At 61.1% G+C, this 53294-nt stretch carries 45 protein-coding genes (1 of these 45 only partly in view); 23 read left to right on the top strand and 22 right to left on the bottom strand.

All coding sequences use genetic code 11. The features are described from left to right. The first annotated feature begins 410 nt into the window (after window positions 1–410). Entirely contained in the window at window positions 411–1691 is a 1281-nt protein-coding gene (locus AC3A5O_RS20625) for a serine/threonine transporter (RefSeq protein ID WP_305467261.1), read from the top strand. Between the two features lie 247 nt (window positions 1692–1938). On the opposite strand, the gene acnB is transcribed toward AC3A5O_RS20625, so the two are convergent. Further along, window positions 1939–4548 carry a bifunctional aconitate hydratase 2/2-methylisocitrate dehydratase gene (gene acnB, locus AC3A5O_RS20620; RefSeq protein ID WP_305471219.1) on the bottom strand — a complete coding sequence of 870 codons (2610 nt, stop codon included), beginning with the start codon at window positions 4546–4548 and terminating at the stop codon, window positions 1939–1941. Between the two features lie 406 nt (window positions 4549–4954). On the opposite strand from acnB, the gene AC3A5O_RS20615 reads away from it, so the two are divergent. Further along, window positions 4955–5425 (top strand): DUF1289 domain-containing protein, encoded by a 471-nt coding sequence (locus tag AC3A5O_RS20615; RefSeq protein ID WP_060741956.1) that lies wholly within the window; start codon window positions 4955–4957, stop codon window positions 5423–5425. Window positions 5426–5587: 162 nt separating this feature from the next. Here AC3A5O_RS20615 and AC3A5O_RS20610 read toward each other — a convergent pair whose 3' ends face one another. After that, a complete protein-coding gene (locus AC3A5O_RS20610; protein WP_122565636.1) occupies window positions 5588–6451 on the bottom strand; it encodes a universal stress protein in 864 nt (287 codons plus the stop codon). Between the two features lie 178 nt (window positions 6452–6629). On the opposite strand from AC3A5O_RS20610, the gene AC3A5O_RS20605 reads away from it, so the two are divergent. From AC3A5O_RS20605 to AC3A5O_RS20595, 3 genes are all read left to right on the top strand, one after another. Beyond that, entirely contained in the window at window positions 6630–7238 is a 609-nt protein-coding gene (locus AC3A5O_RS20605; RefSeq protein WP_122565635.1) for a MiaE family protein, read from the top strand. Window positions 7239–7377: 139 nt separating this feature from the next. Then, complete coding sequence (locus AC3A5O_RS20600) at window positions 7378–8085, top strand: winged helix-turn-helix domain-containing protein (protein WP_305481707.1); 708 nt, start codon at window positions 7378–7380, stop codon at window positions 8083–8085. Further along, complete coding sequence (locus AC3A5O_RS20595) at window positions 8086–9372, top strand: ATP-binding protein (RefSeq protein ID WP_122565633.1); 1287 nt, start codon at window positions 8086–8088, stop codon at window positions 9370–9372. A 31-nt stretch (window positions 9373–9403) separates the two neighbouring features. On the opposite strand, the gene AC3A5O_RS20590 is transcribed toward AC3A5O_RS20595, so the two are convergent. From AC3A5O_RS20590 to AC3A5O_RS20570, 5 genes are all read right to left on the bottom strand, one after another. Beyond that, a complete protein-coding gene (locus AC3A5O_RS20590; protein WP_305490534.1) occupies window positions 9404–10192 on the bottom strand; it encodes a MipA/OmpV family protein in 789 nt (262 codons plus the stop codon). A 102-nt stretch (window positions 10193–10294) separates the two neighbouring features. Continuing rightward, window positions 10295–10783, bottom strand: coding sequence for a GFA family protein (locus AC3A5O_RS20585; RefSeq protein WP_122565631.1), 489 nt, complete (start codon window positions 10781–10783; stop codon window positions 10295–10297). Between the two features lie 200 nt (window positions 10784–10983). Next, the gene (locus AC3A5O_RS20580) at window positions 10984–11601 is read right to left on the bottom strand and encodes a DNA-3-methyladenine glycosylase family protein (RefSeq protein WP_122565862.1); all 618 of its coding nucleotides are present in this window, start codon (window positions 11599–11601) and stop codon (window positions 10984–10986) included. A 24-nt stretch (window positions 11602–11625) separates the two neighbouring features. Beyond that, on the bottom strand, window positions 11626–12708 hold the full coding sequence (locus AC3A5O_RS20575) for a bifunctional transcriptional activator/DNA repair enzyme AdaA (RefSeq protein WP_305481705.1): 1083 nt from the start codon (window positions 12706–12708) through the stop codon (window positions 11626–11628). A 174-nt stretch (window positions 12709–12882) separates the two neighbouring features. Next, entirely contained in the window at window positions 12883–14337 is a 1455-nt protein-coding gene (locus AC3A5O_RS20570; RefSeq protein WP_122565629.1) for a TrkH family potassium uptake protein, read from the bottom strand. A gap of 166 nt (window positions 14338–14503) precedes the next feature. Between AC3A5O_RS20570 and AC3A5O_RS20565 the strand changes: the two genes are divergently transcribed. Further along, window positions 14504–15091: a LysE family translocator gene (locus tag AC3A5O_RS20565; RefSeq protein ID WP_487753652.1), complete on the top strand. Its 588-nt coding sequence runs from the start codon at window positions 14504–14506 to the stop codon at window positions 15089–15091. 205 nt (window positions 15092–15296) lie between these two features. Here the strand turns inward: AC3A5O_RS20565 and AC3A5O_RS20560 are convergent, their stop codons facing one another. Next, window positions 15297–16121 carry a helix-turn-helix transcriptional regulator gene (locus tag AC3A5O_RS20560; protein WP_305467247.1) on the bottom strand — a complete coding sequence of 275 codons (825 nt, stop codon included), beginning with the start codon at window positions 16119–16121 and terminating at the stop codon, window positions 15297–15299. A gap of 137 nt (window positions 16122–16258) precedes the next feature. Between AC3A5O_RS20560 and AC3A5O_RS20555 the strand changes: the two genes are divergently transcribed. After that, complete coding sequence (locus AC3A5O_RS20555) at window positions 16259–17221, top strand: GGDEF domain-containing protein (RefSeq protein ID WP_122565626.1); 963 nt, start codon at window positions 16259–16261, stop codon at window positions 17219–17221. Window positions 17222–17474: 253 nt separating this feature from the next. On the opposite strand, the gene fabI is transcribed toward AC3A5O_RS20555, so the two are convergent. From fabI to gloB, 8 genes are all read right to left on the bottom strand, one after another. Next, window positions 17475–18269 (bottom strand): enoyl-ACP reductase FabI, encoded by a 795-nt coding sequence (fabI, locus tag AC3A5O_RS20550; protein WP_003202751.1) that lies wholly within the window; start codon window positions 18267–18269, stop codon window positions 17475–17477. A gap of 20 nt (window positions 18270–18289) precedes the next feature. Then, on the bottom strand, window positions 18290–19900 hold the full coding sequence (locus AC3A5O_RS20545; protein WP_122565625.1) for an ABC transporter ATP-binding protein: 1611 nt from the start codon (window positions 19898–19900) through the stop codon (window positions 18290–18292). Window position 19901: 1 nt separating this feature from the next. Beyond that, window positions 19902–20921, bottom strand: coding sequence for an ABC transporter permease (locus AC3A5O_RS20540; protein ID WP_109756031.1), 1020 nt, complete (start codon window positions 20919–20921; stop codon window positions 19902–19904). Between the two features lies 1 nt (window position 20922). Next, on the bottom strand, window positions 20923–21996 hold the full coding sequence (locus tag AC3A5O_RS20535) for a microcin C ABC transporter permease YejB (protein ID WP_122565623.1): 1074 nt from the start codon (window positions 21994–21996) through the stop codon (window positions 20923–20925). A 4-nt stretch (window positions 21997–22000) separates the two neighbouring features. Then, a complete protein-coding gene (locus tag AC3A5O_RS20530; protein WP_487753651.1) occupies window positions 22001–23854 on the bottom strand; it encodes an extracellular solute-binding protein in 1854 nt (617 codons plus the stop codon). After that, entirely contained in the window at window positions 23851–25683 is a 1833-nt protein-coding gene (locus tag AC3A5O_RS20525; RefSeq protein WP_487753650.1) for an extracellular solute-binding protein, read from the bottom strand. Before AC3A5O_RS20525 ends, AC3A5O_RS20530 begins: the two co-directional genes overlap by 4 nt. Window positions 25684–25974: 291 nt before the next feature. Further along, complete coding sequence (locus AC3A5O_RS20520) at window positions 25975–27423, bottom strand: transglycosylase SLT domain-containing protein (RefSeq protein WP_305467244.1); 1449 nt, start codon at window positions 27421–27423, stop codon at window positions 25975–25977. Between the two features lie 99 nt (window positions 27424–27522). Continuing rightward, window positions 27523–28290: a hydroxyacylglutathione hydrolase gene (gene gloB / locus AC3A5O_RS20515; RefSeq protein ID WP_487753649.1), complete on the bottom strand. Its 768-nt coding sequence runs from the start codon at window positions 28288–28290 to the stop codon at window positions 27523–27525. Between the two features lie 65 nt (window positions 28291–28355). Between gloB and AC3A5O_RS20510 the strand changes: the two genes are divergently transcribed. The 4 genes from AC3A5O_RS20510 to AC3A5O_RS20495 all read left to right on the top strand — a co-directional run bounded on the left by AC3A5O_RS20510 (window position 28356) and on the right by AC3A5O_RS20495 (window position 31539). After that, window positions 28356–29114 (top strand): class I SAM-dependent methyltransferase, encoded by a 759-nt coding sequence (locus AC3A5O_RS20510; RefSeq protein ID WP_053119806.1) that lies wholly within the window; start codon window positions 28356–28358, stop codon window positions 29112–29114. Window positions 29115–29203: 89 nt separating this feature from the next. Beyond that, on the top strand, window positions 29204–29656 hold the full coding sequence (gene rnhA, locus AC3A5O_RS20505; RefSeq protein ID WP_122565618.1) for a ribonuclease HI: 453 nt from the start codon (window positions 29204–29206) through the stop codon (window positions 29654–29656). Between the two features lie 243 nt (window positions 29657–29899). Next, a complete protein-coding gene (gene dnaQ / locus AC3A5O_RS20500) occupies window positions 29900–30664 on the top strand; it encodes a DNA polymerase III subunit epsilon (RefSeq protein WP_122565617.1) in 765 nt (254 codons plus the stop codon). Window positions 30665–30924: 260 nt separating this feature from the next. Beyond that, window positions 30925–31539, top strand: a complete 615-nt coding sequence (locus AC3A5O_RS20495; protein WP_122565616.1) for a GNAT family N-acetyltransferase — start codon at window positions 30925–30927, stop codon at window positions 31537–31539. On the opposite strand, the gene AC3A5O_RS20490 is transcribed toward AC3A5O_RS20495, so the two are convergent. Continuing rightward, complete coding sequence (locus tag AC3A5O_RS20490) at window positions 31505–32398, bottom strand: LysR family transcriptional regulator (RefSeq protein ID WP_122565615.1); 894 nt, start codon at window positions 32396–32398, stop codon at window positions 31505–31507. The genes AC3A5O_RS20495 and AC3A5O_RS20490 overlap by 35 nt on opposite strands. An 86-nt stretch (window positions 32399–32484) precedes the next feature. Further along, window positions 32485–32748 carry a hypothetical protein gene (locus AC3A5O_RS20485; protein ID WP_122565614.1) on the bottom strand — a complete coding sequence of 88 codons (264 nt, stop codon included), beginning with the start codon at window positions 32746–32748 and terminating at the stop codon, window positions 32485–32487. 185 nt (window positions 32749–32933) lie between these two features. On the opposite strand from AC3A5O_RS20485, the gene AC3A5O_RS20480 reads away from it, so the two are divergent. Next, the gene (locus tag AC3A5O_RS20480) at window positions 32934–33491 is read left to right on the top strand and encodes an NADPH-dependent FMN reductase (RefSeq protein ID WP_305467241.1); all 558 of its coding nucleotides are present in this window, start codon (window positions 32934–32936) and stop codon (window positions 33489–33491) included. 43 nt (window positions 33492–33534) lie between these two features. On the opposite strand, the gene AC3A5O_RS20475 is transcribed toward AC3A5O_RS20480, so the two are convergent. Then, a complete protein-coding gene (locus tag AC3A5O_RS20475; RefSeq protein WP_305467240.1) occupies window positions 33535–33843 on the bottom strand; it encodes a hypothetical protein in 309 nt (102 codons plus the stop codon). On the opposite strand from AC3A5O_RS20475, the gene AC3A5O_RS20470 reads away from it, so the two are divergent. Then, window positions 33842–35125 carry an arsenic transporter gene (locus tag AC3A5O_RS20470; RefSeq protein ID WP_122565611.1) on the top strand — a complete coding sequence of 428 codons (1284 nt, stop codon included), beginning with the start codon at window positions 33842–33844 and terminating at the stop codon, window positions 35123–35125. The genes AC3A5O_RS20475 and AC3A5O_RS20470 overlap by 2 nt on opposite strands. Window positions 35126–35256: 131 nt before the next feature. On the opposite strand, the gene AC3A5O_RS20465 is transcribed toward AC3A5O_RS20470, so the two are convergent. Then, entirely contained in the window at window positions 35257–36222 is a 966-nt protein-coding gene (locus AC3A5O_RS20465; protein ID WP_487753648.1) for a DUF1853 family protein, read from the bottom strand. A gap of 105 nt (window positions 36223–36327) precedes the next feature. On the opposite strand from AC3A5O_RS20465, the gene AC3A5O_RS20460 reads away from it, so the two are divergent. The 8 genes from AC3A5O_RS20460 to pepN all read left to right on the top strand — a co-directional run bounded on the left by AC3A5O_RS20460 (window position 36328) and on the right by pepN (window position 44818). Continuing rightward, complete coding sequence (locus tag AC3A5O_RS20460) at window positions 36328–37218, top strand: NAD(+) kinase (RefSeq protein WP_003180647.1); 891 nt, start codon at window positions 36328–36330, stop codon at window positions 37216–37218. After that, the gene (locus AC3A5O_RS20455; RefSeq protein ID WP_305483186.1) at window positions 37215–38189 is read left to right on the top strand and encodes a metallophosphoesterase; all 975 of its coding nucleotides are present in this window, start codon (window positions 37215–37217) and stop codon (window positions 38187–38189) included. The genes AC3A5O_RS20460 and AC3A5O_RS20455 overlap by 4 nt, the downstream gene beginning before the upstream one ends. Window positions 38190–38228: 39 nt before the next feature. Further along, window positions 38229–39578, top strand: coding sequence for an AAA family ATPase (locus tag AC3A5O_RS20450; protein ID WP_305490526.1), 1350 nt, complete (start codon window positions 38229–38231; stop codon window positions 39576–39578). Next, window positions 39578–40063, top strand: coding sequence for a hypothetical protein (locus AC3A5O_RS20445; RefSeq protein ID WP_122565607.1), 486 nt, complete (start codon window positions 39578–39580; stop codon window positions 40061–40063). Before AC3A5O_RS20450 ends, AC3A5O_RS20445 begins: the two co-directional genes overlap by 1 nt. Continuing rightward, a complete protein-coding gene (locus AC3A5O_RS20440; protein ID WP_305490525.1) occupies window positions 40063–40986 on the top strand; it encodes a tetratricopeptide repeat protein in 924 nt (307 codons plus the stop codon). The genes AC3A5O_RS20445 and AC3A5O_RS20440 overlap by 1 nt, the downstream gene beginning before the upstream one ends. 73 nt (window positions 40987–41059) lie before the next feature. After that, a complete protein-coding gene (locus AC3A5O_RS20435) occupies window positions 41060–41320 on the top strand; it encodes a YeaC family protein (protein ID WP_122565605.1) in 261 nt (86 codons plus the stop codon). Next, window positions 41317–42147, top strand: a complete 831-nt coding sequence (locus AC3A5O_RS20430) for a DUF2797 domain-containing protein (protein WP_487753647.1) — start codon at window positions 41317–41319, stop codon at window positions 42145–42147. The genes AC3A5O_RS20435 and AC3A5O_RS20430 overlap by 4 nt, the downstream gene beginning before the upstream one ends. Before the next feature lie 13 nt (window positions 42148–42160). Continuing rightward, complete coding sequence (pepN, locus tag AC3A5O_RS20425; RefSeq protein WP_487753646.1) at window positions 42161–44818, top strand: aminopeptidase N; 2658 nt, start codon at window positions 42161–42163, stop codon at window positions 44816–44818. 315 nt (window positions 44819–45133) lie between these two features. Here pepN and AC3A5O_RS20420 read toward each other — a convergent pair whose 3' ends face one another. After that, on the bottom strand, window positions 45134–45565 hold the full coding sequence (locus tag AC3A5O_RS20420; protein ID WP_122565602.1) for a hypothetical protein: 432 nt from the start codon (window positions 45563–45565) through the stop codon (window positions 45134–45136). Between the two features lie 406 nt (window positions 45566–45971). Here AC3A5O_RS20420 and AC3A5O_RS20415 point away from each other — a divergent pair, with 406 nt between their 5' ends. Then, window positions 45972–47024 (top strand): WD40/YVTN/BNR-like repeat-containing protein, encoded by a 1053-nt coding sequence (locus AC3A5O_RS20415; protein ID WP_305467231.1) that lies wholly within the window; start codon window positions 45972–45974, stop codon window positions 47022–47024. A gap of 43 nt (window positions 47025–47067) precedes the next feature. Continuing rightward, window positions 47068–49443 (top strand): efflux RND transporter permease subunit, encoded by a 2376-nt coding sequence (locus AC3A5O_RS20410; RefSeq protein ID WP_122565600.1) that lies wholly within the window; start codon window positions 47068–47070, stop codon window positions 49441–49443. A gap of 190 nt (window positions 49444–49633) precedes the next feature. Here AC3A5O_RS20410 and AC3A5O_RS20405 read toward each other — a convergent pair whose 3' ends face one another. Next, window positions 49634–53294 carry the 3' portion of a dermonecrotic toxin domain-containing protein gene (locus AC3A5O_RS20405; protein ID WP_487753645.1) on the bottom strand. Its footprint extends 1040 nt past the window's final position, so only the last 3661 of its 4701 coding nucleotides appear in the window; the start codon falls outside the window, past its right edge; its stop codon occupies window positions 49634–49636.

Here is a 53294-nt window from a genome sequence, read left to right as displayed (position 1 = left end):
CGCGGCTATCCCGGCATCCATGCCGGGATGCCCACTGCGCAATGCCTGCGTTCGGCCAGCGTGGTTAACGGGGCGCCGAGATCAACGTCCACCGCGAGGCGGCCTGGCAGCCGACCTGGTTCTCCGGTCGTACTCCGATCCAACTGTGGGAGCGAGCCTGCTCGCGAAGGCGGCCTGACAGCCGACCTGTCTCTGGCGGTTGTACTTCGTTCCAACAGGGAATGCAGGGTAATACAGGACAATTTTCATGGCAGTGATCTGATCCGCATAACCACTCCTCAGCTAAGTCTTTGCTTCTGCTCGTGAATCCCGGACAATCGCGCCCCTGTTTCGGCCAGGGCGCTGCCTGTCGGGGTTTTCCGACTCGTCCTGGCCGGGTGCATGTGACCGGAAAGCGGAGATCCGACCGGATGAATGATCAGGCCAATAGCGTCGAAGAGCGCTTTGAAACGACAGTCCCAGCCACCCTCAGTCAATGGAGTCGCCACGACACCACCTGGATGCTGGGTCTGTTTGGCACCGCCATCGGTGCAGGCACTCTGTTCTTACCCATCAACGCGGGCCTGGGCGGTTTTTGGCCGTTGCTGATCCTGGCGTTGCTGGCGTTCCCCATGACGTTCTATGCGCACCGTGGCTTGACCCGCTTCGTGTTGTCCGGTCGCGACGGCGCGGACATCACCGAGGTGGTGGAAGAACATTTCGGCCTCAAGGCCGGTGCGCTGATCACGCTTTTGTACTTCTTTGCCATTTTCCCGATCCTGCTGATCTACAGCGTGGCACTGACCAACACGGTGGGCAGTTTCCTGGAGCATCAGTTGCATATCCAACCACCCCCTCGGGCGGTGTTGTCCTTGGTGTTGATCCTGGGCCTGCTGGCGGTGGTCCGCTGCGGTGAGCAGGCGATCGTCAAGGCCATGAGCCTGATGGTCTACCCGTTCATCGTTGCACTGCTGTTCCTGGCGGTGTTCCTGATTCCCCACTGGAGCGGTGGCATCCTGAGCACGGCGTCGACGCCGCCTGCACCTTCGGCGTTGTTGCATACCTTGTGGCTGGCGATCCCGGTGATGGTGTTCTCGTTCAACCACTCGCCGATCATCTCGGCGTTTGCGGTGGATCAGAAACGTCGCTATGGCGATAACGCCGAGGAGCGCAGTTCGCAGATCCTGTCGCGCGCCCATGTGCTGATGGTGGTGATGGTGCTGTTCTTCGTGTTCAGCTGCGTGCTGACCCTGACCCCGGCGCAACTGGCCGAGGCCAAGGCGCAGAACCTGTCGATCCTGTCGTACCTGGCCAATCACTTCAGCAACCCGACCATCGCTTTTGCGGCGCCGTTGATTGCGTTCGTGGCGATCTCCAAGTCCTTCCTCGGGCACTACATCGGTGCCAGCGAAGGCCTCAAGGGTCTGATCGTCAAGAGCGGCCGTCGTCCGGCGCCCAAGACCCTCGATCGCCTCACCGCAGCGTTCATGCTGGTGGTGTGCTGGATCGTCGCCACCCTCAACCCGAGCATTCTGGGCATGATTGAAACTCTGGGCGGGCCGGTTATCGCCGCTATCTTGTTCCTGATGCCGATGTATGCCATCCGCAAAGTCCCGGCCATGGCCCGTTATCGCGGCCAGGCGTCGAATGTCTTTGTTGTGTTGGTGGGGTTGGTGGCGATTACAGCGTTGGTCTACTCCTTGATGGCCTGACAACACAGGCCCCTTTTGGAAGAACGGTTCAGCCGGCATGGATGTCGGCTTTGCCACCGCCATCGCGAGCAAGCTCGCTCCCACAGGTTTTTTTTGGGTGTTCACAAAACTTGTATCCATGCTCAATTCCCTGTGGGAGCGAGCTTGCTCGCGATAGCGCTGGCTCAGCACGCCTCGAAATAGACAGGCATAAAAAAACGCCGCCCCTCGCAAGAAGGGCGGCGTTTTCAGTCAGGCGTTTTAAGCTTTAGGCTTGAACGACCGGGATGTTGGCATTTGCAGCCGCTTCACGGAACTCGGCGATCTGGTCGAAGCTCAGGTAGCGATACACGTCCGCTGCCATGCTGTCGATCTTGCCGGCGTATTCCATGTACTCCTCGACGGTCGGCAGGCGACCCAGGATCGAAGCCACGGACGCCAGTTCGGCCGAAGCCAGGTAGACGTTCGCGCCGTCACCCAGACGGTTCGGGAAGTTACGGGTCGAGGTCGACACCACGGTGGAGTTCGGCTCGACGCGTGCCTGGTTACCCATGCACAGCGAGCAGCCTGGCATTTCCATGCGTGCACCGGCCTTGCCGTAGATGCCGTAGTAGCCTTCTTCGGTGAGCTGGTGAGCGTCCATCTTGGTCGGCGGCGACAGCCACAGACGGGTTGGCAGCTGACCCTTGACCTGCTCCAGCAGTTTACCGGCAGCGCGGAAGTGACCGATGTTGGTCATGCACGAACCGATGAACACTTCGTCGATCTTCTCGCCGGCAACGCTGGACAGCAGACGGGCGTCGTCCGGATCGTTCGGCGCGCAGAGCACAGGCTCGTTGATGTCGGCCAGGTCGATTTCGATGACTTCGGCGTATTCGGCGTCGGCATCGGCTTCCATCAGTTGCGGGTTGGCGATCCAGGCTTCCATCGCTTGGGCGCGGCGTTCCAGGGTACGTGCATCACCGTAGCCTTCGCCGATCATCCAGCGCAGCAGGGTGATGTTCGATTGCAGGTATTCGGTGATCGACTCTTTCGACAGCTTGATGGTGCAACCGGCAGCCGAACGTTCGGCCGAGGCGTCGGACAATTCGAAAGCCTGTTCCAGGGTCAAGCCTTCCAGGCCTTCGATTTCCAGGATGCGGCCGGAGAAGGCGTTTTTCTTGCCTTTCTTCTCGACGGTCAGCAGACCGTTCTGGATGGCGAAGTACGGAATGGCATGAACCAGGTCACGCAGGGTGATGCCAGGTTTCATTTTGCCTTTGAAACGCACCAGGATCGATTCCGGCATGTCCAGCGGCATGACGCCGGTGGCAGCGGCGAACGCAACCAGGCCGGAACCGGCCGGGAACGAGATGCCCATCGGGAAACGGGTGTGGGAGTCACCACCGGTACCGACGGTGTCTGGCAGCAGCATACGGTTCAGCCACGAGTGGATGATGCCGTCGCCCGGACGCAGGGAAACGCCGCCGCGGGTCATGATGAAGTCAGGCAGGGTGTGGTGGGTGGTCACGTCGATCGGCTTTGGATAGGCCGCGGTGTGGCAGAAGGACTGCATCACCAGGTCAGCCGAGAAGCCCAGGCATGCCAGGTCTTTCAGTTCGTCACGGGTCATTGGACCGGTGGTGTCCTGGGAACCCACGGTGGTCATTTTCGGTTCGCAGTAGGTACCAGGGCGCACGCCTTGGCCTTCCGCCAGACCGCAAGCCTTGCCGACCATCTTCTGCGCCAGGGTGAAACCCTTGGTGCTTTCAGCAGGTGCTTCAGGCTTCTTGAACAGATCGAACGGTGGCAGACCCAGTTCGGCACGTGCCTTCTCGGTCAGGCCGCGGCCGATGATCAGCGGAATACGGCCACCGGCACGGACTTCGTCCAACAGGACCGGGGTCTTCATTTCGAAGGTGGTCAGGACTTCATCGGTACCGTGCTTGCAGACTTTGCCAGCATGCGGGTACAGGTCGATCACGTCGCCCATGTGCATGTTGGACACATCGAATTCGATCGGCAGGGCGCCGGCGTCTTCCATGGTGTTGTAGAAAATCGGGGCGATCTTGCTGCCGAAGCAGAAGCCGCCAGCACGCTTGTTCGGAACGAAAGGAACGTCGTCACCGAAGAACCACAGCACCGAGTTGGTCGCCGATTTACGCGACGAACCAGTACCGACCACGTCGCCGACGTAGGCGATCGGGAAGCCTTGGCCGCGCATTTCTTCGATCTGCTTCATCGGGCCGGTCTTGCCTTGCTCGTCCGGAACGATGCCGTCACGGGCCATTTTCAGCATGGCCAGGGCGTGCAGTGGGATGTCCGGGCGGGACCAGGCGTCCGGGGCAGGGGACAGGTCGTCGGTGTTGGTTTCACCGGTGACCTTGAACACCCGCAGGCTGATCTTGTCGGCCAGCACCGGGCGCTTCTTGAACCACTCGCCGTCAGCCCAGGATTGCAGCACGGCCTTGGCGTGAACGTTGCCGTTCTTGGCTTTCTCAGCCACGTCGTGGAAGGCATCGAACATCAGCAGGGTGTGCTTGAGTTCTTCGGCGGCGACGGGCGCCAGCTCGGCGTCGTCCAGCAGCTCCACCAGGGTCACGATGTTGTAGCCGCCCTGCATGGTGCCGAGCAGTTCAACGGCACGCTTCTTGTCCAGCAGAGGGGATTGGGCCTGGCCCTTGGCCAGGGCGGACAGGAAACCGGCCTTGACGTAGGCGGCTTCGTCGACTCCAGGCGGAACGCGATTGGTGATCAGGTCAACGAGGAAAGCTTCTTCGCCAGCCGGAGGATTTTTCAGCAGCTCGATCAGGCCTGCGGTTTGTTCGGCGTTAAGCGGCTGGGGAACGATACCCAGGGCTGCACGCTCTTCGATATGTTTGCGGTAGGCTTCAAGCACAGTTATTACCCTCATCAGTGGTCCCAAATGGGTGTCCGGGACGCTCATCCAGAAACCCACGGTACTCATGCGCGTCTGAGGCTTTTTGAGCCACTACGCCAGAGTTTCCGGGGTTCCTCACAGAAGCTGCTTTCAAAGTTTTACGCCTGCAGAACGGGAGCTGATGAGGGTTGGCGTTGGGCTTTCCCCGCTGGAAAGACCCTTCGCCAACACCGCTCTGAAGGAACGACTGTGCTCGTGACGCTTTGAAAACAGCTTCTAACGGACATTGGCGCCTTAAAAGGCTGGCTGATTCTACGGGAAAAAAAAATTAAAGGTAAGTTGGGCGCTCAAGTTTGAGGGGTGATCAATCTTAGACAAAGGGCTAACATGCCGGTCTGTCCTGCTTTTGCGTGTGCTTTTTCTTATGCCCAACCAGCTCATCAAGACCCCCTGCGTCGGCCTTTGCTCCACTGTCTACGGTGACCTGGTGTGTCGCGGCTGCAAGCGGTTCCATCATGAAGTGATTCACTGGAACGGCTACAACGAGGACGAAAAACGCGCGGTGTGGATGCGGCTCGAGCAGTTGTTGGTGCAGGTGATGGTGGCCAAGTTGGAGGTTTTCGACCCTGGGTTGCTGCGCCAGCAACTGGAATCGCGCAAGATCCGTTTTGTGCCGCACCAGTCGGAATACTGCTGGGCCTACCAGTTGATTGCCCGAGGCGCGCGGGTGATCAACAACCTGGAGGCCTATGGCATGGTGTTGATGCCGGAGTTTCGCGATTGGGACCTGCCAGACCTGCGCGATGCCATTGATCGGGAGTTTTTCCTCCTGTCCGAAGCCCATTACCAGCGCTACATCGCGCCCGGGTTCCTGAAGGATGCGATCGGCGGCTGACAGCTTTTGTGGCGAGGGGATTTAGCAAAACGTCGCACCGCCCCGCTGTGGGAGCAAAGCTTGCTCGCGATGCAGGCGCCTCGGTTCCAGAGAGACCGCATCGTTTTTATCGCGGGCAAGCCTTGCTCCCACAGATAAATCCCCTCGCCACAGGTTGGCGTGTCAGTCCTTGACCGCCAACTCCACCAGATGATCCTCGACCTCCTGAGGCTTGAGCACCAGCACATCGCTTTCCAGCGTATCGAGCACGGCCTCGGCGGTGTTGCCGATCAGCACCCCGGACAACCCCGAGCGAGCCACGGTACCGATTACCGTCACCGCCGCCTGCAGCTTGCGCGCCATGTACGGAATCAAGACATCCGCCGGGCCTTCTTCGATGTGCAGGTGCTGGTCATCGATGTCGAATTCGGCCTGGAACGCCCGGCATTGCTCGCGATACCGGGCCTCGATGGTTTCCTTGAGCTGGAACGTCGGGTCGGCGGACGAGAGCATCGGCGCGGGGTGGGCGCTGATCACATGCAGGTGCGCCTTGGCGAGGAGGGCGATGTCATAGCCATGGTCGATGATGGTGGAATGCAGGTGGCGGTGTGAATCGTCGGCATTGCCAACGTCGACGGCGGCCAGGATCACCTTGTCTTTCCAGGAACCGGCGGTTTTCACCAGCAGCACCGGGGTTGGGCAATGGCGTAGCAGTTTCCAGTCCGCCGGGGTCAACAGGGCTTTTTTCAGCGGGCTGTCGGGGAAGTGCTGTTTGATCACCAGCCCGCAACCTTCAGCCTGCTGCACGTCGATGATGGTTTCGTAGAGGCTTTCGTTCCAGGCCTGCTCGGTGGTGACGCTGTAGCCGTCGGCCAGCAGTGCGCTCTTGAGTACGCTGAGCAGGCCGGCATGGTCATGCTTTTTGTCGCACACCAGCAGGTGCAGGTGGGCCTGGGTCACACCGGCGATCAGTTTGGCGCGCTTGAGCGCCAGGCTTTCCGAATGTTCGGGTTCAATGACCACCAGGATGCTGCGAATGGCTTGCATGATCGGCGTTCTCCTGCAATGAAAAGGCTGGCGTTGCTCAACTATAGTTGTTGTGGGGCAGTCTAGTTGCTGTGGGTGAGTCGTCGACTTGATGCATATCAATAGCGGTGGCTGGTGGTCTGGGGGCAGGCCGGTATAATCGGCGCCCTTCGCTCGATTACCTTTGCCCGTGAGCCCCATGAATCTTCCCGAAATCCACGAATTCCTTGGTTGCCGCACCCCCGATGCCTGGGTCCAGGCCGCGCTGGCCGACCAGGAAACATTGCTGATCGACCACAAGAATTGCGAATTCAAGGCCGCCAGCACTGCCCTGAGCCTGATCGCCAAATACCATTCCCACGTCGACTTGATCAATCTGATGTCGCGCCTGGCCCGGGAAGAGCTGGTGCATCACGAGCAGGTCATGCGCCTGATGAAGAAACGCAAGATCGGCTTGCGCCAGCTCTCTGCCGGGCGTTATGCCTCGGGGCTGCGCAAGGTGGTGCGCAGCCACGAGCCGGTCAAACTGGTGGACACCCTGGTGGTCGGTGCCTTCATCGAAGCCCGCAGTTGCGAGCGTTTCGAGGCCTTGGTGCCGCACCTGGACGAGGAGCTGGGCAAGTTCTATTTCGGCTTGCTGAAAAGCGAAGCCCGGCATTTCCAGGGTTACCTGAAACTGGCCTACCAGTACGGCGACGCCAAGGACATTGCCCAGGTGATCGACAAGGTCCGTGAGGCCGAGCGGGAGCTGATCGAATCGCCGGATGTGGAATTTCGGTTCCACAGTGGTGTGCCAGTTGCGGCCTGAATTGTTAAAAACTCTTAAAAACATGAAACTTCTCTGAAAACCGGCCCTTGAGGCCGGTTTTTGCTGCCTGCGTTACACGCCCCGTCGTAGGTTGACGCCATAATGCGGCCCTTCATTCATGGGTTGGCGGGCGGTTGGTATGGATAACCTGGGGTCGGGCAAAGTGTTGCTGGTGGAGGATGACGAACGGCTCGCCGGGCTGATCGCGCATTTTCTCTCCCAGCATGGCTTCGACGTGCGTATCGAGCACCGAGGCGACGTGGCGCTGGCGACGTTTCTGGCATTCGAGCCGAAAGTGGTGGTGCTCGACCTGATGCTGCCGGGGCAGAGCGGGTTGCATGTGTGCCGTGAGATTCGCAACGTTGCCGACACCCCGATCGTGATCCTGACTGCCAAGGAAGATGATGTGGACCATATCCTCGGCCTGGAATCCGGTGCCGACGACTACGTGATCAAACCCGTCAAGCCAGCGGTACTCCTGGCGCGCCTGCGGGCGCTGCAACGCCGTCAAGCGCCAGACACTACGGTGCGCGGTGCCCTTGAGTTCGGCCGATTGACCATCGACCGCAGCAGCCGGGAGGCGCGCCTGGCCGGTGACGTGGTCGAGCTGACCACCATGGAATTCGAACTGTTATGGCTGCTGGCAAGCGCGGCAGGCAAGATCCTTTCCCGCGACGACATCCTCAACCGCATGCGTGGCATTGCCTTCGATGGCCTCAATCGTGGCGTCGATGTCTATGTCAGCAAGCTGCGGGCCAAGCTCAACGACAACCCCAGGGAGCCGATGCGGATCAAAACCGTCTGGGGCAAGGGGTATCTGTTCAATCCGTTTGGGTGGGAGCTTTAGATGCTGCGGTTGTTCCTGGGGTTGTTCCTGGCCATGACGATTGGCCTGGTGCTGGCGCTGCAAACGGTCGATCGCACGTTCGATGCGCTGCTCGACGGCGAGATGCAGCGTTACAACCAAGAGGCGGTGCGTGGTCAGGCTTGGTCGTTGGTCGAGCAGTTGCGTGGCCTGGACGGCCCGGCGCGGGAGCGGCAGTTGGAAAGCGTGCGGCCTCACTACGGCTTGGGCCTGGCCCTGGTTGAGCGCGATCAACTGGCCCTGACCCCCCAAGAGCAAGCCGAGTTGATCCAGGGGCGCGTGGTGATGCGTGAGCAGTACACGCAGTTCATCTCGCGCATTGACGACGGCTCGCAGCTATTGAGCATCCATTTGCCGGCGGAGCCGAGCCTGATGCCGTTCTATATTGCCGTGGCTTACCTGATGATCGCGATCATGATTGGCTTCGTGCTGCTTTTCTGGGTGCGCCCCCACTGGCGCGACCTGGAAAAGTTGCGCCTGGCGGCCGAGCGCTTTGGCAGCAACGATCTGTCGGCGCGTATCCAGTTGTCCAGGCGTTCGAACATTCGCGACCTGGCGGAACGCTTCAATTTGATGGCGGCGCGCATCGAGGGCCTGATCGCCAATCAGCGCGAGCTCACCAATGCGGTGTCCCACGAGCTGCGCACGCCCATTGCACGGCTGTCATTTGAACTGGATCAACTCAAGCAGCAGTCCGATCCGAGCCAGAACCGCGAATTGATCGCCGACATGTACGCCGATCTCGGCGAGTTGGAAGAAATGGTTTCCGAGCTGCTGACGTACGCCAGCCTAGAACAGGGCGCCACGGTGATTGTGCGGGAAGACATCCAGGCGCGCGATTGGCTCGACAGCGTGGTGGGCAGCGTGGCGCTGGAGGCGGAGGCCGCCGGGGTGCAACTGTTGATTGTCGAGTGTCCGGCCGGGACGGTTCGTATCGAGCCCCGCTTCATGGCTCGTGCGGTGATCAATTTGCTGCGCAATGCCATTCGTTATGCCGATGAGCGGGTGCACGTGTCATTGACGCGTGCGGGGGATCATTATGAAGTGCGGGTCAACGACGACGGCCCAGGTGTGCCACCGGACGGACGGGAGAAAATTTTCGAACCGTTCGCGCGCCTGGACGCCAGCCGCGACCGTCGCACCGGTGGTTTTGGCCTGGGCCTGGCGTTGGTGCGACGGGTGTCTCAATCTCACCGAGGGCACGTGGAAGTAACGGACTCGTCCTGGGGTGGGGCGTCGTTTCGCATGACCTGGGCGCACCTCGATTAGATCGGGCAGCGTTCGTCCGGGCGGGCTTCTTTCAGAAGGTATACACCACCTGCCCAGCCAGTGACGCTTGCATCCGCCGCGCCACAATCGGGCTGCTGGCGGCGTCGCCAGCCAGGTACTGCACGGCCAATACCGTTGTGACACTCCATTGGTCATTGAACGGCAGTGACCAGGTCAAATCCGCTCCGCGACTCACCAGCCCGCCATGAGTGTCATGGGCTCGCAATTGACTGCGCGAAGCCTGGGCAGTGCTGACGCCGTACCAGGTCCGGACGTAGTCGCCGTCGCCGAACTGACTGTTGAGGCTGCCGATGAGCGTGCCATGGTTGCCCTCGTACAGCGGCGTGCTGATGCTCAGTTTCAGGCGGTTCCAGGCCGAGCCGGTGTCACGGTTGTCGTCGTCTTCCTCCAGCGCATGCTCGAAGGTGGCCTCAAGGGTGATCGGGCCCATTTGATAGGTTCCATCCAGGCCCAGCACCGGTCTGGCCTTGATCGAGCCCATGCCGTTGAGCTCATCCGAGCCCTTGAAGCCACTTTTGCGATCCTTGCGCACATCGCTGGCGCCGATGTACACGCTCAAGCCGAAGTCTTCTTCGTCAAACGCCCAGCCCAGACCCTTGTCGGTGTCGAGAAAGATGCCATAGGGGCTGACGACCTCCAGGCCCAACGCGGGCGCCACGACCCGTTCGTCGCTGCCACTGTAGCGTGGCACGCTGGCGGCGCCGGCCCGCAAGCTGTAGCGCCAGTCTTCGGCCTGCAATGAATCGCAGAGCAGAAGCAGGCCGCATGAAGACAACGACAGACACAATGAACGGACCATGGGAGCACCCGGATACGAAGTTGGATGCGCCCATGCTAGGTGGTGACCGGCGGGCAATCTTTGGCAGCTTTGTCGGGAAATTGTCAAAGACTGTGAAGCGGCCTAACGGCTCAGATCCAGGCGTTCATGCCACTGGGCAATCGACTCTTCGGGGTAAACATCGAACTGCTGGTCCCCCGGATGCGTCTCGACCTCCACCCACGGCGCCTTGGAACCAAGCATCAGGTGAGTGTGCTCCGGCGGTACGGGCAGTGGCGTGTCGATGGCCGAGGCAAAGGGGTGAATCAGCTCCGGCCATTCAGGGCTGAATAGCCATAGCCCCGAACCGCACAGGGAACAGAAATGCCGTTCGGCACTGCTGCGGTGGGCGCGTTTATCGCCTTCGTCCTTGAGCCGCGCATGGTAGATCGAGATGTGCTTGCGACCGTGCACCTTCAGGCTTCGGGCATCGCCCCCCAGGTTGATCGCAAAACCGCCGCCGCCCTGGGTCTTGCGACAGATCGAGCAGTAGCAGCGTTGATAAGGGTAGGGGTGGGCACAGGCCAGGCTGAACGACACGGCGCCGCAGTGGCAGGATCCTTCGAGCTGCATGGGAACCTCCGATTGGGGACTGTCATGACTCTGGACAGCCCGGATGGCCCGATGTTCTGGACAGCTGAACTCATGACTGACGTGCGGACGCCATCGCGAGCAAGCTTGCTCCCACAGGGGATATTCTGTGTAGATACAATTTGTGGACACTGAGGATCAACTGTGGGAGCGAGCTTGCTCGCGATGAACGATGACACGGTCTAGCGAGCGGGCACCCGCCACAAATACCACGCCGCCACCGTCCGATAAGGGCTCCAGGCCAGACCGATCTCGACCATCTGCTTGCGGCTGGGTTGTTGCGCCAATCCCTTGAGCCGGCGATACCCCTCGCGCACTCCAAAGTCATCGGCCGGCAGGATGTCCGGTCGCTCCAGGCTGTAGATCAGCAGCATCTCCACGGTCCAACGCCCGACGCCGCGCAAGCTGATCAAACGCTCGATCAACGCTTCATCCTCCATGGCCAGTGCCGTGGCGTAATCCGGCACCACCCCGTCCAGGGCCGCTTGGGCGATGCCCTGGATGGTTGCGATTTTGTTGGCGGAGAACCCACACCTGCGCATTTGCGCAAAGTCCGTCGCCAGGAGCTGTTCAGGCCTGGGGAAGGTCAATGCCGGGAACAGCGCCAACAGTCGACCGAGGATCGCATCGCCTGCCTTGGCGTGCAGTTGCTGGTAGGCGATCGCCCGGACCAGGGCCTCATAGGGATCGCGGGCCGGCTTGGGTTGCAGCAGGCAAGGGCCGATCGTCTCGACATGCCGTCGCCAGTCTTCGTCGAGATTGGCCAGGAAGGCACTGGCGTCGTGGTAGGGCACAGGCATCAGGTGTTCGTTCTCCGGAGGCATTCAAAACGCCAGGGGCAGTGACACCTGCACCGCGGCTTTTTCCAGCCGCAACAGAAACGCCTTGCGCGGCTGGCCGCCACCATAACCGGTCAACGAGCCATCCGCACCGATCGCCCGGTGGCAGGGAATGACGATGGCCAGGCGATTCTGCCCGTTGGCCAGGCCCACGGCGCGGCTGGCACCGGGGCTGCCAAGGGCTATGGCGACGCCGCTGTAGCTGCGAGTTTCGCCGTAGGGAATCTTTTGCAACTCGGCCCAGACCCGCACGGCAAAGGCGCTGCCGGGCATGTGCAGCGGGACCTCGAACGTGGTGAGTTTGCCGGCGAAATAGTCGGCCAGTTCGGTTTCGATCTGTTGCAGGTGAGCGTTATGCCCCGGTGCAACTGTGTAGCCGTAGCGTTGCTGCAGTTCTTCCAGCTCCTTGGTCAGGGCCGGGCGGTCGAGGAATTCCAGTAGCACCAGGCCCCGTCGTTCGGCCATGGCCAGCATCGGCCCCAATGGCGTGGTCAGGCGGGTGAACAGCAAGGGCTCGCTGAAGGCGGCGCGGCCCGGCGTGATGTGGAAGGACTTCACAAAGGCATCTCGAAAACCGCTCAACGACTCATAACCGGAATCGAACGCGGCATTGTCGATGGAAATGCCGTCCTTGATGCCGCCCAAGGCGATGCCCAGGCGACGGGTGCGCAGGTAGGCGTGAAAGGTCATGCCGAAATGTTGCTTGAACCAGCGGCGCAATTTCAGCGGTTCGATGCCTTGCTCCAGCAGCAGGGCGTCAGTCCAGCGCAGGTCGGGTTCGGCGTCCACGGCTTTGAGCAGCGCCTGGATCCAGTCCGGCGCAATGGCCGCGGCATCCAGCGGCTTGCAGCGCAGGCAGGCGCGGTAGCCGGCCGACATGGCTTCGTCGGCGTGGGCGAAGAACTCCACATTCTCCGGCTTCGGCTTGCGCGCGGTACAACTGGGGCGACAGAAAATGCCGGTGGTCTTGACCGCAGTGAAGAACACCCCCTCGTAGGCGGTGTCTCGTTCGAGCATGGCGCGGACCATCTCGGTGTGGGGCGGGAGCAGCGAGTCTTGTCGGTTCATGGGGCAGAGCATAGAACCGTGTCCGGGACGACTCCACCGAAAAATCGACAGTGAATTTTCCGCGCACTCGGTCGGATGCTCACGAACAAAAATTGAATCTTGAGTCTTAAAGGTTCACCCGCTGTTTTTGTCTTTCGCAGACATCATGTCGCCAAGAACCGTGATACGCACGGATCAATACCTCCAGAACACCGGCGTGAACAACACGAGCACGGTCAGGATTTCCAGTCGACCCAGCAGCATGCCAATGGTCAGCAGCCATTTGGCTGCGTCCGGCAAGGTCGAGAAGTTGCCGGCCGGGCCGATGATGGTGCCGAGCCCCGGCCCCACGTTGCACACGGCGGTGGCAGCGCCGGTCAGGGCGGTTGTCCAGTCCAGACCGATCAGCGCCAGACCCAGGGCGATGGCGCCAATCGTGATGGTGAAGAAGAACGAAAATGTCAGCAGCGAGCGGACGATTTCTTCATCGATGGGGTGGTTGTTGTATTTTTTCCGGATCACCGCCCGGGGGTGGATCAGTTGTTTCAAACTGCCCATCAGCAGTGCCCCGGCGACTTGAAAGCGAAAGATTTTCAACCCACCGGCCGTAGATCCCGAACAGCCACCCACGAACGTCAAGTAGAAGAACAGCAACAGTGCGAAGCTGCCCCACAATGTGTAATCACCCAGCGCCACGCCAGTGGTGGTGACGATAGAGGTGACGTTGACGGCCACGATGCGAACCGCGTCCCACCACCCGTGGTCGCTGTTCAGGCTCAACCAGGTGCCGACCACGAGCCAGGTAATCACCAGAAATCCGACGAAACCCCGAACTTGCTGATCCTTGAACAATGCGCGCCTGTTTCCCCTCAATGTCGCTACATACAGCGTAAAGGGCAGTGATCCCGCCATCATGACAACGACGGATACCCAATGAATGGCCGGTTGAGGCCAGTGCGCCAGGGACGCATCGGAGGTTGAGAAGCCGCCGGTGGAAATCAGCGACATCGCATGATTGATCGCCTCGAAGGGGGTCATGCCGGCCAGCCACAGCGCCAAGGTTGCGAAGGCGGTCAATGTGACGTAAATCCACAGGATGTAGTTGGCCGCGACGTGAGAGCGCGGCGTGACTTTCTCCGACCAGTCCGATGATTCAGTCTGGAACAGGCGCATGCCGCCGACCCGAAGCAACGGCAGGATTGCCACGGCCATGCCGATAAAGCCGATGCCGCCGAGCCAATGCAACATTGAGCGCCAGATCAGCAGGCCGGGAGACGTGGTATCCAGCCCGGTCAGGATGGTCGAGCCCGTGGTCGTGATGCCCGACATGGTCTCGAAAAACGCATCGGTATAGCTGATGTGCTGGATGAACACCATCGGCAGGGCGGCGAAGGCGCACACGAACACCCAACTGGCGGTGGTCAGCAGGTACATCTCCCGGGGGCGCATCTGGACGTGGTCCGGTCGTCCACGGGCGACCAGTGCGATACCGCAGACGAAGGTAATCAAGCTCGACCAAAGAAACGCCGACAAGTCATCGTTGCGCTCGTAAAGCATCAGGGTGAACAGCGGAATCGCCATGCTGATCGCCAGGGTAATCAGGAAAATGCCGAGTATGAAACCGATGAGACGCAGAACCGCAATGGACATGAATAACGCCTGATTCAATGAGCTGCACAGTATCGATAGGGGCAATGGGGCATTGCGTAAAATTTGCGTAAAAAAATTGAGCAATAGACAAGGCAGTTTTCTTCAATACCCGCAGAGGAGGCCCCTTTACCTTGGGGCCTCTTTCCTTGAATGAAGAAGGTCTGTGATGAGCTTGATATTTTCCATGGCGGCCTTTGCCTTGGTGGCCTCCATTACACCGGGGCCGGTCAATATCGTCGCCCTCAGTTCCGGGGCGCGGTACGGGTTTCGGGCCACATTGCGCCATGTGGCCGGCGCGACCCTGGGGTTTGTGTTGTTGCTGGTGCTGATGGGGCTGGGCTTGCATGAAGTGTTGCAGCGCTGGCCGGGGATGACCCGAGTGGTGCAACTGGGCGGCGTGGCGTTCCTGTTGTTCATGGCCTGGAAACTGGCGATGGATAACGGGCACTTGGGCGGCGAAGACGAGGGGCGGGCGCCCTCGATGTTCCATGGCGCGCTGATGCAATGGCTCAACCCCAAGGCCTGGTTGGCCTGCGTGGCGGGGATGGGGGCATTCGTGGCCGACGGCGAGGCGCGGCTGGTGTGGCAGTTTGCGGCGATCTACCTGGTGATTTGCTACGTCTCGGTGGGCTGCTGGGCCTATGCCGGCAGTTTCCTGCGCACATGGCTGGGCAATCCGGCGACCTTGCGCCTGTTCAACCGGGCGATGGCGGTGTTGTTGGTGGCCAGTGCGGTGTATCTGTTGTGGCCTTGAGCTGAAGTGGGCGGCAACCTTGCATCTGAGAAGAAGCACTGTTGTGGCGGCAGTCCGCGCTTTAGAGGCGGGAATGCTGTTGTGGCGAGGGCGCTTGCTCCCGCTCGACTGCGCAGCAGTCGCCCAGAATCGAGGGCTACTGCGTAGCCCAGCGGGAGCAAGCTCCCTCGCCACAGAGGGCCCCGAGCCCCCGATTCATGCGGTATCAGCCGCGATATTGGCCGGGCGTAGCCGCCAGGTGTTGCTTGAACGCCCGCTGGAAGTGCGCCTGGTCGGCGAACCCGCTGTCCAGCGCCACGTCGGCGATCAGCTTGCCCTCGCGCAATTGGTGGCGGGCAAACTGGATCCGGCGGTTGACCAGGAAGGCGTGGGGCGTCATCCCGTAGTGGCGCTTGAAAGCTCGGCTCAGGTAGGACGGCGACAGCTGCGCGGCGGTGCAGATGTCTTCGAGCTTCAAGGCTTCGCTGCAATGGTCATGGATAAATTGTGCCGCACGCATCAGCCCCGGATGACTGCCCCGGTCCGGACGCCCGGCAGGGTTGAGCCGTTGTTGCAGGTCAATGAAAAACGCCTCGGCGGCGGTGTGCTTGTGGGCCGTGTCGAGGTGCTCGTCTACTAATTGGCCATACAACCTTCCCAGGGCGGCAAATAGCTCCACGTCGCGGCTATGAGTGGTGGCGAAACCCTGGAAATCCAGGCTTTCGTCAAAACCGATACGGCGCTGCAAGTCCCTGAGCCACAGGGTGTCGACGTACAACATCACGTAGGACCACGGCTGATCGTCGATCGGGTTGCAGGCGTGGACGTCACCGGGGTTCATCAGCACCACCGTGCCGCTTTCCACCTGGAAACTCGAGCGCTCGTGGATGTAGGTACTGCGCCCGGCGGTGATCGCGCCGATGGAGAAGTGATCATGGGAATGACGCGAATAGCAGACTTTGCGTCCATCGTCGATGGCCCGGGCTTCGATGAAGGGCAGGGCCGTGTCGCGCCAGAAACGTGGGGCGGCGTCAGGGTTGGCATGCTTCATCGGTCGGCGTCCTCGTCTTGAACCTGAGTGGCAGTGTATTAGCCTTGGCCGGCAAATGCCCATTGGATTTAGCCGTTCGGCTCCAAGGGCGGTGGTCCTGGACTAGACTTCATGAAGTCCCGCCCATGGAGTTCCCGATGCTTGCGCCAGGTAAACCGGACAACGAAGCCGTTCGCCTCAAGAATCTGCACTCGCTCAAGCTGCTCGATACCGCACCCGAAGAGCGGTTCGACCGCCTGACCCGCCTTGCCCGGCGTCTGTTTGACGTGCCCATCGCCCTGGTGTCCCTGGTGGACGCCAACCGGCAGTGGTTCAAGTCCAGCGCCGGCCTGGATGCCAGTGAAACCCCGCGGGAAGTTTCCTTTTGTGGGCATGCGATTTTGCAGGATCAGATCCTGGAGATATGCGACGCGGAACAGGACGAGCGCTTCCACGACAACCCGCTGGTCACGGACAAGCCCGGCATTCGTTTCTACGCCGGGCATCCGCTGGGGCTGGAAGATGGCAGCAAACTCGGCACGCTGTGCCTGCTCGACACCAAGCCGCGCCAGCTCAATGACGAAGAGCGCGAACTGCTGCGCGACTTGGCGCGCATGGCCGAGCAGGAAATGGTCGCGGTGCAGATGGCGAGCATGGACGAGCTGACGCTGTTGTCCAATCGGCGCGGCTTCAGGACGTTGGCCCAGCATGCGTTGAATGTGTGTGATCGCTTGTCGCGACCGGCGACGCTACTGTTCTTCGACCTCAACGACTTCAAGCCGATCAACGATCGATATGGGCATGCCGAGGGCGACAGCGCACTGAAAACCTTCGCCGACGTGCTGCGTATCGCCTTTCGCGAAAGTGATGTGGTCGGTCGCCTGGGCGGAGACGAGTTCGTGGCGCTGCTCACCGGTTCTTCCCATGTCGAGACAACGACGATCATGGCGCGCCTCAAGGAAATCCTCGATGAGCGCAATGCGATGTTGCAGCGTGGCTACGACATTCGGTTCAGCGTCGGCCAGATCGAGTACGACGCCCAGCGCCATCGGTCAATCGACAACCTGCTGGCGGACGCCGATGCGGCGATGTATGCGCACAAACAGGCGCTTCGCAGCTAGCACAGGCCAACCGCCGATCCAATGTGGGAGCGAGCTTGCTCGCGAAGGCGGCGGCACATTCAACATCAGTGCCAGCAGATCCACCGCCATCGCGAGCAAGCTCGCTCCCACAGGGAATGCGGTTCGCTTAAGGCCGCCGACAAGCCCGTGGCGAGGGAGCTTGCTCCCGCTGGGTCGCGGAGCGGTGTAGTGGGCATAAAAAACGCCGCTTGGCCTTTCCAGGGCAAGCGGCGTTTTTGCTGCAACGTGAAGATTACTCTTCGATGTTGCCCATGGCGGTGGTGTTGAAGCCGCCGTCCACGTACATGATTTCACCGCTGATACCCGACGCCAGGTCCGAGCACAGGAAGGCACCGGCGTTGCCGACTTCTTCGATGGTGACGTTGCGACGCAGTGGGGTTTGCGCCTCGTTGGCGGCCAGCATCTTGCGGAAGTTCTTGATGCCGGAAGCGGCGAGGGTGCGGATCGGGCCTGCCGATACGCAGTTGACGCGGGTGCCGTCCGGGCCCAGGGAACCGGCCAGGTAACGTACGCCGGCTTCCAGGGACGCCTTGGCCATGCCCATGACGTTGTAGTTCGGCATGGTGCGCTCGGCGCCCAGGTACGACAGGGTCAGCAGGCTGCCGTTGCGGCCTTTCATCATTTCGCGACCGGCCTTGGCCAGGGCCACGAAGCTGTAGGCGCTGATGTCGTGGGCAATGCGGAAACCTTCACGGGTGGTGGCTTCGGTGAAGTCGCCGTCCAGTTGGTCGCCCGGGGCGAAGCCCACGGAGTGCACGATGCAGTCCAGGCCGTCCCACTTCTTGCTCAGCTCTTCGAAGACCTTGGCGATTTCTTCATCGCTGGCCACGTCGCATGGGAAGCACAGCTCAGGGCTCGAGCCCCAGCCTTGTGCGAACTCTTCGACACGACCCTTGAGTTTGTCGTTCTGATAAGTGAAGGCAAGCTCAGCGCCCTCGCGATGCATGGCGGCGGCGATGCCGGATGCGATGGACAGCTTGCTGGCGACACCGACGATCAGTACGCGCTTACCGGCGAGAAAACCCATGTGTTGCTCCTCTTTTCAGGTTATTCGGCAGTTGTTGGGGCCAGGAAGGCGGCCTCCAGCAACTGCTGTGTATAGGGGTGCTGCGGCGCGGCGAATATGCTGCGGGCATCACCTTGTTCGACCACTTGGCCATGCTTGACCACCATCAGTTGGTGGCTCAGCGCTTTGACGACAGCCAGATCATGGCTGATGAACAGGTACGTCAGGTTGTACTTGGTTTGCAACGACCGCAACAGCTCCACCACTTGGCGTTGCACGGTACGGTCCAGGGCCGACGTTGGTTCATCCAGCAGAATCAACGCCGGCTTGAGCACCAGGGCCCGGGCAATGGCGATACGCTGCCGCTGCCCACCGGAAAATTCATGGGGGTAGCGGTTCCGGGTCTCCGGGTCCAGGCCTACCTCCTTCAATGCCGCGATTATCGCTTGTTCCTGCTCGGCCGCGGTGCCGATCTTGTGAATCCGCAGGCCTTCGCCAACGATCTGGCTCACACACATCCGTGGGCTCAGGCTGCCGAACGGGTCCTGAAACACCACTTGCATCTCCCGGCGCAGCGGTCGGACCTGTTGCTGCGTCAGGCTGTCCAGCTGTTTGCCTTCGAAGCGGATCCCGCCCTGACTGCCGATCAACCGCAGGATTGCCAGCCCCAGGGTGGATTTGCCGGAACCGCTTTCGCCGACGATGCCCAGGGTCTGGCCTTGGGGCAGGCTGAAGCGGATGCCGTCCACGGCCTTGATGTAGTCTACCGTGCGTTTGAACAGGCCTTTCTTGATCGGGAACCAGACTTTCAGGTCCTCGACCTGCAACAGCGGCGGGCCGACGACGTTGGTCGCCGGGGTGCCGCTGGGTTCGGCGCCCAGCAGTTCCCGAGTGTACGGATGCTGCGGCGCGCGGAACAACTCTTCGCACGATGCCTGTTCGACGATGCAACCGCGCTGCATGACACATACGCGATGCGCAATTCTTCGCACCAGGTTCAAATCGTGGCTGATCAGCAACAGCGACATGCCCAGTCGCGCCTGCAATTCCTTGAGCAATTGAAGGATTTTCAGCTGGACGGTGACGTCCAGGGCGGTGGTCGGCTCATCGGCGATCAGCAGTTCCGGCTCGTTGGCCAGGGCCATGGCGATCATCACCCGCTGGCGCTGGCCGCCGGACAGCTCGTGGGGCAGGGCCTTGAGACGCTTGTGGGGCTCGGGGATGCCGACCAGCTCCAGCAACTCAAGCGTCCGACGGGTCGCGACCTTGCCACTCAAACCCTTATGGATGCCGAGCACCTCATTGATCTGTTTTTCAATGCAGTGCAGCGGGTTGAGGGAGGTCATCGGCTCCTGGAAGATCATCGCGATCCGGTTGCCGCGGATATGACGGATGGTTTTTTCCTTCAATCCCAGCAAATCCTGGCCGGCGTATTGGATGGTCCCGGTGGGGTGATGGGCCAGTGGGTAGGGCAGCAGGCGCAGGATCGAGTGGGCGGTGACCGATTTGCCCGAGCCGCTTTCACCCACCAGGGCCAGGGTTTCGCCGCGCTTGATGTCGAAGCTGACGCCCTCGACCACGCGCTGGCGGCGTTCGCCGACAACGAATTCCACCGCCAAGTCGCGCACTTCGATCAGATTGTCCTGGTTCATATCACTTCCTCGGATCGAAGGCATCGCGAGCGGACTCGCCGATGAACACCAGCAGGCTCAGCATCAGGGCCAGCACGGCGAACGCGCTGATGCCCAGCCACGGCGCCTGGAGGTTGGATTTGCCTTGGGCCACCAGCTCGCCCAGGGACGGGGCGCCCGGCGGCAGGCCAAAGCCGAGGAAATCCAGGGCGGTGAGGGTGCCGATGGCGCCGGTGAGGATGAACGGCATGAACGTCATGGTCGAGACCATGGCGTTGGGCAGGATGTGGCGGAACATGATCGCGCCGTTCTGCATGCCCAGCGCCCGCGCGGCGCGCACGTATTCCAGATTGCGCCCGCGCAGGAACTCGGCGCGGACCACGTCCACCAGGCTCATCCAGGAAAACAGCAGCATGATGCCCAGCAGCCACCAGAAGTTGGGCTGCACGAAGCTGGCCAGGATGATCAGCAGGTACAGCACCGGCAGCCCCGACCAGATCTCCAGGAAGCGTTGGCCGGCCAGGTCCACCCAGCCGCCATAGAAACCCTGCAGCGCACCGGCGATCACGCCGATGATCGAGCTGAGCAGCGTCAGCGTCAGGGCGAACAGCACCGAGATGCGAAAGCCGTAGATGACCCGGGCCAGGACATCGCGGCCCTGGTCGTCGGTGCCCAGCCAATTGACGGAAGAGGGCGGTGCCGGGGCGGGGACCTTCAGGTCGTAGTTGATGCTCTGGTAGCTGAACGGAATCGGTGCCCATAGCACCCAGGCGTCCTTGGCCGCCAGCAGTTCACGGATGTACGGGCTCTTGTAGTTGGCTTCCAGGGGAAATTCGCCGCCGAACGTGGTTTCCGGGTAGCGCTTGAGGGCCGGGAAGTACCAGCCGTCGTCGTAATGCACCACCAGCGGCTTGTCGTTGGCGATCAACTCGGCGCCCAGGCTCAGCCCGAACAGGATCAGGAACAGCCACAGCGACCACCAGCCACGCTTGTTGGCCTTGAACAGTTCGAAACGACGGCGATTGAGTGGGGAGAGGTTCATCTCAATGCTCCCGGCTTTCGAAGTCGATGCGCGGATCGACAAAGGTGTAGGTCAAATCGCCGATCAGTTTCACCACCAGCCCCAGCAAGGTGAAGATGAACAGGGTGCCAAACACCACCGGGTAATCGCGGTTGATGGCTGCTTCGAAACTCATCAGGCCGAGGCCGTCGAGGGAGAAGATCACTTCCACCAGCAGGGAGCCGGTGAAGAAGATCCCGATGAACGCCGACGGGAAACCGGCGATCACCAGCAGCATGGCGTTGCGGAAGACATGGCCGTAGAGCACCCGATGGCGGGTCAGGCCCTTGGCCTTGGCGGTGACCACGTATTGCTTGTTGATTTCGTCGAGGAAGCTGTTCTTGGTCAGCAGGGTCATGGTGGCGAAGTTACCGATCACCAGGGCGGTCACGGGCAAGGCCAGGTGCCAGAAGTAATCGAGGATCTTGCCGCCCATGCTCAATTCGTCGAAGTTGTTGGAGGTCAACCCGCGCAACGGGAACCAGTCGAAATAACTGCCGCCGGCAAACACCACGATCAGCAGGATGGCGAACAGGAACGACGGGATCGCGTAGCCGACGATGATTGCCGAACTGGTCCACACATCGAAATGGCTGCCGTGGCGCGTGGCCTTGGCGATCCCCAGCGGGATCGACACCAGGTACATGATCAGGGTGCTCCACAGCCCGAGGGAGATGGACACCGGCATTTTTTCCTTGATCAGGTCGATGACCTTGGCATCGCGGAAGAAACTGTCGCCGAAGTCCAGGTGGGCGTAGTTCTTGATCATGATCCACAGGCGTTCGGGGGCCGACTTGTCGAAGCCGTACATGTGCTCGATTTCCTTGACCAGCGCCGGGTCCAGGCCCTGGGCCCCACGGTAGGAGGAACCGGCCACCGACACTTCGGCCCCGCCGCCTGCGATGCGGCTGGTGGCGCCCTCGAAGCCCTCGAGCTTGGCGATCATCTGTTCCACCGGCCCGCCGGGCGCGGCCTGGATGATGACGAAGTTGATCAACAGAATGCCGAACAGGGTCGGGATGATCAGCAGCAGTCGCCGAAAAATGTAAGCCAGCATTTCGTTACTCCACGCTCGCAGGGGCGGCGATTTGCTGCTCGATGACCTGCTTCTCTACTTCATCGGCCGGCTTGACCTCGGGCTTGACCCACCAGGTGGTGGTGCCGATGTCATAGGTGGGCGTGATTTTCGGATGGCCGATGTGGTTCCAGTAGGCCACGCGCCAGGTCTTGATGTGCCAGTTGGGAATCACGTAGTAGCCCCATTGCAGGACCCGATCCAATGCCCGGGCATGGGCCACCAGGCTCTTGCGCGAGTCGGCGTTGATCAGTTGCTCCACCAGTTGGTCCACGGCCGGGTCCTTCAGGCCCATGGTGTTGCGGCTGCCGGGCTTGTCGGCGGCGGCGGACATCCAGAATTCGCGCTGTTCGTTACCCGGCGAGCTGGATTGCGGGAAGCTGCCCACCACCAGGTCGAAGTCCCGGGAGCGTACGCGATTGATGTACTGGGACACGTCCACCCGGCGGATCACCAGGTCGATGCCCAGGTCGCTCAGGTTGCGTTTGAAGGGTAGCAATATCCGCTCAAACTCGGTCTGGGCCAGCAAAAACTCCAGCACCACCGGTTTACCTTGGGCGTCGACCATCTTGTCGTCGACGATGCGCCAGCCGGCTTCTTGCAGCAGTTGATAGGCCTTGCGCTGCTGGTCGCGAATCATGCCGCTGCCGTCGCACACCGAAGGTTGGAAGGCTTCGCTGAAGACCTGCTCGGGAATCTTGCCGCGCAAGGGCTCGAGAATCTTCAGTTCGTCTTCGCCGGGCAGGCCGGTGGCGGCCATTTCCGAATTCTCGAAATAGCTGCGGGTGCGGGCATAGGCACCGTTGAACAGTTGTTTGTTGGTCCACTCGAAATCCAGCAGCAGGCTCAAGGCCTTGCGCACCCGAACATCCTGGAAGACCGGCCGGCGCAGGTTGTAGACAAAGCCCTGCATGCCGGTGGGGTTGCCGTTGGGGATCTGCTCCTTGATCAGCCGGCCTTCGGTCACGGCCGGGATGTTGTAGGCGTTGGCCCAGTTCTTGGCGGTCATTTCCAGCCAGTAATCGAACTGCCCGGCTTTCAATGCCTCGACCGCGACGGTGTTGTCGCGGTAGTAGTCGGTGACCAGCACGTCGAAGTTGTAGAAACCGCGATTGACCGGCAAATCCTTGCCCCAGTAGTCCTTCACCCGCTCATAGCGGATCGAGCGACCGGCCTTCACTTCGGCGACTTTGTAGGGGCCGCTGCCCAGGGGGATCTCCAGATTACCCTTATTGAAGTCGCGCTCGGACCACCAGTGCTTTGGCAAGACCGGCAATTGGCCGAGGATCAACGGCAGTTCGCGGTTATTGGTGTGCTTGAACTTGAACAGCACCTTGAGCGGGTCTTCGGCGATGACGTCGGCAACGTCGTTGTAATAGCCGCGGAACATCGGTGCGCCGTCCTTGGTCAGGGTCTGGAAGCTGAAGACCACGTCTTCGGCGCGTACCGGATGGCCGTCGTTGAAACGGGCTTCGGGGCGCAGGTAGAAACGCACCCAGCCATTGTCCGGAGCTTTCTCGATTTTTTCGGCGATCAGGCCATATTCGGTGAAAGGTTCATCCAGGCCCTGCTTGGCCAGGGTGTCGTAGATCAGGCCGATGTCATCGGCCGGCACACCTTTGCTGATGAACGGGTTGAGGCTGTCGAACCCCCCAAAGCCGCCCTGGCGGAAGATACCGCCCTTGGGCGCGTCCGGGTTGACATAGTCGAAATGCTTGAAGTTGGCCGGGTATTTCGGCGGCTCGTTGTACAAGGTCACGGCATGTTGCGGCGCGGCGCAGGCCAGTCCGGCGAATAGCAGGCAGCTGGCCTGCAGGAGCAGGGCGCGTAGAGGCTTCATTGATCTTTCTCCGAAGATTTCAGCCACCAGGCGCTCAGACCCAGGGTGTAGGGCGGCGTGGTGACGAAGGCGAACCGGTTGCGGTACGCCAGGCGATGATAATTGAGATACCAGTTGGGAATGCAGTAATGCTGCCACAGTAGTACGCGATCCAGGGCCCTGCCGGCGGCGACCTGTTCGTCGCGGGTCTGGGCGGCGAGCAGTTTTTCCAGCAAATGGTCGACCACCGGGTTGGCGATCCCGGCGTAGTTCTTGCTGCCCTTGATCCCAACTTGGCTGGAGTGGAAGTACTGCCATTGCTCGAGGCCCGGGCTGAGGGTCTGGCCCAGGGTCAGCAGGATCATGTCGAAGTCGAACTGGTCCAGGCGCTGCTTGTATTGGGCGCGGTCCACCGTGCGCAGCCGGGCTTGGACGCCGATGCTGGCGAGGTTTTCGACGTAGGGTTGCAGGATACGCTCCAGGTTCGGGTTCACCAGCAGGATTTCGAAGCTCAGGGGCTGGTGCTCGGCATTTAGCAGGCGTTGGCCGTTTAGGTTCCAGCCGGCTTCCTTCAAGAGCCCCAATGCCTTGCGCAGGGTTTCCCGGGGAATGCCGCGCCCGTCGGTCTTGGGCAAGCTGAAGGGTTCGGTGAGCAGTTTGGGCGGCAATTGATCCCGGTACGGCTTGAGCAGCAGCCATTCATGGCCCACCGGCAGGCCGGTGGCGGAGAATTCGCTGTTGGGGTAATAGCTGAGGGTGCGCTTGTAGGCGCCGCTGAACAGGGTGCGGTTGGTCCACTCGAAATCGAACATCAGCCCCAGGGCTTCGCGCACCTTGACCTCGGCGAACGTGGCGCGCCGGGTGTTCATGAACAGGCCTTGGGTCTGGGTCGGAATTTGGTGGGGTATCTGCGCCTTGATCACATCGCCCCGGTTGACCGCCGGGAATTGATAGCCGTTGGCCCAGTTCTTGGCCTGGTGTTCGATGTAGATGTCGAACTCGCCGGCCTTGAAGGCTTCGAAGGCGACTTCGCTGTCACGGTAGAATTCCACGTCCATGCGGTCGTAGTTGTACTTGCCGCGATTGACCGGCAGGTCCTTGCCCCAGTAGTCCTTGACCCGTTCGAACACCAGTTGGCGGCCTGGCTGCACTTTGGTGATGCGATATGGCCCGCTGCCCAGGGGCGGTTCGAAGGTCGTTGCCTTGAAATCGCGGCCTTTCCAGTAATGCTGGGGCAACACCGGCAGCTCACCCAGGCGCAGGATCAGCAAGGGATTGCCCGCGCGCTTGAAGACAAAGCGGATTTTCAGCGGGTTGAGGATGTCGACTCGCAACACTTCCTGCAGGTTGGTGCGGTATTGCGGGTGGCCGTCCTTGAGCAGCGTCCGGTAGGAGAACGCCACGTCATAGGCAGTGATGGGCACGCCATCGTGGAACCGCGCCTCGGGGCGCAGGTTGAACACCACCCAGCTGCGGTCTTCGCTGTATTCCACTGATTGGGCGATCAGGCCATAGCTCGACGTCGGTTCATCACCGGACGGTGCGTACTGGCCAGTGCCGACCATCAGCGGTTCGTTCAGCTCATTGATGCCGTACTGAAGGAAGTTCGGCGTGGAAACCGGGCTGCTGCCCTTGAAAGTGTAGGGATTGAGCGTATCGAAGGTGCCGAATGCCATGACCCGCAAGACTCCGCCCTTGGGCGCTTGCGGGTTGACCCAATCGAAGTGGGTGAACCTGGCCGGATACTTGAGCGTGCCGAACTGCGCATAGCCATGGCTTTCGCTGATGGTTGCGCTGGCGGGAGCGCTCAAGGCCAGGCTGATCAGGAGCAGGAGGAGGGGACGTATCAAGTCTGAGATTCGATCCAGGCGGCTTGGGCTTTTATGGCCTGTACAGTAACAGCTTGTATCGGCAGGAAAAAGGCGGGGTTTAGAGGGGGACAGTCGGCTAAGCGGATACCGGCCGAGCGCAGAACCTTTGGTGAGGGGATTTATCCTCTTTGTGGGAGCTTGACCTGTGGGAGCAAGGCTTGCCCGCGATGAACGATATCGCGGTTCAACTGTTAAGCCGCAGTGTGGCCATCGCGGGCAAGCCTTGCTCCCACAGATGAACCCCTCACCACACAAAGCTCCCCGGTCACCTTAGTGCGGGGAGTAGACCGTCAGCATCTGCCCAGGCTTGAGTGCCTTGCCCATCCGCGGGTTCCAGCGCTTGAGGTGCTGCATTTCCACGTTGAAGCGCTTGGCGACGACATACAACGAATCGCCCTGTTTGACCTTGTACTGGGTCTGCTTCTTCTGGTTCTTGCTGTTGGCGGCCACCACGGTGCTGATGCGCTTGCCGGTGCTCTTTGTGGGCTTGGTGTCCTGCATCACCAGGGTCTGGCCGACCTTGAGCTTGTGGCCGCTGAGTTTGTTCCAGCGCTGCAGGTCCTTGGTCTGGACCTTGTTGGCCTTGGCGATCTGGGCCAGGTTGTCGCCGCGCTTGACGCGGTAGGTGCGCCTGGCACCTTCCACTTCGCTGTCGTCGACGTTTTCAAAGACCGGTTTGAGCGCGCGCTGGCTGATTAGCTCTTCCGGGCGCATGGTCGACAGGCTGGCGGTCAGCAACTGAGCCTTGGACGTCGGCACCAGCAGGTGCTGGGGGCCGTCGATGGTGGTGCGCTGCTTGAAAGCCGGGTTGAGCTGGAACAGCTCGTCTTCGTCGATGTTGGCCACCGCCGCGACCTTGGACAGGTCCATGCGCTGGTTGATCTCGACGACCTGGAAGTAGGGTTCGTTGGCGATCGGGTTGAGGTTCACGCCATAGGCGTCGGGCGCGAGCACCACTTGGGACAGCGCCAGCAGCTTCGGCACATAGGCCTGGGTCTCGCTGGGCAGCGGCAGGTTCCAGTAGTCGGTGGGCAGGCCCAGCTTCTCGTTGCGCTCGATGGCGCGGCTAACCGTGCCTTCACCGGCGTTGTAGGCCGCCAGTGCCAGCAACCAGTCGCCGTTGAACATGTCATGCAGGCGCGTCAGGTAGTCCATGGCGGCCGTCGTGGAGGCGGTGATATCGCGTCGCCCGTCATAGAAGCGGGTCTGGCGCAGATTGAAGTAACGCCCCGTGGACGGGATGAATTGCCACAGCCCCACCGCGTTGGCCCGGGAATAGGCCATGGGGTTGTAGGCACTCTCGATCACCGGCAGCAGCGCCAGTTCCAGCGGCATGTTGCGTTCTTCAAGACGTTCGACGATGTAATGGATGTACAGGCTGCCGCGCTCACCGGCGTTTTCCAGGAAGGACGGGTTGCTGGCGAACCACAGGCGCTGTTGCTCGATACGCGGGTTGACGCCGGCCGTTTCCTGAAGCTGGAAGCCCTGGCGCATGCGTTCCCAGACGTCCTGGGGCACTTGGGGGCTGGGTTTCTCGGTGAGCCATACCGGCTTCTGTTTGGCGCGAGCGGCGATATTCGGGGTGTGCACCGCGTCGGTCTGCGGCAGCTGGCTCGTGCTCTGGCAGCCCGCCAAGGTGGCGGACACAGCCACCGCGATGGCTTGAGCCAAGCGGGTCAATGTGTCTGACTGGACGGACCTGCATATAGATGACGACATTGGCTGGAAGTAAGTTCCGGGCAAAAATGTCGGCCGATTCTAGGAAGCGCACCCCAACAGGTCAACCTTTCAGAATTTTTGTATCAATCGATAGCTGCCTTAGAACGTATCTTTCCAAGCCCTCAAGGCCGCAAAAACCTCACTCGGCGTCTGGTTACGCTGGCCGTTCCGTTCGTCTGCTTTTTGTTTAACGGATGTTTCAGCGGTGCGCAGGAATGGATTGGTGAGTTTTTCCAGGGCCAGGGTCGAGGGCAGTGTCATGATGCCTTCGCTGCGTTGGCTGCTGACTTTTTCCAGGCGGGCGGCAATGTCCGGATTGCCTGGCTCCACGGCGACCGCGAACTTCAGGTTGCTGAGGGTATATTCATGGGTGCAGTAGACCAGGGTATCTTCAGGCAACGCGGCGAGGCGACCCAGGGAATGGTGCATCTGCGCAGGCGTGCCTTCGAAGAGCCGGCCGCAACCGGCGGCGAACAGGGTGTCGCCGCAGAAGAGCAAGCCATGGTGGTAGTAGGCAATGTGCCCCAGCGTATGGCCCGGAACCGCGTAGACGTCGAAGTCCCAGCCGAGCACGCTGATTTGGTCGTTGTCATTCAGGGCCTGGTCCCGCGCCGGGATGTTTTCGCTGGCGGGGCCGTAAACGGTGGCGTTCGTCGCATTCTTCAGCGCCTGGACGCCGCCGACATGATCATGGTGATGGTGGGTGATCAGGATGTCGCTCAGGACCCAGTCCGGATGGGCGTCGAGCCAGGCCTGCACGGGGGCGGCATCACCCGGGTCGACCACGGCGCAGCGCTGGGTGGAGTGATCCTGTAACAACCAGATGTAGTTATCGGTGAACGCGGGCAGGGCACTGATCTGTATCATCGCGGAATTCGCCAAGCGGAAAACAAAGGCGCATCTTAGAACTTCCTGACGCGTTGGAGAATGCAATGACCGATGAAGCGTTCGCTCAGGCTGATCCTGACTGGCTGGCGTTGATCAGCGCCGCCCGTGAATGGCTGTCCGGCCCTGTCGGGCAATTTTTGCTGGAAGAAGAACGGCGCATGCTCGAAGACGAGTTGGGCCGGTTCTTTGGCGGTTACCTGGTGCACTACGGGCCTTCGGCGCAAACGCCGCCGTCGGCGCCGCAGGTCCAGCGCAACGTACGCCTGGGCGCGCCGTTGCCTGGGGTGGAAATCGTCTGCGAGGAGCAGGCCTGGCCGCTGAGCGAGCATGCCGCCGACGTGGTGGTCATGCAGCACGGCCTGGATTTCTGCCTGTCGCCCCACGGTTTGTTGCGCGAAGCCGCCAGCAGCGTGCGCCCCGGCGGGCATCTGTTGATCATCGGGATCAACCCCTGGAGCACCTGGGGATTACGGCATGTGTTTGCCCACGACGCCCTGCGACAGGCCCGCTGCATCTCGGCATCGAGGGTTGGCGACTGGCTCAACCTGCTGGGCTTCGCGCTGGAGAAACGCCGCTTCGGGTGCTATCGTCCGCCGCTTGCGTCACCCAAGTGGCAGGCTCGCCTGGCCGGCTGGGAGCGCAAGGCCGGCGACTGGCAGCTGTCCGGCGGTGGTTTCTACCTGCTGGTGGCGCGCAAGATCGCGGTCGGGCTGCGCCCAGTGCGACAGGCGCGACGCGAGCCGATGGGCAAGCTGATTCCCTTGCCGATGGCCAAGGTCAATCGCCGTCACATCGAGCCGTAACCTTTTTCTGAGGGTTCTTGTCGGCATTGGGCTGTGGATGTTGTCGGGCCCGATGGGCGGGCCTTTGCATTTTTTCTGGATAGATTGGCATGAGCGATAGCGTAGAACTCTTCACTGATGGCGCCTGCAAGGGCAACCCCGGCCCGGGTGGCTGGGGCGCGTTGCTGGTGTGCAAGGGCGTGGAGAAGGAACTCTGGGGCGGCGAAGCCAATACCACCAACAATCGCATGGAGCTGATGGGGGCCATCCGTGGCCTGGAAGAGCTCAAGCGGTCTTGCGATGTGCTGCTGGTGACCGACTCGCAGTACGTGATGAAAGGCATCAACGAGTGGATGGCCAACTGGAAGAAGCGCGGCTGGAAGACGGCGGCGAAGGAACCGGTGAAAAACGCCGACCTGTGGATGCTGCTGGATGAGCAGGTCAATCGCCACAACGTCACCTGGAAATGGGTGCGCGGCCACATCGGCCACCATGGCAACGAACGGGCCGACCAGTTGGCCAATCGTGGGGTGGATGAGGTGCGGGGCTACAAGCAGGCTTGATTCAGCCGGATGTACCTCCTGTGGCGAGGCGCTTATGTGGGAGCAAAGCTTGCTCGCGACACAGGCGCCCCGGTTTTCCTGAAAGACCGCATGATCTTCATCGCGAGCAAGCTTTGCTCCCACAGTGTTTGCTCTCGCTCATCACTTGCTTCCACGCGCCTGGCTCCCAGGTAAATCCCCTTGCCACAAGAGCGTGTTAAGATCCGCGCTTTTGCAAGACTGCCCGTTGAGAGCTGAACACTGATGGCCAACAGATCTGTAGTACTGGATACCGAAACCACCGGCATGCCGGTGACCGATGGTCACCGGATTATTGAAATCGGTTGTGTCGAGCTGATCGGCCGGCGCCTGACCGGTCGCCATTTCCACGTTTACCTGCAACCGGACCGCGAAAGTGACGAGGGCGCTATCGGCGTCCACGGCATTACCAACGAATTCCTGGTGGGCAAGCCGCGTTTTGCCGAAGTGGCCGATGAGTTCTTCGAATTCATCCAAGGCGCGCAGTTGATCATCCACAACGCGGCGTTCGACGTGGGGTTCATCAACAACGAATTCGCGTTGATGGGGCAACACGACCGGGCCGACATCACCCAGCATTGCACCATCCTCGACACCCTGATGATGGCCCGGGAACGGCATCCGGGGCAGCGCAATAGCCTCGACGCCTTGTGCAAGCGCTACGGCGTCGACAACTCCGGCCGTGAACTGCACGGCGCCTTGCTCGACTCCGAGATCCTGGCCGACGTCTACCTGACCATGACCGGCGGCCAGACCAGCCTGTCCCTGGCCGGCAACGCCTCGGACGGCAACGGTACCGGCGAAGGCTCCGGCAACCAGGCCACGGAAATCCGCCGTTTGCCCGTCGACCGCCAGCCCTCGCGGATCATCCGCGCCAGCGAAAGCGACCTGGCCGAACATGCCGCGCGTCTGGAAGCCATCGCCAAGTCCGCGGGTGCTCCGGCATTGTGGACACAACTGGCCGAGTCGCAGGCCGCTTCGCACGGATGAACCCTTCCTTGTGGGAGCGAGCTTGCTCGCGATAGCGGTGGTTCAGCTTGCATCATGATCAAATGTGCCGCCGCCATCGCGAGCAAGCTCGCTCCCACAGAGTTATCCATCGTTCATTTCTCGCCACAATCGCCACGACCTTCTAACCTGAGGTAACGGGCAGGCTACGGATCCCGCTTGATGTGTGAAGATTTGAAAGACAAGGGCAATGGATGGCACCACGCCGTTGGTTGCTTCAAGGAATGAGGACCTTCCCCAGTATGCAACCGGTCATGAATCCCAAGTACCCCGGACTGTCGGTGCGCATCGTCGATGATGGCTTTGCCGCCTATATCTGGGGCAGTGATTTCAGTTTTGAAGTCAGCGACTACGCGACGGCGCAGATCGGCCGTCCCGTCAGCCAGTGGCCGGTGACGCCCATTGTTCCCTATCGCAAGTGCTATGGCATCGACCCCGAGGAGTTCAGCAGCTTTCGCGATGCTCCGGACAGCGAGATCTTCATGGCCTATCTCGATGACCAGCCCGTAGGGCATCTGGTGGTCAGTACCAACTGGAACGGCTATGCCCACATCGACGAGTTGGCGGTGCACGCCCCGGCCCGTCGCCACGGGGTGGCCAAGGCGTTGCTCGATGTCGCCCAGTTCTGGAGCCGCAAGAAAAAGCTGCCGGGCATCATGCTTGAGACCCAGAACAACAATCTGGGCGCCTGCCGGCTCTACGAGCGTTGTGGTTACGTGCTCGGCGGTATCGATCACCTGCGCTATCGCGGCATTGACCGGCATACCGCCGAAGTCGCGCTGTTCTGGTACCGGCTGTTCGACGACCCGCTCGGTATGTCGATCAGTGGCTCAGCAACGCCTCGGCTTGTTCCGTAACCCGTTCCAGCAGCGATTGAAGGGCGGGCGAGGAGGGCGCGCCGTTGAGGCTCAAGGCATAGAGGCCAATCGCGATGGCGGGCGATACCGGGCAGACGTCCAGGCCCCCGCCCTTGGCGCCCGAGGCGGTGAAAGGGTCGACAATGGCAAGGCCTTCGCCGGCCTCGACCATGGCGCGCATCATCTGGTGGGTCTGAACGCGGATCTGGATCATGGGTGCGGGACGCAGCGCCGCCAGTTTATGCTCGAACGCAGGGCTCAGCGGGTCATGGCCATCCAGACCCACCAACGGCTGGCCCGCCAGGTCCTGAAGCGAAATGTATTTTTGCCGGGGTTGCAGCCAGCCGTGGGGCGCGAGCAATTGCAGTTTGCCTTGGGCGATCATCTGGCAATGGATGTCGGGGTGTTCGGGGTCGTGCAGGCTCAGGCCCAGGTCGCTTTCGCGCAACAGTAGGCTGTGGACGATGTCCCGGGTCGGTCGACTGAGCAGGGTGCACGGCACATCCGGATGGCGCCGACGCAAGGCGGCGATGCTCTGGGGTAGCAACTGCTGGGCCAGCGGTGGAGTGCAGATAATGCGCAAGGGCGTTGCCTGATGATGTTTCAGGCTGCTGGCCAGGCGCTGTACCGGTTCAAGGGTGTCGTACACCCGCGTGATGCCGTCGCGCAATTCAAGGGTTTCCCGGGTGGCCTGCAAGCGCCCGCGCACGCTGGCAAACAGCATGAAGCCCAACTGGGCCTCGGCATCGCGCAGGATCGCCTCGACCTCCGCCACCGGCAGTTGCAGCCATTCGGCCGCCGTGCCGAGGTGGCCGGTCTGCAGCAGCGCCTGAATCACTTCGATGTGGCGTAAACGCATGCAAGAAGTCCATGTTCGGCGGGTGAGCCATTGAGTGGCTGAATCCTAACCCAAGTCCGGGCATGACTTCTGCTCATAACCAACGGTTATGAAGCTATTTGCGTTTCAGTGGGCGTCTGAGTTGGCAGTGGCGTTTCCGGTTCGCGCGTCAATTCGATTTGAGATTGCACCAGAATAAATTTGTCGTCGTCGAGTTTGCTGACTCGATCACCGATAGCCAATTTATAGGTAGTGACAGGCTCCTTGCCGTTTCCGTCGGGCGACGGGGTCGATTCCTGGAACTCATGCACCGAATAGACGCGACCTTCGGCGTCCCGCGCATGAAATTGTCCGACAAGTACTGCTGCCATTGCTTAGAACCTCTGGAAATAAATCACTCGATTTGCGGTTCTGTAGACCTTGGTCAAGCGCGGTAAGTTTTCCTACATGAAAAAAATAGTCCAGCCGGCCGATTTTTGTCGCTCCGCTGGTCCAATTGTCACCCCGATCATCTATAACTACAGGCTCCTTTGAGCCGACAGTCGAGAAGCCTCTCATGAGTAATGTCTACAAAGTGGCCGTTTTGGTGGGCAGCCTGCGCAAGGCATCGATCAACCGCAAGGTCGCGCTGGCACTGGAGGACCTGGCGCCCGCCAACCTCAAGCTGGATATCATCGAGATCGGCGAGTTGCCGCTCTACAACGAAGACATCGATGTTTCCCCTCCGGCAGCCTACAGCACTTTCCGTCAGCAGGTGGGCGCGGCCGACGCCTTGTTGTTCGTCACGCCGGAGTACAACCGTTCGGTGCCGGCACCGTTGAAAAATGCCATTGATGTGGGCTCGCGTCCCTACGGCCAGAGTTGCCTGAGCGGCAAACCGGGTGCGGTGATCAGTGCTTCGCCGGGCGCCATTGGTGGGTTCGGTGCCAATCATCATCTACGCCAATCGCTAGTGTTCCTTGACGTTCCCTGCATGCAGCAGCCAGAAGCCTACCTGAGCGGCGCCGCGACGGCGTTTGACGAGGCGGGCAACCTGTCGGAGTCGGTACGGCCGTTCCTGCAGAAATTCATCGACGCCTATGGCAAGTGGGTTGAGCAGCACAAGAAGGCCTGAAGGCCCTCTGGAACTTCAAACTAAGCATTTGTGGCGAGGGGATTTATCCCCGCTGGGGCGAAGCGCCCCCATTCAAATTGTCTGACACTCCAGGTGTTGGGTTTGGGGCTGCTTCGCAGCCCAGCGGGGATAAATCCCCTCGCCACACATGCATCTGCATCGGCCATTCAATCCGCGCTTTACTGGATATTCGAAACTTCCCTATATTCGCCCCTTCGCTCCACCAGCCGTCCTTCGTCATGTGCGAATCCGCAATCGCGTCGATGCCTTCAGGTTGAACGCCATGGCTGATTTTCCGCTCACACGTTGCTGCTGATTTCCTCTTTTCAATCTTTTCAAGGCTGTTGCGCATGTTGATCGCGTCGTTGATTTTCCTGCTGACCATTACGTTGGTGATCTGGCAGCCCAAGGGGTTGGGCGTTGGCTGGAGTGCGACGCTGGGCGCGCTGCTGGCTTTGTTGAGCGGGGTGGTGCAGGTCGGTGACATTGCGCTGGTCTGGCAGATCATCTGGAACGCCACCGGTACATTTGTCGCGCTGATCATCATCAGCCTGCTGTTGGACGAGGCGGGGTTCTTCGCCTGGGCGGCCCTGCATGTGGCCCGTTGGGGCAAGGGCAGCGGACGCAAGCTGTTTGCGTTCATGGTGCTGCTGGGGGCGCTGGTGTCGGCGTTGTTTGCCAATGACGGGGCGGCGTTGATCCTGACCCCCATCGTGATTTCGATGCTGCTGGCGTTGCGGTTTTCCCCGGCGGCGACCCTTGCGTTCGTGATGGGGGCCGGCTTCATTGCCGACACCGCGAGCTTGCCGCTGGTGGTGTCGAACCTGGTGAACATCGTCTCGGCGGACTTCTTCGGCATTGGTTTCAACCGCTATGCGGCGGTCATGGTGCCGGTGAACCTGGTCAGCGTGGCGGCCAGCCTGGCGATCTTGCTGTGGTTCTTTCGTCGCGACATCCCGCGGGACTATGACCCCGATCAACTGGATGACCCGGCGACGGCGATCCACGACAAGGCAACGTTTTATGCCGGTTGGGTGGTGCTGGTGATCCTGCTGCTGGGCTGCTTTGCCCTGGAGCCGCTGGGGATTCCCATCAGTGCGATTTCGGCGGTGTGTGCTGCGTTGCTGTTGGCTGTTGCGGCCTATGGTCACAAGATTTCCACCCGCAAGGCGATGAAGGAAGCGCCCTGGCAGATCGTGATTTTCTCCCTCGGTATGTACTTGGTGGTCTATGGCTTGCGCAACGCCGGGCTGACCGGTTACCTGGCCCAGTGGCTCGACGGTTTCGCCGAATATGGCGTGTGGGGTGCGGCCATGGGCACCGGTGTGCTGACGGCGCTGCTCTCGTCGGTCATGAACAATTTGCCAACGGTGCTGATCGGCGCCTTGTCCATCGACGCCAGCCAGGCTACCGGAGTGGTGAAGGAGGCGATGATCTATGCCAACGTCATCGGCAGCGACCTGGGCCCGAAAATCACCCCGATTGGCAGCCTGGCGACCTTGCTGTGGTTGCATGTGCTGGCGCGCAAGAACATCCAGATCGGCTGGGGGTATTACTTCAAGGTCGGGATCGTGCTGACGGTGCCAGTGTTGCTGGTGACGTTGGCGGCGCTGGCTTTGCGGTTGTCCTTCTAGACCGAGTTGGCTTCATCGCGAGCAAGCTCGCTCCCACAGGGTTATGTGCAGATCATCAATGCTGCAAGCAACACAAATCCACTGTGGGAGCGAGCTTGCTCGCGATGAGGCCCTGGCAGGCAGCACAAGGCTCAGCCATTACCCGGCGCATTCGGCCAAAGATCCGCCACCAGGAACACCCGCTCGGCTTCTTCCCACTCGCCCTCGGCATTTTCGCTCAGGCGCACCATCAACTGTGCCGGCGCCATGGGGTCCAGGGCCATTCGCCAGGCGTCTAGTTGCGCGGTGCTCCAGGTCTGCTCGGCTGGATAATGCGCCGGGGCCAGCCAGGCGGCGCGGGGCAGGGGTTGCCAGCGGCCCGGCGGACGTTGGGTGATGAACGCCGGCCAGTCCCGTTGATGCAACCAGCGACCGCGCAAATGCCTGGGGTGGGCACCGGCCGGGGGGGCGGCCTGGCCTGGCCAGGGGTACAGCAAGTACCCGCCCAGCCAGAGTTCGGAGCGAAACAGTTCGAGGCCCGAGGGCTCGATCCCCAGTGCCGCCAGGGCCTCGCGGCTTTCAGGGCGGGCCGAGATCGGCAGTTGGTGTTCGCGCAGATGCGCCAGCTTGCGGTCGAGCCGGTCATGGCAACCCGGGCCCAGCCATTGCGCGGCGTCCAACCCGTTACCGTGCTGGGGCCCGAGGTACAACTTGATGGCCAGTTCCAGGTGGTGGATGCCGTCGCGATCGCGCAGCAACAGGTCCAGTTCGCCCAGGGTATGGCCTTCGCGGCGGATCGGCAGGTTCGCGGCGATCAATTCGATGCCCGGGGCGTGCTGCACGGCAAACTGCCACAGCCTTTCGTAATACAGGCCCAGGCGTCGCGTTCGTCCTTGGGACAGGCAGTGCAGCAATGGGTAGCTGTCGCGGTCCAGTTGCCGCAGCCAGTGTTCCAGTTGCCCAGGCTCCTGTACCCAATCACTGCCGGCCAGGGGGTGGCGCTGGGGCCAGGGCGTGTCGATGAGCATCGGCGGGGCGATGATCGCCCACGCGAGGTCGCGCACTTCGGGATGGTGCAGGCGTCGGGGCAGGTCCAGCAATTCAGGGAACAGGATCATCTTGCGAGCATAGCCGTTGCGCTGAAGGCTTAAAGGATTTTGTCTACGGCGCGCTTTCGCCCATAATCGTGTTTTTCGCCCGCCGCAGACCTTCGCAGGAGCCTCATGGAGCAATTTCGCAATATCGGCATCATCGGTCGCCTGGGCAGTTCGCAGGTGCTGGACACCGTTCGCCGTCTCAAACGTTTCCTCCTGGAGCGGCACCTGCATGTGATCCTCGAAGATACCATCGCCGAAGTGCTGCCGGGCCATGGCCTGCAGACGTCGTCGCGCAAGATGCTCGGCGAAGTCTGTGACATGGTCATCGTGGTCGGCGGCGACGGCAGCCTGCTGGGGGCCGCTCGGGCTCTGGCGCGGCACAATATCCCGGTGCTGGGGATCAACCGCGGCAGCCTGGGGTTCCTCACCGACATCCGCCCTGACGAGCTGGAGATCAAGGTTGCAGAGGTGCTGGACGGCCACTACCTGGTGGAGAACCGTTTCCTGCTGCAAGCCGAGGTCCGTCGTCACGCCGAAGCCATCGGCCAGGGCGATGCCCTCAATGACGTGGTGCTGCACCCCGGCAAATCCACGCGCATGATCGAATTCGAGTTGTACATCGACGGTCAGTTTGTCTGCAGCCAGAAAGCCGACGGCCTGATCGTCGCCACCCCCACCGGTTCCACCGCCTATGCGCTGTCGGCCGGCGGGCCGATCATGCATCCCAAGCTCGACGCTATTGTGATTGTGCCCATGTACCCCCATACCTTGTCTGGGCGACCGATTGTGGTCGATGGCAACAGTGAGCTGAAAATCGTCGTGTCCAAGGATATGCAGATCTACCCGCAAGTGTCCTGTGACGGCCAGAACCATTTCACCTGCGCGCCAGGTGACACCATCACCGTCAGCAAAAAAGCGCAGAAGCTGCGCCTGATCCATCCGCTGGATCACAATTATTATGAAGTCTGCCGGACCAAGCTCGGCTGGGGCAGTCGGTTGGGGGGTGGAGGCGACTGATGCTCGATCCTGCGCGCAGTTACGATTTGATCGGTGACGTGCACGGATGCGCCCTGACCCTGGAACACCTGCTGGACCGACTCGGTTACCAAAAGCAGGGCGGGGTCTGGCGGCATCCGTCGCGCATGGCCGTGTTCCTGGGGGACATCATCGACCGTGGCCCGCGGATTCGCGAGGCGCTGCACATCGTCCACGACATGGTCGTGGCCGGCCAGGCGCTGTGCATCATGGGCAACCACGAGTTCAACGCCCTGGGCTGGAGTACACCGGCATTGCCGGGCAGCGGCCAGCGCTACGTGCGCGAACACACGCCGCGCCATGCCCGACTGCTCAACGAGACCCTGACCCAATTCGAGCAACATCCCGGTGACTGGCATGACTTTCTCAAATGGTTCTATGAGCTGCCGTTGTTTGTCGACGCCGGCCATTTCCGGGTGGTGCATGCCTGTTGGGATGCGGGCCTGATCGAACCGCTGCGCGGCCTGTTCCCGGACGGTTGCGTCGACGAGCATTTCCTCCAGGCCTCGGCGCAACCGGGCAGTTTTGCCTGCACGGTGTTCGATCGTTTGCTGCGTGGCACGGACATGCGCCTGCCCCATGGCCTGACGCTGACCGGTGGCGATGGCCTGACCCGTTCGTTTTTCCGCACCAAGTTCTGGGAAGACAACCCGCAGACCTACGGCGACATCGTGTTCCAGCCAGACGCCTTACCGGAGCCGGTGGCCCGAACGCCGCTGTCGCCGGATGAAAAAAACAACCTGCTGCGCTATGGCGTCGATGAGCCGCTGTTGTTCGTCGGCCACTATTGGCGCAGCGGCAAACCCGCGCCGATCCGCCCGAACCTGGCCTGCCTGGATTACAGCGCGGTGCTCTACGGCAAGCTGGTCGCCTATCGCCTCGACCAGGAAACGCGCCTGGATCCGCACAAGTTCGTCTGGGTCGATGTCGAGCGGCCGGAGGTGGTGCAATGAGACTGTCTGTCACGCGAACGCATTGTTTGAGGAAGTGCCATGGATGATTCGACGTTCGACCAACTGGAGGCCGCGCTCCTTGTTGCGCCCGGTAACGTCGCGCTGCTGACACTGTTGCTCAACGCCAGTGTCGAGCGCGGCGAGTACGAGCGCGGGCTTGAGTTGCTGCCTGCCGATCTTGAGCAATGGAGCGATGCCCAGGCCTTGAAAATGGCCGCTGCCGGGTTATGTATCGCCGCGGGCCAGGCGCAACGGGCGCTTGGCCTGATTGAAGGCGACGAGCCTGCCGCGCGGATGCTCAGGGCGCGCGCCTTCGCGGCCCTGGAGCGGATGAAGGAGGCCCAGGTGGAGTACCGCGCCGCGGTGGATGCCAACCCGGCCCTTGAAGACATGGCGCTATGGCGTCGATTGAACGTATCCGTGACTGACTTTTCCGCAGCACAAGGGCGTCCGCGCTTGCGCGTGATCTCCAATGACAACACCGACCAGACCGAGGTCCGTCGCCTGTTGGTGCCGGAAAAGGAAGTCCTGTCCTTCGATGACATTGGCGGCCTGGACGAGCTGAAGAAAACCATTCACAAGAAAATCATCCTGCCTTACCAGAAGCCCGGCCTGTTCCAGCGCTTTCGCAAGCGGGTCGGTGGCGGCGTGTTGCTCTACGGGCCTCCGGGATGTGGCAAGACCATGCTGGCCCGGGCCACGGCCGGGGAGTGCAAGGCGACATTCTTCAACGTGGCTATTTCCGATGTCCTGGACATGTACATCGGCGAATCCGAACGCAAGTTGCACGCGCTGTTCGAGCAGGCTCGTGCCCAGGCTCCGGCAGTGATGTTTTTCGATGAAGTCGAGGCCTTGGGTGGCAAACGTTCCAATACCCGGGATTCGACGTCTTCGAAGCTGGTCAGCCAGTTTTTGTCCGAGATGGACGGTTTTACCAAGGACAACCACGGCGTACTGATCCTCGCGGCAACCAACGTGCCTTGGTCGGTGGACTCGGCTTTCAGGCGCCCGGGGCGTTTCGACCGGGTGTTGTTCGTGCCGCCGCCCGACCGGCCGGCCCGGGAAGCCATGCTCAAGTTGATGATGGCAGGCCGTCCGATGGCCGAGGATATCGACTTTGCCTTCCTGGCGAAAAACACGTCGGGCTTTTCCGGCGCGGACCTGGGCGAGCTGGTGGAAACCGCCGCTGACGAAGCGATCGAAGAGTCCATCAGCGGCGCGAGCGAACAACCGATCTGCGATCGGCATTTCAAGCACGCCCTCAAGGAAGTGCGGGCAACCACCCTGGAATGGCTGACCACGGCGCGCAATTACGCGCGTTATGCCAATGAAGGCAACCAGTACGACGAGGTGCTGGCCTTCCTCGACAAACATGGGAAGGGTCGTTGATGGCGCAGTACGGTGGTTATCGCATTGAAGACGAACCGCGTCCCGGCGCCCTGGCCAAGTGGGCCGTCTCGCCTTTTTGGCCGCTGCTGGGGCTGATGCTGGGGGGCGCCTGGCTTGGCTTGCCGTGGTTTGTCTTCAACGCCATCGCGGTGGGCAGCCCGACCCGCGTACGTGAGTGGCTGCTGGCCGGCCTTTGCCTGGTGGGCAGCCTGGTCATCGGCGCGGTGCTATTGCAACTGGTGGGCGCCGGTTACATCCAGAGCCAGGCACAGATCCAATACGCCTTGTTGACCCTGGTGGTGTGGAAACTTGCCATCGGCTACCTGCTGTTCATGCAGCAAAACGCGACCATCGAGATCTACCAGTACTACGGTGGCGTGCTGAACCGCTTTGGCTTGCCTGTCGTGCTGGTTGGCGCGTTTGTGCTCAAGGGCATGGTCATCAAGTGGGTGCCTGCCACTCTCTGGTATCTGGTGGTGAGCTGATGAATACCGATTATCTGCTGCAACTGGCGTATCAACGCTTGCAAGCCGACCATTACGACGGTGCCATCGACGCGCTGCGCCAATTGCTGGCGAGCGATCCGGGTTCGGCCGAAGCCCATGCGTTGCTGGCGGTCTGCCTGATCAATATGCGCCGTGTGCATGCCGCCAGGCGCGAGGTGCAGTTGGCGCTGGCGGCCGATGCACAATTGCCGATTGCCCATTACGCTGCCGCCCAGGTTGCCATTGCCCTGCGCAAGTTCAAACTGGCCCAGGAACACTTGACCCAATTGCTGGACATGGAACCGCTCAATCCGGTCAATTACCGCACGCTGGCCGATCTGTACCAATTGACCGGCCGCCTGGAGCAAAGCCGCGAGCCGTTGGAAAAAGCCCTGGAGCTGGGCCCCGACGATGCGTCCAACCTGGTGGCCATGGCCCAGTTTTATCGTGCCAGCGGCGACTGGGGGCAGGCGCATCAGTTTGCCCGCCAGGCCTTGCAGTCCGAACCGGGGCATACCGGGGCCGTGGTGGTGCTTGGACATCTGTTGTTGCGCGAAGGTGACGTCGAGGGCGCGCGTGAGCACGCCATCTGGGCCTTGCAGGAAAACGCCAATGACCGCGCCGCGCTGCACTTGCTGACTGCCGTCAAGGCCCGCAGCAGTCTGTTTTTAGGAGCGTGGTGGCGATTCAACAGTTGGATGAGCGAGCGCAGCGCCAGTCGCGCCATCGTGGTGCTGTTGCTCATGTTCGTGGTCTATCGGGTAGTGGTCATCACCCTGACGGCCCAGGGCTATCCGCAGGTGGCCCAGGTGATTGATTGGCTATGGCTGGGGTTTGCCGTGTACACCTTTGCCGCGCCACAGATATTCAGGCGCTCCCTGGAAAAAGAGCTGGCCCAGGTCAAGCTGTCCAGAGAGTTCTAAATAGTGGGTGGCCACACGGCGGTCAGTCGTGCCTTGCCTTGGAAACCCACGACATTATTGGAGATTGCTTAACATGTCGTCTTTTGCAGAAATGATCAAGAACATCACCCCCGACATCTACCAGAGCCTGAAACTGGCGGTGGAAATCGGTAAATGGGCCGATGGTAACAAGCTCACCGCCGAGCAGCGCGAGCTGTCCCTGCAGGCGATGATCGCCTGGGAAATCCAGAACCTGCCCGAAGACGAGCGCACCGGCTACATGGGCCCGCAGGAATGCCAGTCGAAGTCCACCGAAGTGCCGAATATCCTGTTCAAGTCGGACGCCATCCATTGATCGAGATTGGCCGCGGTGCAATCAGCAAGATGTCGGCGCGCCTTGACGGGCCGACCGTTCAATACGCCTTCCGCCTGGACGAGGTCGAGGTGCCGGTCAACCCATTGATTGGCAGCACGATTCGCCTGGAGTTTCTCGGTGCGATCCACTGCACCCATTGCGGACGCCGGACCAAGACCAGTTTCAGCCAGGGTTATTGCTACCCGTGCATGACCAAGCTGGCCCAGTGCGACCTGTGCATCATGAGCCCCGAGCGTTGCCATTTTGACGCAGGCACTTGCCGTGACCCGGCCTGGGGTGAGCAATTCTGCATGACCGATCATGTGGTCTACCTGGCCAACTCCTCGGGCGTGAAAGTCGGCATCACCCGCGCCACGCAATTGCCGACCCGCTGGCTGGACCAGGGCGCCAGCCAGGCGCTGCCCATCCTGCGGGTCGCCACCCGTCAGCAGTCAGGGTTTGTCGAAGACCTGTTCCGCAGCCAGGTGGCGGACAAGACCAATTGGCGTGCCTTGCTCAAGGGCGACGCCGCGACGGTGGACCTGCCGGCAATCCGCGACGCGCTGTTCGAAAGCTGCGCCCAGGGATTGCAGGGCTTGCAGGAACGATTCGGCCTGCAAGCGATCCAGACCATAGCGGACGTCGAGCCCATCGAGATCCGTTACCCGGTGGAGCAGTATCCGACCAAGATCGTCAGCTTCAACCTGGATAAGAACCCGATTGCCGAAGGCACGCTACTGGGGATCAAGGGCCAATACCTGATTTTCGACACTGGCGTGATCAACATTCGTAAATACACGGCCTACCAGCTCGCCGTGCATCAGTAGAAGGATTCGACCCATGCGCACCGAACAACCGAAGATGATTTACCTCAAGGACTATCAGGCCCCCGAGTACCTGATCGACGAAACACACCTGACCTTCGAGTTGTTCGAGGACCACAGCCTGGTCCATGCGCAACTGGTGATGCGCCGCAACCCCGAGCGCGGCGCCGGGCTGCCGCCATTGGTGCTCGATGGCCAGCACCTGGAGCTGGTCTCGCTCAAGCTCGACGACGCCGACCTGGGGCAGGGCGAATACCAGTTGGACGACAGCCACCTGACCGTGCACCCCAAGGCCCAGGCCTTCACGGTCGACACCACCGTCAGGATCCACCCGGAAACCAACACCGCCCTGGAAGGCCTGTACAAATCCGGCAGCATGTTCTGCACCCAGTGCGAGGCTGAAGGGTTCCGCAAGATTACCTATTACCTCGACCGCCCGGATGTGATGAGCAAGTTCACCACCACCGTGGTGGCCGAGCAGCACAGCTATCCGGTGCTGCTGTCCAACGGCAACCCGATTGCCAGCGGTCCCGGCGAAGACGGCCGGCACTGGGCGACCTGGGAAGACCCGTTCAAGAAACCGGCCTACCTGTTCGCCCTGGTGGCCGGTGACCTGTGGTGCGTCGAAGACACCTTCACCACCATGACCGAGCGTAATGTGGCGCTGCGCATCTACGTCGAGCCGGAAAACATCGACAAGTGCCAGCACGCCATGACCAGCCTGAAGAAGTCGATGCGCTGGGACGAAGAGGTGTACGGGCGCGAGTACGACCTGGACATCTTCATGATTGTCGCGGTCAACGACTTCAACATGGGCGCCATGGAGAACAAGGGCCTCAATATCTTCAACTCCAGCGCCGTGCTGGCTCGCGCCGAAACCGCCACCGATGCCGCGCACCAGCGGGTCGAGGCGATCGTTGCCCACGAATACTTCCACAACTGGTCGGGCAACCGCGTGACCTGCCGCGACTGGTTCCAGCTGTCGCTCAAAGAAGGTTTCACGGTGTTCCGCGACGCCGGGTTCTCGGCCGACATGAACTCCGCCACCGTCAAGCGCATCCAGGACGTGGCGTACCTGCGCACCCACCAGTTCGCCGAAGACGCCGGCCCCATGGCCCACCCGGTGCGTCCGGACAGTTTTATCGAGATCTCCAACTTCTACACCCTGACCGTGTACGAAAAGGGCTCGGAAGTGGTCGGCATGATCCATACCCTGTTGGGGCCTGAGGGTTTCCGCAAGGGCAGTGACCTGTACTTCGAGCGCCACGACGGCCAGGCCGTGACCTGCGACGATTTCATCAAGGCCATGGAAGATGCCAACGGCGTCGATCTGGCCCAGTTCAAGCGTTGGTACAGCCAGGCCGGTACGCCACGGCTGGCGGTGAGCGAGTCTTACGACGCCGCCGCCAAGACCTACAGCCTGACCTTCCGCCAAAGCTGCCCGCCGACCCCGGACAAGATGGAAAAGCTGCCGTTCGTGATTCCCGTGGAACTGGGCCTGCTGGACAGCCAGGGCGCCGAGATCCCGTTGCGCCTGGCCGGTGAAACGGCGGCAAACGGCACGTCCCGGGTGATCTCGGTGACCGAGGCCGAGCAGACCTTCACCTTCGTCGACATCGCCGAACAACCCCTGCCTTCGTTGCTGCGTGGTTTCTCGGCACCGGTGAAACTGAGCTTCCCGTACAACCGCGACCAGTTGATGTTCCTGATGCAACACGACAGTGACGGCTTCAACCGCTGGGATGCCGGCCAGCAATTGTCGGTGCAGGTGTTGCAGGAACTGATCGCCCAGCATCAGCAGGGCGCCAGCCTGACGCTGGATCCGCGCCTGGTCAGTGCGCTGCGCAGCGTGCTGTCGGACGAATCCCTGGACCAGGCCATGGTCGCGGAAATGCTCTCGCTGCCTAGCGAAGCCTACCTGACGGAAATCAGCGAAGTGGCCGACGTCGAGGCGATCCACACCGCCCGTGAGTTCGCCCGCCAGCAGTTGGCCGAGAACCTGTTCGAAGCCCTGTGGCTGCGCTATGCCGCCAACCGCGATCTGTCGAAGAAAACGCCATACGTGGCTGAGGCCGAGCATTTCGCCCGTCGCGCGTTGCAGAACATCGCGCTGTCGTACCTGATGCTCACCGGCAAGCCTCAAGTGGTGAGTGCGACCCTGGAGCAGTTCGACACCGCCGACAACATGACCGAGCGCCTGACCGCACTGGCAGTGCTGGTCAACTCGCCGTTCGAGACCGAAAAGGCCAAGGCCCTGGAAGTGTTCGCGGAAAACTTCAAGGGCAACCCGCTGGTCATGGACCAATGGTTCAGTGTCCAGGCAGGCAGCCCGTTGCCGGGCGGCCTGGCGCGGGTCAAGGCGCTGATGGAGCACCCGGCGTTCAATATCAAGAACCCGAACAAAGTGCGGGCGCTGGTGGGGGCATTTGCCGGGCAGAACCTGATCAACTTCCACGCGGCCGACGGTTCGGGTTATCGCTTCCTGGCGGACTTGGTCATCCAGCTCAATGGCTTCAACCCGCAGATCGCTTCCCGGCAACTGGCCCCGCTGACCCGCTGGCGCAAATACGACAGCGCCCGCCAGGCGCTGATGAAAGCCGAACTGGAACGCATCCTGGCGTCCGGCGGGCTGTCCGCCGATGTGTTCGAGGTGGTGAGCAAGAGCCTGGCGTGACCTTGAAGGCGCGCGGTCTGCCTGGCGGACCGCGGTGCCTTCATCGCGAGCAAGCTCGCTCCCACAGTAGATCTTCAGTGAACGCATATTTTGTGATCAGCCTGGATCCCCTGTGGGAGCGAGCTTGCTCGCGATGGCGTCAGACCCGCCACCGTCTACAGAAAAATCCCCCGAACGCCCGGTCCGGTTCAATGGTGAAAGGGAGTGTGTACTCAGGGTTTGTACAAAAAAGATCAATTGTTGAGAGATAAAAGCCAGGTTGCGAATACGCTGAGGTTTTATCGACTTTATCGGCGTGGCTCATGAGTGATTCGGTTAAATGCTTATTTTAGAAAAGTTAAGTTCTTTTCCAGAGCCAAGAATGGCCAGTGCGTAGAAACTTTCACTCGTTGTATAGTTCCTGGCAAGTAGAATGTTCAGGCTGAGGGCATTGACCAAGGCTTCTTCCTTTTCTGGTGCTGGATCATCTGTTTCTTTAATAAATTCGGTACTTAAGAATCTAAGGTCATCATGGAAGGTAACGCTGGCGGAATATTTATTGCTATGTCCGATACTCCCCATTACTTTGTAATTTATAAAGGTGGCACCCCTGTATTTATTGGTGAAAATGAATGATGGCAGATTCATGTCCCATGAGTGCCCTGTGCCTTCCAGCAGCTTTCTTACGGTAGGGGTATCCATGATGTAGGTGTTGTAGGGTTCTACGTCGAAGCTTTTTTCGTTATTAATATTTTTAGTGGTTGTCATGATATTCGCTCCTCTCGCGATTGTTGATTTAATATTGCGAATGGTTTATCTGTCGGAGGTCACTGCGCGGTGTGGCGAGTGTCGATTAGGAAAGGAAAGAGGGCTACTGTCAGAAATAACAGGGTTTTATATTGATTTTGAATTAGCCATATAGGCGGTCGTTGTAATGGCTGTCTTGTGCTGGAGGCAGGTGTCCTCGTCATCACCCTACCGAATACCCCGCCATTCACCCCCAGCGCCAACCCCCCGTGGTTAACAAAAGATAACGCGGCGTCGATTGTCAGACCTTTCGAAAGCCCGATAGGATAGGTCAGCTTCCGAAGTGGCTCTAGATTGCAGGTTTCAGGACTATGCTCCAGGACTGGCAACGTACCAAGCCATAACAATAATAATGGGGGAAAGGTCTATGAATGAGCCTGTCACGGCTGTGGGCCGCTGCCGGCCGCCGATGCTGCGCAGAATCGCGTTGCTGGCTTCGGCGCTCTCGCTGCTGGGCTCTGCGCTGTTGTCGGCACCGGTGATGGCGGTCGCGGCGTCGACGTCCGATGTCATCTATTCCGTTGAATCGGCCAAGGCCAGCAAAACCCTGATGCTCGATGTGGTCCATGCCGGCCAGCGCCTGGTGGCGGTCGGTGATCGTGGGCACATTGTCTATTCCGACGATCAAGGCACGTCCTGGACCCAGGCCAAGGTGCCGACCCGCCAACTGCTCACTGCGGTCTTTTTCGTCGACGACAAGCACGGCTGGGCCGTGGGGCATGACGCGCAGGTCCTCGCCAGCGACGACGGTGGCAGCACCTGGACCAAGCAATTTGAAGACCTCACCCGTGAAGCACCGTTGTTGGATGTCTGGTTCAAGGACGCCAGCAGTGGTTTTGCCGTGGGGGCGTACGGTGCGCTGTACGAGACCACCGACGGCGGCAAGCACTGGGAAGACGCCAGCGATCGCCTTGATAACGAAGACCAGTTCCACCTCAATGCGATAGCCGCCGTGAAAGACGCCGGGCTGTTCATTGTCGGCGAGGCCGGCAGCATGTTCCGCTCTGCCGACTGGGGCCAGACCTGGGAGAAGGTCGAAGGCCCGTATGAAGGCTCGCTGTTCGGGGTCATCGGTACTGCCCAGCCTTCGACTCTGCTGGCCTACGGCTTGCGCGGCAACCTGTATCGTTCCACCGATTTTGGCGGCACCTGGGAGCCGGTCGTGCTCAAGGCCGCCCGGGGCACCCTGGAATTCGGCCTGTCAGGCGCCACGCTGTTGGCGGACGGTTCCATCGTGATTGTCGGCAACGGCGGCAGCGTGGTGCGCAGTACCGACGATGGCGAAAGCTTCAGCGTGTTCAACCGCCCGGACCGAATCTCCGTGGCGGCCGTCACGGCGGCAGGCAACGGCAACCTGATCCTGGCGGGGCAAGGCGGCGTGCGCGCCACCACGTCCACCGGCGCCGAACTGAGCAAATGAGTCAGGCCTGCAAGACGGGCATAAAAACAAGAAGGCGGACCCCATGAGCAGTCATCACCAAGACAAGGCGACGTTCCTCGAGCGCCTGATTTTCAACAACCGCCCGGCAGTGATCGTCATTTGCCTGCTGGTCAGCGTTTTCCTGTTCTGGCAGGCCACGCTGATCCGCCCCTCCACCAGTTTCGAAAAAATGATCCCCCTCGAGCACCCCTTCATCCAGAAGATGCTCGAGCACCGCAACGACTTGGCGAACCTGGGCAACACGGTGCGCATTTCCGTGGAAGCCACCAATGGCGACATCTTCTCCAAGGAATACATGGAGACCCTGCGCCAGATCCACGACGAGGTCTTCTACATCTCTGGTGTCGACCGTTCCGGGCTCAAGTCATTGTGGAGCCCGAGCGTGCGCTGGACCGAAGTGACGGAGGAGGGCTTCGCCGGCGGCGAGGTGATCCCCCAGAGCTATAATGGCTCGGCCGACAGCCTCGACCTGCTGCGCAACAACGTGCTCAAGTCCGGCCAGGTCGGGCGCCTGGTGGCCAACGACTTCAAGTCGAGCATCATCGACATTCCGCTGCTGGAGTCCTATCCCGACCCGCAGGACCAGGGCAAATTGCTCGCCCTCGACTATCGGAAGTTTTCCCACGAGCTTGAAGACAAGATCCGCAACAAGTTCGAAGCCCAGAACCCGAATGTGCAGATTCACATCGTCGGCTTCGCCAAGAAAGTCGGTGACCTGATCGACGGCCTGGTCATGGTGGTGCTGTTCTTCGGCGTGGCCTTCGTCATCACCCTGATTCTGTTGTACTGGTTCACCAACTGCATGCGCAGCACCGTGGCGGTGCTGACCACCACCCTGGTGGCGGTGGTCTGGCAACTGGGGCTGATGCACGCGGCCGGTTTTGGCCTGGATCCGTACTCGATGCTGGTGCCGTTCCTGATCTTCGCCATCGGCATTTCCCACGGCGTGCAGAAAATCAACGGTATCGCCTTGCAGTCCAGCGAGGCGGACAACGCCCTGACGGCGGCACGCCGCACCTTCCGCCAATTGTTCCTGCCGGGGATGATCGCGATTCTGGCGGACGCCGTGGGCTTCATCACCTTGCTGATCATCGACATCGGCGTGATCCGCGAACTGGCCATCGGCGCCTCCATCGGCGTGGCGGTGATCGTGTTCACCAACCTGATCCTGCTGCCGGTAGCGATCTCCTACGCCGGCATCAGCAAGCGTGCGATCGAGCGCAGCAAGAAAGACGCGACCCGCGAACATCCGTTCTGGCGCCTGCTGTCGAACTTCGCCAGCGCCAAGGTCGCGCCGGTGTCCATTGCCCTGGCGGTGATCGCCTTTGGTGGTGGTCTCTGGTACAGCCAGAACCTGAAGATCGGCGACCTGGACCAGGGCGCGCCGGAACTGCGTCCGGACTCGCGCTACAACCAGGACAACAACTTCATCATCAGCAATTACTCCACCAGCTCAGATGTGCTGGTGGTGATGGTCAAGACCAAGGCCGAAGGCTGCTCGCGCTATGAAGCCATGGCCCCCATCGACGAACTGATGTGGAAGATGCAGAACACCGAGGGCGTGCAGTCGGCGATTTCCCTGGTGACCGTGTCCAAGCAAATGATCAAGGGCATGAACGAGGGCAACCTGAAGTGGGAGACCTTGTCGCGCAACCCTGACGTGCTGAACAACTCCATCGCCCGGGCCGATGGCCTGTACAACAATAGCTGCTCCCTGGCACCGGTGCTGGTGTTCCTCAACGATCACAAGGCCGAGACCCTGGACCGCGCAGTAAAGGCGGTGCAGGACTTCGCCAAGGAAAACAACCGTGATGGCCTGGAATTCATCCTCGCCGCCGGTAACGCCGGCATCGAGGCGGCCACCAATGAAGTGATCAAGGAGTCGGAACTGACCATCCTGATCCTGGTGTACATCTGCGTGGCGACCATGTGCATGATCACCTTCCGTTCCTGGGCAGCGACGCTGTGCATCGTGCTGCCGCTGGTGCTGACGTCGGTGCTGGGCAACGCCCTGATGGCGTTCATGGGCATTGGCGTGAAGGTCGCGACCCTGCCGGTGGTGGCCCTGGGCGTGGGGATCGGCGTGGACTATGGCATCTACATCTACAGCCGTTTGGAAAGTTTCCTGCGGGCCGGGTTGCCGTTGCAGGAGGCTTACTACCAGACGCTGAAATCCACCGGCAAGGCGGTGCTGTTCACCGGTTTGTGCCTGGCCATCGGCGTGTGCACCTGGATCTTCTCGGCCATCAAGTTCCAGGCCGACATGGGCTTGATGCTGACGTTCATGTTGCTGTGGAACATGTTCGGTGCGTTGTGGCTGCTGCCGGCGCTGGCGCGGTTCCTGATCAAACCTGAAAAACTGGCGGGGCAGAAGGGCAATTCGTTGTTTGCGCATTGATCGAGAGCGAACCCGTCCAGCACAGCCCTAGTGGCTAAACCAATGTGGGAGCGAGCTTGCTCGCGATAGCGGTGTGACAGTCAATGAAGGTGTTGAATGTCTGTCCGCCATCGCGAGCAAGCTCGCTCCCACAGGTTTTCCGGCCAAACACGACCCTGTGGCGAGGGAGCCCCTCGCTTGAGGTGAAGAATCAAGGCGCCAACGGCAAGAACTTGTCCTGGGCCAAGGACTTGCCGATCTGTCCTCGATGCACATTCACCACCGCGTAGGGGCTCTGCGCCTTGGCGATCAGCGAGTGGTAGTGCTCCCGGCGTTGCTCCTTGGTTTTCAGGTGCGCGACGCTGTAGTCGGCTTTTGGTGTGTCGACCGTTGCATAGTGGAAGTGCGCATACCAGAGGGGAAACCCGTCATGGTCGTTGATGGCGTATTCCTGGAGGAAATCCTTGCGCTCGCCTTTCAAGGCCACGCGTTCGCCGAGCAGCGCGACCTGGATCAGGTTCTTCTCGAACAGGAACCGAAGGTTGCTATCAGTGGGCGGCAATTGCAGGCTCAACTCGGTGCGCAGGGCGCAGCCCTTGAGCGTCAGCCTGGTCATCGCGTCCGACAACTGCTTGGCCAGCGCCTGATCGGCCGGCGTGCGCGTGGTTGGCGATGCGCTGAAGGCCCGGTCGAGTTCGGCGGCGAGGGCGCGGAAGCGGTCCGCCTCATTGTTCATGATTTCCTCGATTTCCTGAGGATGGCGGCAGTGCTTCTTGTAGCTTTCAGCGTGGCGTAGGCGGCCTTCCAACTCATCGAGGATCTTTCGCGCATCGGCCTTGATCGCCTTGAGCGATCGCGTCTTGGGGGCCGGCGTCGGTCGGCGTACCTCGACCACGTCCCAGACGTCGTCATGGCGCGAATAGGTGGCGATCACCTCGTCATTGGCTTCGGAGCGCACTTCGACGACTTCAATCGGCAAGGTCGTGCCGGCGGGTTTCAGGTCGCCAATCAAGACACCACTGTGGCGGGTCTTGATCACCTTTTTCTGCGGACGCCCGGCGGATAGCTTGGGGTGCTTGGGTGCACGCTTGCGTGGTTTGGGCTCGGGTTTGAGTTCCGCAGCCAGTCTCCCGGACGCGTCCTGGTAAAGGCTGTCGACCAGTTTGATCAGCCGGTCGAAATAGCCTTCGTTGAGGTCGTCGGCGTAGAGGACCTTCAGCCCCTGCAAGCCGTCCAAGGCCTTGCCATAGTGCTCGGTCAGGCTTTCCAGTACCGCAAACTGCTCCGAGGGCGACAGCTCGTAAAGGCGTAGCTCAGCCTGGGAACGCATGTGTTCCCCCAGTGGTTTGACGATGCGCAGCAGGCTGTCGGTAAAGTCGGAGACGGGGTGTTTGACCGACAGGAGCGGCAGAGTGCCCAGCAGCAGGACTCTGCTGCCGGTGACATTTCTTTCATCCAGCGGGCGGTCTTTGGTCAGCCGTTCGAACGCTGCCGCGCCAGCGTCATCGAGGTTCAACAGCCGATCCAAGTAGTCGTCCTTGAGTTTCAGCCAATGGACCGCACGCTCGTGGATGTCACTCAACGTATCGAGGAACTGCAAGTAGCTCTCGAGGTGATCGGTGAGCGCCGCTTCCACGTTATCTTCTCCTAGGAAACGGGGATGGGCGTCATTGGTGGCGATGTAATCCCTTTGCGTCACCAAGAAGGCTTTACGGGCATTGTTCACCACGTTTTCCAACAGCCCAAGCATGAATTTAGGCGCCAGCGCGATACCCAGGCCGGCCCGTTCGGGGGCGCTGTTGACCAGGCTCACATACAGGTCGGTCTGCTCCTGGAGCAGGTCATAAAAGACTTTGCGTTTCGGCGCGCGCTGGGCCTCGGTGTAGGGGCCTTCGTCAAGGCGTGTCATGACTTGCTGGGCGACGTCCACGGCTTTTTGCAGGTCGGCGTCCTGGGCAATGCGTCGGTTCAGTTCCGCGGTCAATTCGAAGCTGCGCTGGGTATTCAGACGACTCAATGCCGCCACGCGTTTGGGGGGCGCACCGCCCAGCAGGCGCAAGCGCAGGTCCAAGGACCAGTGGCCTTGGGTGTCCGATTTGAGCGCCGGACCGTTTTTGCTCGGGTCGAGCGGGTCGACAATGGTCGCGCTGCCGTCCTCTTCCGGAGTGACTCGATACAGGACGCCGTCGACCTCGGCGTGCCAGGTGTTGTTGATCACGTAAAGGCCCTTGTAAGGCCCGTAGGTCACCGGGTCGGGCAGTGCTGCCGGGCGCGTTGCCTGCAAGCGCAGCAGGCGGGTGCGTTGTTCCGGCGTCAGGCGCTGACGCGGGCTGGCGAAACTGAAGTCCAGGACCCTGCTGGCGGCTTCGGCGTGGGCGCCAGGCAAGGCAACGGGGCCTTCGACAAGGCTGGGCAAGGCCGGGGCGGGCCATAGTCCGGGGATCGCGCGTGGTACCGGGGGACGCATCGCCTGGGCCTTGATCGATTCGGGTAGCGCCGCGCGAACAGGCACGTGGACGGCGGGAAACTGGCTCACCAGCAGGGCCAGGTTGACCAGCAGATCGACAGTGGCGAGTTCCCGTGTCACCGGGTCTTCGCTGCCCAGGGCCGGGATGTCGTTTCGGGCGCTGGCCATCAGGTTCCACAGCCAGACGGTGGTCATGGCCGGGCCACGCAGCAAGGGGAACAGCAGCGTGTTGAACAACAGGCTGCCACCCTCGAGCAGCACCGCCCAGCGGCTCTCGCTGTTGGAGACCGAGGCCCGGTCGGCCTGGGTAACCAGGGCCTGAGCGTTGCAGCCGTAGAGGTACTGCATGAGTTGGCCTTTTTGCAGCGATTGCAGCAGATCGTCGTGGCTGTCGTCGTTGGCGAGGGTCGCCGGGGCGGGCTTTTCAGGCGGCTCGAACTCGTCACCCGGGAAAAACCGCACGATGTGTGGCTCCAGGAAACCACCGTTGGCGTACACCGGGCGTGCGGCATCGGACAGCCAGGTCAGGACGCTGTCCTGCAGCTCCCCGGCACTGGCGATGGCCTGCATCAGCGCCTGGCGCGTGGGGAATTCCCGCAGCGTCGGCGCATGCAGCGGTCGGTACAGCACGTGCGGGCCGGTGGTGATGTCTTGCGGCTCGACAATGAACATGTTCATCACGACATCGGCTTGGGCTTGGGGCTTGCGCAGCAAAGCCAGGTGGCGCATGACCATCGGGCGGCCATCGACCTGTTGGTCGTGGGGGTCGGTTTGCAGGACGGCTTCCATCAGCCGCAGGCCTTTGCGGGTCATGCCGTTTTCCTTGGCGAGCACCTGCTTCAACGTCTCCAGCGCCAGTTGCGCCGGGATCTGTTCGGCGAACATCTGTCGACGCCGCTGCGCCTGGGGCGAATCGCCAAGCAACTTGTCTTGCAGGTAGTGCGGGTAGGTGGTGCCAATGTCGATCTGTTCGATCAACCCGTCCCGGCGGGTGATGAACTCCGGCGTCAACCATGCAGGCAGCGCCAGGCCCAGGCGATGGCTGATCGTCAGGCTGCCGCTTGGCCGGGCGACGAGGTTGCGGATGGCCAGGTCGGTCAGGCTCATCTTCCTTTTTTCGCTAATACCGGCGGTGCCGGGATACCCCGCGGACACGGTGAAGATCAGCACCACATCGTCGGGTTGGTAGCGGTTGGACGGCACCTTGTCCGGGCTGCTGTCGTTGGTTTGCTGCATGCGCTTGAACAGGGCGTCGGCCGTGAAGGCCTTGATGTCCTTGATGTCGCTGAGAAAGGTTTGGCCGTGGTGCCGTTTTTTGGCGCTGGCCAGTACCAGGCTGTGGTGTTGGAACGTTGTTTGGTCGACGACGGAGGCCTGTTGCAGCCATTTGGGCAACAGTGGTTCG

The sequence above is a fragment of the Pseudomonas sp. Soil_N_39 genome, assembly GCF_057655955.1.
The sequence above is the reverse complement of the archived record's forward strand: the minus strand, read 5'-3'. Positions and strand labels throughout refer to the sequence as shown.

Excerpts from the sequence above, each read along its gene's own strand:
- fabI (WP_003202751.1), bottom strand. The coding sequence starts at position 18,269 with ATGGGTTTTCTCGCCGGTAAGCGCGTACTGATCGTCGGTGTCGCCAGC.
- AC3A5O_RS20460 (WP_003180647.1), top strand. The coding sequence starts at position 36,328 with ATGGAGCAATTTCGCAATATCGGCATCATCGGTCGCCTGGGCAGTTCG.
- AC3A5O_RS20520 (WP_305467244.1), bottom strand. The coding sequence starts at position 27,423 with ATGTCGTCATCTATATGCAGGTCCGTCCAGTCAGACACATTGACCCGC.
- AC3A5O_RS20470 (WP_122565611.1), top strand. The coding sequence starts at position 33,842 with ATGTTGATCGCGTCGTTGATTTTCCTGCTGACCATTACGTTGGTGATC.
- AC3A5O_RS20625 (WP_305467261.1), top strand. The coding sequence starts at position 411 with ATGAATGATCAGGCCAATAGCGTCGAAGAGCGCTTTGAAACGACAGTC.
- dnaQ (WP_122565617.1), top strand. The coding sequence starts at position 29,900 with ATGGCCAACAGATCTGTAGTACTGGATACCGAAACCACCGGCATGCCG.
- AC3A5O_RS20595 (WP_122565633.1), top strand. The coding sequence starts at position 8,086 with ATGCTGCGGTTGTTCCTGGGGTTGTTCCTGGCCATGACGATTGGCCTG.
- AC3A5O_RS20565 (WP_487753652.1), top strand. The coding sequence starts at position 14,504 with ATGAGCTTGATATTTTCCATGGCGGCCTTTGCCTTGGTGGCCTCCATT.
- gloB (WP_487753649.1), bottom strand. The coding sequence starts at position 28,290 with ATGATACAGATCAGTGCCCTGCCCGCGTTCACCGATAACTACATCTGG.
- AC3A5O_RS20415 (WP_305467231.1), top strand. The coding sequence starts at position 45,972 with ATGAATGAGCCTGTCACGGCTGTGGGCCGCTGCCGGCCGCCGATGCTG.
- AC3A5O_RS20485 (WP_122565614.1), bottom strand. The coding sequence starts at position 32,748 with ATGGCAGCAGTACTTGTCGGACAATTTCATGCGCGGGACGCCGAAGGT.
- AC3A5O_RS20610 (WP_122565636.1), bottom strand. The coding sequence starts at position 6,451 with ATGCAAGCCATTCGCAGCATCCTGGTGGTCATTGAACCCGAACATTCG.
- AC3A5O_RS20600 (WP_305481707.1), top strand. The coding sequence starts at position 7,378 with ATGGATAACCTGGGGTCGGGCAAAGTGTTGCTGGTGGAGGATGACGAA.
- AC3A5O_RS20480 (WP_305467241.1), top strand. The coding sequence starts at position 32,934 with ATGAGTAATGTCTACAAAGTGGCCGTTTTGGTGGGCAGCCTGCGCAAG.
- AC3A5O_RS20450 (WP_305490526.1), top strand. The coding sequence starts at position 38,229 with ATGGATGATTCGACGTTCGACCAACTGGAGGCCGCGCTCCTTGTTGCG.
- AC3A5O_RS20585 (WP_122565631.1), bottom strand. The coding sequence starts at position 10,783 with ATGCAGCTCGAAGGATCCTGCCACTGCGGCGCCGTGTCGTTCAGCCTG.
- AC3A5O_RS20435 (WP_122565605.1), top strand. The coding sequence starts at position 41,060 with ATGTCGTCTTTTGCAGAAATGATCAAGAACATCACCCCCGACATCTAC.
- AC3A5O_RS20580 (WP_122565862.1), bottom strand. The coding sequence starts at position 11,601 with ATGCCTGTGCCCTACCACGACGCCAGTGCCTTCCTGGCCAATCTCGAC.
- pepN (WP_487753646.1), top strand. The coding sequence starts at position 42,161 with ATGCGCACCGAACAACCGAAGATGATTTACCTCAAGGACTATCAGGCC.
- AC3A5O_RS20530 (WP_487753651.1), bottom strand. The coding sequence starts at position 23,854 with ATGAAGCCTCTACGCGCCCTGCTCCTGCAGGCCAGCTGCCTGCTATTC.
- AC3A5O_RS20535 (WP_122565623.1), bottom strand. The coding sequence starts at position 21,996 with ATGCTGGCTTACATTTTTCGGCGACTGCTGCTGATCATCCCGACCCTG.
- rnhA (WP_122565618.1), top strand. The coding sequence starts at position 29,204 with ATGAGCGATAGCGTAGAACTCTTCACTGATGGCGCCTGCAAGGGCAAC.
- AC3A5O_RS20540 (WP_109756031.1), bottom strand. The coding sequence starts at position 20,921 with ATGAACCTCTCCCCACTCAATCGCCGTCGTTTCGAACTGTTCAAGGCC.
- AC3A5O_RS20560 (WP_305467247.1), bottom strand. The coding sequence starts at position 16,121 with ATGAAGCATGCCAACCCTGACGCCGCCCCACGTTTCTGGCGCGACACG.
- AC3A5O_RS20605 (WP_122565635.1), top strand. The coding sequence starts at position 6,630 with ATGAATCTTCCCGAAATCCACGAATTCCTTGGTTGCCGCACCCCCGAT.
- AC3A5O_RS20475 (WP_305467240.1), bottom strand. The coding sequence starts at position 33,843 with ATGCGCAACAGCCTTGAAAAGATTGAAAAGAGGAAATCAGCAGCAACG.
- AC3A5O_RS20545 (WP_122565625.1), bottom strand. The coding sequence starts at position 19,900 with ATGAACCAGGACAATCTGATCGAAGTGCGCGACTTGGCGGTGGAATTC.
- AC3A5O_RS20420 (WP_122565602.1), bottom strand. The coding sequence starts at position 45,565 with ATGACAACCACTAAAAATATTAATAACGAAAAAAGCTTCGACGTAGAA.
- AC3A5O_RS20495 (WP_122565616.1), top strand. The coding sequence starts at position 30,925 with ATGCAACCGGTCATGAATCCCAAGTACCCCGGACTGTCGGTGCGCATC.
- AC3A5O_RS20615 (WP_060741956.1), top strand. The coding sequence starts at position 4,955 with ATGCCCAACCAGCTCATCAAGACCCCCTGCGTCGGCCTTTGCTCCACT.
- AC3A5O_RS20465 (WP_487753648.1), bottom strand. The coding sequence starts at position 36,222 with ATGATCCTGTTCCCTGAATTGCTGGACCTGCCCCGACGCCTGCACCAT.
- AC3A5O_RS20555 (WP_122565626.1), top strand. The coding sequence starts at position 16,259 with ATGCTTGCGCCAGGTAAACCGGACAACGAAGCCGTTCGCCTCAAGAAT.
- AC3A5O_RS20440 (WP_305490525.1), top strand. The coding sequence starts at position 40,063 with ATGAATACCGATTATCTGCTGCAACTGGCGTATCAACGCTTGCAAGCC.
- AC3A5O_RS20445 (WP_122565607.1), top strand. The coding sequence starts at position 39,578 with ATGGCGCAGTACGGTGGTTATCGCATTGAAGACGAACCGCGTCCCGGC.
- AC3A5O_RS20490 (WP_122565615.1), bottom strand. The coding sequence starts at position 32,398 with ATGCGTTTACGCCACATCGAAGTGATTCAGGCGCTGCTGCAGACCGGC.
- AC3A5O_RS20510 (WP_053119806.1), top strand. The coding sequence starts at position 28,356 with ATGACCGATGAAGCGTTCGCTCAGGCTGATCCTGACTGGCTGGCGTTG.
- AC3A5O_RS20590 (WP_305490534.1), bottom strand. The coding sequence starts at position 10,192 with ATGGTCCGTTCATTGTGTCTGTCGTTGTCTTCATGCGGCCTGCTTCTG.
- AC3A5O_RS20570 (WP_122565629.1), bottom strand. The coding sequence starts at position 14,337 with ATGTCCATTGCGGTTCTGCGTCTCATCGGTTTCATACTCGGCATTTTC.
- AC3A5O_RS20575 (WP_305481705.1), bottom strand. The coding sequence starts at position 12,708 with ATGAACCGACAAGACTCGCTGCTCCCGCCCCACACCGAGATGGTCCGC.
- AC3A5O_RS20410 (WP_122565600.1), top strand. The coding sequence starts at position 47,068 with ATGAGCAGTCATCACCAAGACAAGGCGACGTTCCTCGAGCGCCTGATT.